The sequence below is a fragment of the Streptomyces peucetius genome, assembly GCF_025854275.1.
Lineage (GTDB): Bacteria > Actinomycetota > Actinomycetes > Streptomycetales > Streptomycetaceae > Streptomyces > Streptomyces peucetius_A.
On sequence record NZ_CP107567.1, the window covers coordinates 6619215 to 6675538 of the forward strand.

Annotated in this window: 53 protein-coding genes (2 of these 53 cut by a window edge); 21 read left to right on the forward strand and 32 right to left on the reverse strand. The window is 72.0% G+C overall.

Translation table 11 applies throughout. The annotated features are described in order from the left end of the window. The 3 genes from OGH68_RS29945 to ppk2 form a co-directional block, all read right to left on the reverse strand. A protein-coding gene (locus OGH68_RS29945; protein WP_264248313.1) for a hypothetical protein crosses the window boundary here: on the reverse strand, nt 1-1442 show its 5' portion. 760 nt of this gene lie to the left of the window's left edge; the window shows 1442 of its 2202 coding nt (coding positions 1-1442); the start codon lies at nt 1440-1442; its stop codon lies off the left edge, out of view. A gap of 2 nt (nt 1443-1444) precedes the next feature. Further along, entirely contained in the window at nt 1445-1843 is a 399-nt protein-coding gene (locus OGH68_RS29950) for a CU044_2847 family protein (protein ID WP_264248315.1), read from the reverse strand. Nucleotides 1844-1931: 88 nt separating this feature from the next. After that, complete coding sequence (ppk2, locus tag OGH68_RS29955; protein ID WP_264248316.1) at nt 1932-2900, reverse strand: polyphosphate kinase 2; 969 nt, start codon at nt 2898-2900, stop codon at nt 1932-1934. Nucleotides 2901-3011: 111 nt separating this feature from the next. On the opposite strand from ppk2, the gene OGH68_RS29960 reads away from it, so the two are divergent. Then, nucleotides 3012-4142, forward strand: coding sequence for a winged helix DNA-binding domain-containing protein (locus tag OGH68_RS29960; protein WP_264248319.1), 1131 nt, complete (start codon nt 3012-3014; stop codon nt 4140-4142). 28 nt (nt 4143-4170) lie between these two features. Here OGH68_RS29960 and OGH68_RS29965 read toward each other — a convergent pair whose 3' ends face one another. Continuing rightward, nucleotides 4171-4974: a helix-turn-helix transcriptional regulator gene (locus OGH68_RS29965; RefSeq protein ID WP_264250355.1), complete on the reverse strand. Its 804-nt coding sequence runs from the start codon at nt 4972-4974 to the stop codon at nt 4171-4173. Nucleotides 4975-5114: 140 nt separating this feature from the next. Continuing rightward, a complete protein-coding gene (locus OGH68_RS29970) occupies nt 5115-5723 on the reverse strand; it encodes a hypothetical protein (RefSeq protein WP_264248322.1) in 609 nt (202 codons plus the stop codon). A gap of 196 nt (nt 5724-5919) precedes the next feature. On the opposite strand from OGH68_RS29970, the gene OGH68_RS29975 reads away from it, so the two are divergent. Together OGH68_RS29975 and OGH68_RS29980 are read left to right on the forward strand one after the other, a co-directional pair. Further along, nucleotides 5920-7596 carry an AMP-binding protein gene (locus tag OGH68_RS29975; protein WP_264248323.1) on the forward strand — a complete coding sequence of 559 codons (1677 nt, stop codon included), beginning with the start codon at nt 5920-5922 and terminating at the stop codon, nt 7594-7596. Then, complete coding sequence (locus OGH68_RS29980) at nt 7593-9239, forward strand: AMP-binding protein (protein WP_264248325.1); 1647 nt, start codon at nt 7593-7595, stop codon at nt 9237-9239. The genes OGH68_RS29975 and OGH68_RS29980 overlap by 4 nt, the downstream gene beginning before the upstream one ends. Nucleotides 9240-9314: 75 nt before the next feature. Here OGH68_RS29980 and OGH68_RS29985 read toward each other — a convergent pair whose 3' ends face one another. Further along, complete coding sequence (locus OGH68_RS29985; RefSeq protein WP_264248327.1) at nt 9315-10091, reverse strand: TIGR04222 domain-containing membrane protein; 777 nt, start codon at nt 10089-10091, stop codon at nt 9315-9317. 168 nt (nt 10092-10259) lie between these two features. Beyond that, nucleotides 10260-10991 (reverse strand): hypothetical protein, encoded by a 732-nt coding sequence (locus OGH68_RS29990; protein ID WP_264248329.1) that lies wholly within the window; start codon nt 10989-10991, stop codon nt 10260-10262. A 241-nt stretch (nt 10992-11232) separates the two neighbouring features. Here OGH68_RS29990 and gcl point away from each other — a divergent pair, with 241 nt between their 5' ends. The 3 genes from gcl to OGH68_RS30005 all read left to right on the forward strand — a co-directional run bounded on the left by gcl (nt 11233) and on the right by OGH68_RS30005 (nt 14051). Further along, on the forward strand, nt 11233-13020 hold the full coding sequence (gene gcl / locus OGH68_RS29995; protein WP_264248331.1) for a glyoxylate carboligase: 1788 nt from the start codon (nt 11233-11235) through the stop codon (nt 13018-13020). A gap of 148 nt (nt 13021-13168) precedes the next feature. Continuing rightward, nucleotides 13169-13462, forward strand: coding sequence for a deoxyribodipyrimidine photo-lyase (locus tag OGH68_RS36505; protein WP_413471136.1), 294 nt, complete (start codon nt 13169-13171; stop codon nt 13460-13462). 10 nt (nt 13463-13472) lie between these two features. After that, nucleotides 13473-14051, forward strand: a complete 579-nt coding sequence (locus OGH68_RS30005) for a YdeI/OmpD-associated family protein (protein WP_264248333.1) — start codon at nt 13473-13475, stop codon at nt 14049-14051. Nucleotides 14052-14549: 498 nt separating this feature from the next. On the opposite strand, the gene OGH68_RS30010 is transcribed toward OGH68_RS30005, so the two are convergent. From OGH68_RS30010 to OGH68_RS30085, 16 genes are all read right to left on the reverse strand, one after another. Next, entirely contained in the window at nt 14550-16007 is a 1458-nt protein-coding gene (locus OGH68_RS30010; protein WP_264248335.1) for a catalase, read from the reverse strand. 379 nt (nt 16008-16386) lie between these two features. Beyond that, the gene (locus OGH68_RS30015; RefSeq protein WP_264248336.1) at nt 16387-17274 is read right to left on the reverse strand and encodes a 2-hydroxy-3-oxopropionate reductase; all 888 of its coding nucleotides are present in this window, start codon (nt 17272-17274) and stop codon (nt 16387-16389) included. A gap of 90 nt (nt 17275-17364) precedes the next feature. Next, nucleotides 17365-18204, reverse strand: coding sequence for a TIM barrel protein (locus tag OGH68_RS30020; protein ID WP_264248338.1), 840 nt, complete (start codon nt 18202-18204; stop codon nt 17365-17367). Nucleotides 18205-18405: 201 nt separating this feature from the next. Further along, nucleotides 18406-19179 carry a hypothetical protein gene (locus OGH68_RS30025; protein ID WP_264248339.1) on the reverse strand — a complete coding sequence of 258 codons (774 nt, stop codon included), beginning with the start codon at nt 19177-19179 and terminating at the stop codon, nt 18406-18408. Between the two features lie 52 nt (nt 19180-19231). Then, nucleotides 19232-20059: a hypothetical protein gene (locus OGH68_RS36510; RefSeq protein WP_413471049.1), complete on the reverse strand. Its 828-nt coding sequence runs from the start codon at nt 20057-20059 to the stop codon at nt 19232-19234. After that, nucleotides 20056-21327 (reverse strand): MCE family protein, encoded by a 1272-nt coding sequence (locus OGH68_RS30035; protein ID WP_264248341.1) that lies wholly within the window; start codon nt 21325-21327, stop codon nt 20056-20058. The genes OGH68_RS36510 and OGH68_RS30035 overlap by 4 nt, the downstream gene beginning before the upstream one ends. Continuing rightward, the gene (locus tag OGH68_RS30040; RefSeq protein ID WP_264248342.1) at nt 21324-22625 is read right to left on the reverse strand and encodes an MCE family protein; all 1302 of its coding nucleotides are present in this window, start codon (nt 22623-22625) and stop codon (nt 21324-21326) included. Before OGH68_RS30040 ends, OGH68_RS30035 begins: the two co-directional genes overlap by 4 nt. Further along, nucleotides 22622-23779 carry an MCE family protein gene (locus OGH68_RS30045; protein WP_264248344.1) on the reverse strand — a complete coding sequence of 386 codons (1158 nt, stop codon included), beginning with the start codon at nt 23777-23779 and terminating at the stop codon, nt 22622-22624. Before OGH68_RS30045 ends, OGH68_RS30040 begins: the two co-directional genes overlap by 4 nt. Continuing rightward, entirely contained in the window at nt 23776-24780 is a 1005-nt protein-coding gene (locus OGH68_RS30050; RefSeq protein WP_264248346.1) for an MCE family protein, read from the reverse strand. Before OGH68_RS30050 ends, OGH68_RS30045 begins: the two co-directional genes overlap by 4 nt. Continuing rightward, on the reverse strand, nt 24777-25814 hold the full coding sequence (locus OGH68_RS30055) for an MCE family protein (RefSeq protein ID WP_264248348.1): 1038 nt from the start codon (nt 25812-25814) through the stop codon (nt 24777-24779). The genes OGH68_RS30050 and OGH68_RS30055 overlap by 4 nt, the downstream gene beginning before the upstream one ends. After that, on the reverse strand, nt 25811-27076 hold the full coding sequence (locus tag OGH68_RS30060) for an MCE family protein (protein WP_264248350.1): 1266 nt from the start codon (nt 27074-27076) through the stop codon (nt 25811-25813). Before OGH68_RS30060 ends, OGH68_RS30055 begins: the two co-directional genes overlap by 4 nt. A gap of 5 nt (nt 27077-27081) precedes the next feature. Continuing rightward, nucleotides 27082-27900: an MlaE family ABC transporter permease gene (locus OGH68_RS30065; RefSeq protein WP_264248352.1), complete on the reverse strand. Its 819-nt coding sequence runs from the start codon at nt 27898-27900 to the stop codon at nt 27082-27084. A gap of 3 nt (nt 27901-27903) precedes the next feature. Beyond that, on the reverse strand, nt 27904-28674 hold the full coding sequence (locus OGH68_RS30070) for an MlaE family ABC transporter permease (protein WP_264248355.1): 771 nt from the start codon (nt 28672-28674) through the stop codon (nt 27904-27906). Then, on the reverse strand, nt 28671-29630 hold the full coding sequence (locus OGH68_RS30075; protein WP_264248357.1) for an ABC transporter ATP-binding protein: 960 nt from the start codon (nt 29628-29630) through the stop codon (nt 28671-28673). Before OGH68_RS30075 ends, OGH68_RS30070 begins: the two co-directional genes overlap by 4 nt. 756 nt (nt 29631-30386) lie before the next feature. Continuing rightward, complete coding sequence (locus tag OGH68_RS30080; RefSeq protein ID WP_264248359.1) at nt 30387-31481, reverse strand: RNA polymerase sigma factor; 1095 nt, start codon at nt 31479-31481, stop codon at nt 30387-30389. Between the two features lie 54 nt (nt 31482-31535). Continuing rightward, nucleotides 31536-32609, reverse strand: coding sequence for a lytic transglycosylase domain-containing protein (locus OGH68_RS30085; protein ID WP_264248361.1), 1074 nt, complete (start codon nt 32607-32609; stop codon nt 31536-31538). Between the two features lie 192 nt (nt 32610-32801). Between OGH68_RS30085 and OGH68_RS30090 the strand changes: the two genes are divergently transcribed. Beyond that, nucleotides 32802-33050 carry a hypothetical protein gene (locus tag OGH68_RS30090; RefSeq protein ID WP_264250358.1) on the forward strand — a complete coding sequence of 83 codons (249 nt, stop codon included), beginning with the start codon at nt 32802-32804 and terminating at the stop codon, nt 33048-33050. Continuing rightward, a complete protein-coding gene (locus OGH68_RS30095; RefSeq protein WP_264248362.1) occupies nt 33047-33421 on the forward strand; it encodes a helix-turn-helix domain-containing protein in 375 nt (124 codons plus the stop codon). Before OGH68_RS30090 ends, OGH68_RS30095 begins: the two co-directional genes overlap by 4 nt. A gap of 41 nt (nt 33422-33462) precedes the next feature. Here the strand turns inward: OGH68_RS30095 and OGH68_RS30100 are convergent, their stop codons facing one another. Then, nucleotides 33463-33870, reverse strand: coding sequence for a hypothetical protein (locus OGH68_RS30100; RefSeq protein WP_264248364.1), 408 nt, complete (start codon nt 33868-33870; stop codon nt 33463-33465). 415 nt (nt 33871-34285) lie between these two features. Here OGH68_RS30100 and uraD point away from each other — a divergent pair, with 415 nt between their 5' ends. From uraD to OGH68_RS30130, 6 genes are all read left to right on the forward strand, one after another. Beyond that, the gene (uraD, locus tag OGH68_RS30105; protein ID WP_264248365.1) at nt 34286-34801 is read left to right on the forward strand and encodes a 2-oxo-4-hydroxy-4-carboxy-5-ureidoimidazoline decarboxylase; all 516 of its coding nucleotides are present in this window, start codon (nt 34286-34288) and stop codon (nt 34799-34801) included. Next, nucleotides 34798-35196 (forward strand): hydroxyisourate hydrolase, encoded by a 399-nt coding sequence (uraH, locus tag OGH68_RS30110; protein ID WP_264248367.1) that lies wholly within the window; start codon nt 34798-34800, stop codon nt 35194-35196. Before uraD ends, uraH begins: the two co-directional genes overlap by 4 nt. A gap of 5 nt (nt 35197-35201) precedes the next feature. Continuing rightward, nucleotides 35202-36125, forward strand: a complete 924-nt coding sequence (gene pucL / locus OGH68_RS30115) for a factor-independent urate hydroxylase (protein ID WP_264248370.1) — start codon at nt 35202-35204, stop codon at nt 36123-36125. Nucleotides 36126-36192: 67 nt separating this feature from the next. After that, complete coding sequence (locus tag OGH68_RS30120) at nt 36193-36471, forward strand: hypothetical protein (RefSeq protein ID WP_264248372.1); 279 nt, start codon at nt 36193-36195, stop codon at nt 36469-36471. A 45-nt stretch (nt 36472-36516) separates the two neighbouring features. Further along, nucleotides 36517-37917 carry an 8-oxoguanine deaminase gene (locus OGH68_RS30125; protein ID WP_264248374.1) on the forward strand — a complete coding sequence of 467 codons (1401 nt, stop codon included), beginning with the start codon at nt 36517-36519 and terminating at the stop codon, nt 37915-37917. 218 nt (nt 37918-38135) lie between these two features. Next, complete coding sequence (locus OGH68_RS30130; protein WP_413471050.1) at nt 38136-39599, forward strand: nucleobase:cation symporter-2 family protein; 1464 nt, start codon at nt 38136-38138, stop codon at nt 39597-39599. Nucleotides 39600-39758: 159 nt separating this feature from the next. Here the strand turns inward: OGH68_RS30130 and OGH68_RS30135 are convergent, their stop codons facing one another. The 3 genes from OGH68_RS30135 to OGH68_RS30145 form a co-directional block, all read right to left on the reverse strand. Further along, nucleotides 39759-40640 carry a lysozyme gene (locus tag OGH68_RS30135; protein ID WP_264248378.1) on the reverse strand — a complete coding sequence of 294 codons (882 nt, stop codon included), beginning with the start codon at nt 40638-40640 and terminating at the stop codon, nt 39759-39761. A 260-nt stretch (nt 40641-40900) separates the two neighbouring features. Then, nucleotides 40901-41494, reverse strand: coding sequence for an exonuclease (locus OGH68_RS30140; protein WP_264248380.1), 594 nt, complete (start codon nt 41492-41494; stop codon nt 40901-40903). A gap of 147 nt (nt 41495-41641) precedes the next feature. After that, nucleotides 41642-42277 (reverse strand): TIGR03086 family metal-binding protein, encoded by a 636-nt coding sequence (locus tag OGH68_RS30145; RefSeq protein ID WP_264248381.1) that lies wholly within the window; start codon nt 42275-42277, stop codon nt 41642-41644. Between the two features lie 332 nt (nt 42278-42609). Between OGH68_RS30145 and OGH68_RS30150 the strand changes: the two genes are divergently transcribed. Both OGH68_RS30150 and OGH68_RS30155 read left to right on the forward strand, forming a co-directional pair. Next, nucleotides 42610-44760, forward strand: a complete 2151-nt coding sequence (locus OGH68_RS30150; RefSeq protein WP_264248384.1) for a hypothetical protein — start codon at nt 42610-42612, stop codon at nt 44758-44760. A 74-nt stretch (nt 44761-44834) separates the two neighbouring features. Then, nucleotides 44835-45725 carry a hypothetical protein gene (locus OGH68_RS30155; RefSeq protein ID WP_264248385.1) on the forward strand — a complete coding sequence of 297 codons (891 nt, stop codon included), beginning with the start codon at nt 44835-44837 and terminating at the stop codon, nt 45723-45725. Here the strand turns inward: OGH68_RS30155 and OGH68_RS30160 are convergent. The 3 genes from OGH68_RS30160 to OGH68_RS30170 form a co-directional block, all read right to left on the reverse strand. Continuing rightward, nucleotides 45686-46330 carry an NAD(P)H-dependent oxidoreductase gene (locus tag OGH68_RS30160; RefSeq protein WP_264248387.1) on the reverse strand — a complete coding sequence of 215 codons (645 nt, stop codon included), beginning with the start codon at nt 46328-46330 and terminating at the stop codon, nt 45686-45688. The two genes, OGH68_RS30155 and OGH68_RS30160, sit on opposite strands and share 40 nt — an antisense overlap. Before the next feature lie 384 nt (nt 46331-46714). After that, nucleotides 46715-48145, reverse strand: coding sequence for a rifampin monooxygenase (gene rox / locus OGH68_RS30165; RefSeq protein WP_264248389.1), 1431 nt, complete (start codon nt 48143-48145; stop codon nt 46715-46717). 369 nt (nt 48146-48514) lie between these two features. Next, the gene (locus OGH68_RS30170) at nt 48515-50035 is read right to left on the reverse strand and encodes a carboxylesterase/lipase family protein (protein ID WP_264248391.1); all 1521 of its coding nucleotides are present in this window, start codon (nt 50033-50035) and stop codon (nt 48515-48517) included. A 154-nt stretch (nt 50036-50189) separates the two neighbouring features. On the opposite strand from OGH68_RS30170, the gene OGH68_RS30175 reads away from it, so the two are divergent. Together OGH68_RS30175 and OGH68_RS30180 are read left to right on the forward strand one after the other, a co-directional pair. Further along, complete coding sequence (locus tag OGH68_RS30175; protein WP_264248393.1) at nt 50190-51056, forward strand: PhzF family phenazine biosynthesis protein; 867 nt, start codon at nt 50190-50192, stop codon at nt 51054-51056. Nucleotides 51057-51099: 43 nt separating this feature from the next. Next, complete coding sequence (locus tag OGH68_RS30180; RefSeq protein ID WP_264248397.1) at nt 51100-51768, forward strand: HAD family hydrolase; 669 nt, start codon at nt 51100-51102, stop codon at nt 51766-51768. Here OGH68_RS30180 and OGH68_RS30185 read toward each other — a convergent pair. Next, nucleotides 51765-52355, reverse strand: coding sequence for a hypothetical protein (locus tag OGH68_RS30185; RefSeq protein ID WP_264248398.1), 591 nt, complete (start codon nt 52353-52355; stop codon nt 51765-51767). The genes OGH68_RS30180 and OGH68_RS30185 overlap by 4 nt on opposite strands. A gap of 36 nt (nt 52356-52391) precedes the next feature. Here OGH68_RS30185 and OGH68_RS30190 point away from each other — a divergent pair, with 36 nt between their 5' ends. Together OGH68_RS30190 and OGH68_RS30195 are read left to right on the forward strand one after the other, a co-directional pair. Further along, nucleotides 52392-53084 (forward strand): response regulator transcription factor, encoded by a 693-nt coding sequence (locus OGH68_RS30190; protein ID WP_264248399.1) that lies wholly within the window; start codon nt 52392-52394, stop codon nt 53082-53084. Beyond that, nucleotides 53081-54379, forward strand: a complete 1299-nt coding sequence (locus tag OGH68_RS30195; RefSeq protein WP_264248401.1) for a sensor histidine kinase — start codon at nt 53081-53083, stop codon at nt 54377-54379. The genes OGH68_RS30190 and OGH68_RS30195 overlap by 4 nt, the downstream gene beginning before the upstream one ends. Nucleotides 54380-54393: 14 nt before the next feature. On the opposite strand, the gene OGH68_RS30200 is transcribed toward OGH68_RS30195, so the two are convergent. Then, on the reverse strand, nt 54394-55266 hold the full coding sequence (locus tag OGH68_RS30200; protein ID WP_264248404.1) for a CAP domain-containing protein: 873 nt from the start codon (nt 55264-55266) through the stop codon (nt 54394-54396). Nucleotides 55267-55516: 250 nt separating this feature from the next. Between OGH68_RS30200 and OGH68_RS30205 the strand changes: the two genes are divergently transcribed. After that, nucleotides 55517-56324 carry the 5' portion of a fibronectin type III domain-containing protein gene (locus OGH68_RS30205; RefSeq protein ID WP_264248407.1) on the forward strand. It continues 158 nt past the right edge of the window, so the window shows 808 of its 966 coding nt (coding positions 1-808); it begins with the start codon at nt 55517-55519; its stop codon lies beyond the right edge, outside the window.

The following is a 56324-nucleotide window of genomic DNA, read 5'->3' on the forward strand; positions in this document are numbered from 1 at the left end:
GACAGCCGGGTGACGATCCGCGCGACCGGTGACGGGCGGTGCAAGGCCCAGGCCGCCGCGTCGGCACGGCGCTCGGCCAGTGCCGCGTGGGGGATCCCCAGCCGTTCGGCGACCCGGTCGCACCAGTGGCGCAGAGCGGTGCGGCTCTCGTCGCCCGCCGCGGCGGCCACGAACGCCGCAAGTCTCAGCAGAGCCGGGACTGGGGAGCACTCCGTGTTCCCGACGGGGCCGTCGGGGTAGTCCTCCAGGCTCAGCACCACACCGTCCAGCTCCGCCGCCGTCAGCCGGGGGGCACCGGCCAGCGGACCGGGAAGGGCCATGAACCGCAGCGCCTCGCGGGCGGCGCGGGGAAGCAGGGCCGGATCGGCCTCGGTGACCGTACGGAGCCCCGTGAGCAGCTGCCGGTGCTCGTTGACCGACAGCAGCCGGACGTTCTCCTCCATGCGGCCGAGTGCCAGCAGGTGGTCCAGCGCCCGCCGGCCGGCGCGGTGGTCGCGAACCGTGGGGGCGAGCGACTCGGACAGCGTGGCCAGTGCCCGGTCCTCCGTCAGCAGCAGCCTCGCCAGCTCGTCGAGCGTGGGAGCGGAGGATCCGTCGTCGGCCGGGTGCTCGCAGCCGATACCGGACGCGAGCACCCGGCAGTGGTCCGCGCGCCTGACCGGGTCGTCCAGCAGTGCGCGCAGCGCGGGCACCAGCAACTGCACTGCTCCGAACGACTCCGGGGGCACGCACCGGTCCATGTCGTCCGGTGCGGCGACCGCGCACTCGCTGAGGACATCGGCGGCGTCCGCCCGCGCCAGTTCCTTCCGCACGGTCTGCCACGGCACCGCCCAGCCGCGGCGGACCGTGTCCTGGGACCCCAACGCGCCCTTGGCAGGCAGCACCTGGGCGACGACGAGCCCGGTGACCGTGGAGTCGGACGGCACCCACAGCGGGCCTCCGCTGTATCCCGGCCCGATGGCGGCCCCGGACAGCTTGCCGTCCAGATAGCAGCAGCCGTCGTCCTCGGGGCCGACCACGATGTCCGCGTAGGTGATGGATTCGCCGCCGCCGTGCCAGGCCCGCAGTCCCTGCCCCTCCGTCATGTCCCGCCACACCACTGGCCTGGTCCAGTCGGGAGCGGGCTCGTCCAGTTCCAGCACGGCCAGGTCGCCGTCCCACACGACCCCGGAGGCCCGCCGCTGCGGAGGCAGCCAGACCGACAGCCGGGCGGTACCGCGACCTGTCGTCCCGGAGCCGTGGAACGCGATGTCCAGCGCACGCTCCGCCTCCGGCTGCTCGGTGCTCAACAGGTCCCGCCCGAGTGCGTCGTTGACGACATGGGCGCAGGTCAGCACGCGGGTAGGGGAGAGGAGGGCGGCGGCACCGGAGGCCTTGGCGCCGTCCTCGCGCAGCAGCGCGGTACGCGAGCCGGGCGATGCACGGCGACGGAACCAGCCCATTCTCACCCCTGGCCAGAGTCGGCGGTGCCGTGCTGCCAGGTCGCGCTCACCGTCATGGTCGCCTTGCCGTTCGCGCCGACGATGCCCAGCTTGAGGTCCTGGCCGATCTGGAGGCCGAATTCGACCTTGAGTTCCTGCGGCGGGTTGTCGGTACCGGCGACGGCGCCGTGCACCTCCTCCAGGAGCGGTCCGAGCGGGCGCAGCGTGCTTCGCAGGGCATCCGTCGCGAGCTCGGCGGCCCGCCGGCCGCGTCCCACCGGAGTGGCGGTGCCGAATCCGTCGGGAAGGTCCGGTGCCTCCGGCGCTCCGTCGGGGACGGGGGCCGCTGCCGGTTCCCCGGCGTCGGCCAGCTCCACGCGTAACGCGGCGCCGGCCAGGTCGAGTTCAAGATATTCGGGCATGACGGCATTCTGCCTGACCGGGCGCCTTCGCCGGGCCGGATGCCGGCAGTCGCGCTACGGGCTGGAACGTTCAGTCACCGTGCCAGGCTCACCGGTCCGGATGCTCGCCCGGGCCCTCCGCGTGGCCGGCGAGGGGGGTCGGCGACAGGGAGGCGTTCTCCTCGCCCGGCTCCAGCAGCGTGTCCGCCGCGCCGACGATCAGCGGGTCCGGCCGTCCGACGGCTCCGGTGTCCTTGCTGGTGTAGTCCACGTGCCACAGCAGACTGCGCATCGCCTCGAGGCGGCCACGGCGCTTGTCGTTGCTCTTGACCACCGTCCACGGGGCGTGCTCGGTGTCGGTGGCGCGGAACATGTCCACCTTGGCGGCGGTGTACTCGTCCCACAGGTCCAGCGACGCCACGTCCGTGGGGGACAGTTTCCACTGGCGCACCGGGTCGACCTGGCGGATCGCGAAACGGGTGCGCTGCTCGGCGCGGGAGACCGAGAACCAGAACTTGACCAGGATGATCCCGTCCTCGACCAGCATCCGCTCGAACTGCGGGCACTGGTGCAGGAACAGGTCGTACTGCGCCTTGCTGCAGAACCCCATGACCCGCTCCACACCGGCCCGGTTGTACCAGGAGCGGTCGAAGAACACGATCTCGCCCGCGGACGGCAGATGGGCCACATAGCGCTGGAAGTACCACTGCGTCGCCTCGCGTTCCGTCGGTTTCTCCAGGGCCACCACGCGCGCGCCGCGAGGATTCAGCCGCTCCGTGAACCGCTGGATCGTGCCGCCCTTGCCCGCGGCGTCGCGTCCCTCACAGATCACGATGAGCCGCCCGCCGGAGTCCTTGACCCAGCGCTGCAGCTTCAGCATCTCGATCTGCAGCACACGCTTCTGCCGCTCGTACTCGGACCTCGGAATCTTCCGGTCGTACGGGTAGTTCTGCCGCCAGGTCTTGATCGGGCGGCCGTCCTCGTCGAGGAGCACCGGGCGCTCCGGCTGGCTCGCGTCCACGGTCATGCCGTCGAGCAGCTCCTGCCCGTTCCCGTCGCGCTCCGTCGCATCGCCCATCGCTGACACCTGCCCGGTACGGCTGCCGATCACGTATCCCTCATGATCCCACCAGGCGTCGCCCGACGTCGCGGACAGTACCTGTCCGCAAGGGTGGGTAGCGTTCCGGGCATGGCCTCGAAGACCGCGACGTACCCCGTTCTCGACAACCGCGCACTGAACCGTGCGACTCTCGCGCGCCAGCTCCTGCTGCGGCGCGTGCCGCGCACGGAGCTGACCGTCGCGGCCGCGGTCGCGCACCTGGTCGGGCTGCAGGCACAGAACGTGAAGCCGCCCTACTACGCGCTCGCCGCGCGCCTGGCGGACTTCGGCCCCGAGGAACTCTCCGCGCTGATGGAGTCCCGGGCGGTCGGGCGCCTCGTGACGATGCGGTCCACGATCCACACCCACACCGCCGACGACTGCATGCGCCTGCGGCCGCTCGTGCAGGCCGCGCGGGACCGTGAGCTGGACCGGTTCCGGAGCGGGCTGGCCGGCGTGGACCTCCGGCGGCTGGCCGCCGTCGCACGGGAGCTCGTCGAGGACGAGCCGCGGACCATGAAGGAACTGCGCGAGGCACTCGTCGTCCACTGGCCGGACGCCGGCCCGTTCGCCCTGTCCGTGGCCGCCCGGTGCTCGCTGCCGCTGGTGCAGGTCACGCCGCGGGGCGTGTGGGGGAGGAGCGGCCAGGTCCGGCTGACCACCGCGCAGCGATGGTTCGGCCGCCCGTCCGAGCCCGCCCACGAGGCCGGTGACACCGTGCTGCGCTACCTCGCCGCCTTCGGCCCCGCCTCGGTCAAGGACTTCCAGACCTGGTCCGGGCTGACGCGGACGCGCGACGTCTTCGAACGGCTGCGGCCGCGACTGGCCGTGTTCCAGGACGAGCGAGGCGCCGAGCTCTTCGACCTCCCGGACGCACCCCGGCCCGGCGCGGATGTCCCGGTGCCGGCGCGTCTGCTGCCCGAGTACGACAACCTGCTGCTGTCCCACGCGGACCGGAGCCGGGTGGTGTCCGCCGAGCACAAGGCGCTCCTCTGGAAGGGCAATCAGGCGTACTGCACTTTCCTCCTGGATGGTTTCCTCGCCGGGATCTGGCGCCTTGAGGAGACCGGGACGACGGCGACGCTGACGCTGCAGCCCTTCGGCTCGCCGACGCGGGCGCAGCGGGAGGAACTGGCGGAGGAGGCGGGGCGGACGCTCGCCCGGATGCGGCCGGAGCTCGCGCCCGCGGTCCGCTTCGGGGCGGTGCGGGACGGGGGTTAGGCCGCGGGTGGGCCGCTGCGCGGGACCGTCACGGCAGCAGGCCCGCGCGTCGCACCGCGACCACCGCCTCCAGCCGCGTCCGTGCCCCCAGCTTCCGCATCGCCGACCGCAGATACGCCTTCACCGTCTCCGGCCGCAACCCCAACCGCCCCGCAGCCGCCGCGTTCGTCGCGCCCGAGGCGACGCACCCCAGGACGTCCAGCTCCCGCGGCGTCAGGGACACCTCCGCCTCCGGCCCGTCGGCGCGTGCGGTCGCCAGCCGCCCGCACACCGTCAGCAGTTCCTCGCGCAGCGCCCGGTCGGCGATCCGGGGCGCCAGGGCGCGGAGTTCGCCGTGGACCTCCCGTACGGTCTCCCACGCCCCCGGGGCCGGGGCCGCGGCGGTCGGCCTGGCGCAGGCCAGCAGTCGCTCCGCCTCGTCCCGTACGGCCAGCGCCTGTTCCACGTCCCGGGCCGCCGACACCGCCGCGTCCAGGACCCGGTCGCCCAGCACGAGAGGCCGGCGCAGCGCGCCGTACAGCAGGCCGCGCACCTTGCGCCGTACGACGACGGGCACCGCGACCACGGACCGGAGCCCCGCCGCCGCCACCGCCGCGTCGTACTCGTGGCTGATGTGGCGGGCCGACGGGTAGTCCGTCACCGAGCAGGGCCGTGACAGCGCCATCGTCTTTCCGCCGAGGCCGTTGCCCGACCGGATGGCGAGGCCGCGCAGCGACCCGGTCGCCGCTCCCGTCAGCTCCGCGATGCGCAGCTGTGCCCCGTCGCGCAGCAGCCCGCCGAACGCGACGGGCAGCCCGGTCGTCCGCCGCAGCCGCAGCAGCGCCGCCCGCATCTCGGCCGCTTCGTCGGGTCCGTTCACGCGTCGTTCCTCCTGTCGGCACCGGTGTGCGACCGATTACACGACGGCGGCGCCGCCCCGGGCAACAGTCCGGCGCCATGCACGTCGGGCGGTACGTCCCGGTCGGCGCGCGGTCAGGCCTGGCTCTCCATGACGAGCCGAGTGGACCTCGAGAGCGCGGCCCTCACGGCGCCGCCCCGGGTCAGCGGGGCACGGTCCACGCCGGCGAAGAGCACGGCGAGCGCGATGTCGGCGGCGACGGCCCGGCCGGCGACGTGGACCTGCACCTTCTTGCCGCTGCCGATGCCGGAGAGCTTGACGGTGACGGTGACGCCCGGGTCCTCGCTGTCGGCCTGCCTGCTGAGGACGAACTGCTTCCGGTTGCGTGCCCGCAGCCGGTAGGGGTCGCCGCCGTAGGTCAGTCGCAGGGCGCGGCCCCGCAGCGTCAGGCCGAAGCGGTTGCGCCGCATGTGCACCGTCGCGTCCCCCAGCCGGAGCGTGGAGCGGTTCAGCGTGGGCAGGTCGGCCGCTTCGGTGTGGATGCCGCGCGTCTCGTACGTCGCCGTGGGGATCAGGGTGCCCCGGACCTCGGAGACGAGGCTTTCCGGCTGCCTTCGCGGCAACGGGCAGGTGAGCGTGATCTCGCCGAACGCGTCGGACGTCCCCCGGTAGCCGGACCGCCTGTCGTGGCCCTCGCCCTCCCTCCGGAAGCGCAGGATGATCGGCCCAGTGGCGGCGTGCATGCGTTCCCTTCGGTCGAACAGGAGCTCGGGGTGGCGTACGGGGCAGGTCGCGGAGCCCCGGCAGGGCCCGTCCGCAACTCCTCGTCGTGCGCCGTCACCTTAAGGCCGGGCCGCTGAGGGCACCCCGAACGGGGGTAGTGAGAACGAGGCACCGACTGCACGATGTGGACCACCGGTCCCGCAACGAGGAGGACACATGACGTCTGGCAGCGCCACGGAGAGGTTCCGGGCGGCCCGGGACTTCCTGCTGCAGCACCGGGAGGACTACTCACGCGCGTACGAGGGCTTCGAGTGGCCCCGGTTCGAGCACTTCAACTGGGCGCTCGACTGGTTCGATGTCATCGCGGACGGCAACGACCGGCCCGCGCTGCAGATCGTCGAGGAGGACGGGACCGGCACCCGGGTCTCGTTCGCCGAGATGTCCGCGCGGTCGAACCGGGCGGCGAACTGGCTGCGCGGGCAGGGCGTGCGCGCCGGGGACCGGATCCTCGTCATGCTCGGCAACCAGGTCGAGCTGTGGGAGACCGCGCTCGCCGCGATGAAGCTGCGCGCCGTGATGATCCCGGCGACCCCGCTGCTGGGGCCGGCCGATCTGCGCGACAGGATCGAGCGCGGCCGGGTACGGCACGTCGTGGTGCGCCCCGAGGACACCGGGAAGTTCGACGAGGTCCCCGGCGACTACACGCGCGTCGTGGTCGGCGGCGCGAGCGCCGGCTGGCTGTCGTACGGCGAGGCGGACGCGAGCCCGGCCGGCTTCGAGCCCGACGGCCCGACCCGCGCCGACGAGACGCTGATGCTGTACTTCACCTCCGGCACGACCGCGCGGCCCAAGCTCGTCGAGCACACGCATGTGTCGTACCCGGTCGGCCATCTCGCGACCATGTACTGGATCGGGCTCCGGCCCGGCGACGTGCATCTGAACATCTCGTCGCCCGGCTGGGCCAAGCACGCCTGGTCGAACCTCTTCGCACCGTGGAACGCGGAGGGGACGGTCTTCATCCACAACTACACCCGCTTCGACGCGAGCCGGCTGATGGCCGAGATGGACCGTGAGGGGATCACCAGCTTCTGTGCCCCGCCGACGGTCTGGCGGATGCTGATCCAGGCCGACCTGAGCCGGCTCCAGCGGCCCCCGCGGGAGGTCGTCGCCGCCGGTGAGCCGCTCAACCCCGAGGTCATCGAGACCGTGCGCCGCGAGTGGGGCGTGACCATCAGGGACGGCTTCGGCCAGACGGAGACGGCGGTACAGGTCTCCAACAGCCCCGGCCAGCTGCTCAAGGCCGGCTCCATGGGCCGCCCCAGCCCCGGCTACCGCGTCGAGCTGCTCGACCCGGTCACCGGCGAACCGGGAGCGGCCGAGGGGGAGATCGCGCTGGACCTGTCGGCCCGTCCCGTCGGCCTGATGACCGGCTACCACGGGGACGAGGAGCGCACCGCGGAGGCGATGGCGGGCGGTTTCTACCGCACCGGCGACATCGGTGCCCGCGACGAGGACGGCTACATCACCTATGTGGGCCGCAGCGACGACGTCTTCAAGGCCAGCGACTACAAGATCAGTCCGTTCGAGCTGGAGAGCGCGCTGCTGGAGCACGAGGCGGTCGCGGAGGCCGCGGTCGTCCCGGCGCCGGACCCGCTGCGGCTGGCCGTGCCGAAGGCGTACGTCGTCCTCGCGGAGGGCTGGGAACCGGGCCCGGACACGGCGAAGCTCCTGTTCGAGCACGCGCGCGCCGTCCTCGCCCCGTACAAGCGCATCCGCCGGCTGGAGTTCGCCGAGCTGCCGAAGACGGTGTCGGGGAAGATCCGCCGGATCGAGCTGCGGGAGCGTACGGCCGAGGGCTCGGCCGACGAGTACACGGAGGACGACCTGCGATGACTGCTCCGACACCTGCTACGTCTGCGACTCCCGCGACGCCGCTCTCGTACGCGCACGGCACCAGCGCCACGGAGCTGCTCGGCGACACCGTCGGCCGCAGCCTCGACCGGGCGATCGCCGCCTGGCCGGACCGCGAGGCGCTGGTGGACGTGGCGGCGGGGGCCCGCTGGACCTACGCCGAGTTCGGTTCCGCCGTCGACCGGCTGGCGCGCGGTTTCCTCGGCCTGGGGGTCGCCAAGGGCGACCGCGTCGGCATCTGGGCGGTCAACTGCGCGGAGTGGGTGCTGACCCAGTACGCCACCGCCCGGATCGGCGCGATCATGGTGAACATCAACCCGGCGTACCGGGCCCACGAGCTGGAGTACGTACTGAACCAGGCCGGGATCTCGGTTCTCGTCGCCTCGCAGACCCACAAGACCAGTGATTACCGGGCGATGGTCGATGCGGTGCACGCCAAGTGCCCGCGGCTGCGGTCCGTGCACTACATCGGCGACGGTTCCTGGGACGTGCTGCTGGATGCGGCAGCGACGGTGACCGAAGAGCAACTGCACGCACTCGAAGCGGAGTTGTCCTGCGACGACCCCGTCAACATCCAGTACACCTCGGGCACCACCGGCTTCCCGAAGGGGGCCGTCCTCTCGCACCACAACATCCTCAACAACGGCTACTTCGTGGGCGAGATGATCGCCTACAGCGAGCAGGACCGGGTGTGCATCCCGGTGCCCTTCTACCACTGCTTCGGCATGGTCATGGGCAATCTCGCCGCAACCTCGCACGGCGCCTGCATGGTGATCCCGGCGCCCTCCTTCGACCCGGCCGCGACCCTGCGGGCCGTGCAGGAGGAGCGCTGCACCTCGCTGTACGGCGTGCCGACCATGTTCATCGCCGAGCTCAATCTGCCCGGCTTCGCGTCCTACGACCTCTCCACCCTGCGCACCGGCATCATGGCGGGCTCGCCGTGCCCGGTGGAGGTGATGAAACGGGTCGTCGCCGAGATGAACATGGCGGAGGTCTCCATCTGCTACGGCATGACCGAGACCTCACCGGTCTCCACCCAGACCCGGCGCGACGACGACCTGGAGCGCCGCACCGGCACGGTCGGCCGCGTCATGCCGCACATCGAGGTCAAGGTCGTCGACCCGGTGACGGGCGTGACCCTGCCGCGCGGCGAGGCGGGCGAGCTGTGCACCCGCGGGTACAGCGTGATGCTCGGCTACTGGGACGAGCCGGAGAAGACGGCGGAGGCGATCGACGCCGGCCGCTGGATGCACACCGGCGACCTGGCGGTGATGCGCGAGGACGGCTACGTCCAGATCGTCGGCCGCATCAAGGACATGATCATCAGGGGCGGGGAGAACGTCTACCCGCGCGAGATCGAGGAGTTCCTCTACGCCCACCCCAAGATCGCTGACGTGCAGGTGGTGGGCGTGCCGGACGAACGGTACGGCGAGGAGATCCTCGCCTGCGTGATCCCGCGCGACCCGGACGACACCCCGACGCTGGAGCAGATCACGGAGTTCTGCCGGGAGCGGCTCGCGCACTACAAGATCCCGCGCCGGCTGGAGATTTTGACGGACTTCCCGATGACGGTGAGCGGCAAGGTCCGCAAGGTGGAACTGCGCCGGCGGTACGGGGTGGAGTGACGGGCGGGCGAGCCGGGTCCCGTGCGCCCCGGCCCGGAACCGCGGCCGTGCCCCGCCGGCCCGTCCGGTCGTCCGCTAGTTGTCCGCGCCGCCCAGGCTGCCGAAGGTGCCGCCGGAGGCGCGTTCGTCCGGTGGGAAGCCGCGGTCCTTCCGGCCGTGCCGGAGCAGGCCGCTGCCCCGGGCGAAGTGGGGCAGGTGCAGGGCGAGGGCCGGGTCGCCGTGCAGGGCGACGGACATCGCGACGCCCGGGGCGACGGTTCCGTGGCGCTCCAGCGGATGGGCCTCGCGCAGCGTGGCGAGCAGGTGCCGGCCCGCCCGGGTCCGGCGCGGTACGAACCACAGGGCCGTCGCGGCGGCGACCGGGACCGCGCAGGCCGCGAGCTGCGGGGCGGTCACCGAGGTCGCCGCGCAGCCCGCCGCGAGCGTCACCGGTACCGCGTACAGCAGGGCGCGCGCGGTGTGCCAGCGGACATGGGAGCGCAGCAGGCCCGACTGCGCGCAGCGGTCGCGCAGTGCGGCCAGCGCCCGGCGGACCCGGGGCACGGTGATCAGCGTCCGCGGCGCGAGAGGGCGGCGCAGCGAGGTGTGGACGGCGAGCTGGAGGGGCTCGCGGATCGCGGTGGCCCAGCCGTCGTTCCGTACCGTCCCCGGCCGGCCGTCGGTGACGACGCCGCGCTGCTGGAGGGCGACGAGGGCGACCGTCACTGCGGCTTCGGGGCCGCCACGCAGCAGGGCGACGGTCTGCGCGTCCGGGGTGTCGTCGGGGACCGGCCCCCTGGCCCGCAGCAGCAGGCCGGCGGCGACGAGCCAGACTCCGCAGGCCCCGATGAACCACCACATGTCGAGGGGCATCACGCCCACCTCCCCCGAGCCGTTCGTACGGCTGTGTCGGGATTGTTCCCATCCGTACCGTGGTCCGAAGCCTGAAGAGGCAGGTTCTGAGCTTCATTTGAGCCGTGACGCGAGGCGAGGGCACGCTCGCGGTGCGAGGGGGCGCCCGCGGTGCGAGCGGTGCCGCGGCTACGCGCCGGCCGCGATCAGGTCGTCCGCGGCGGCGTTGACCGGCTGCGGGCAGCCCGTGAGGTCCATGACGAACAGCGGGACGCCTAGCTGGTCCGCGCGGGCGCGGGCGTCGTCCGCGTAGCCCGCGAGGGAGAAGAAGACGCTCACCGCCGAGGTGGACAGGCCGTTCAGCCACAGGCATTCGACGGCGCGCAGTGTGGACGGCCGCGTGGTGGGGTCGACCTGGGCGACCACCCCGGGGCCCCGCAGGTCGATGCCGGACACCGGCCGCACCCCCGGCTGGAGCACGTCGCGGAAGCCGAGCCACTTCAGGTAGAGCGCGGCGGCGGTGACCGCGTCGCGCGCGGTGCGGATCGTCACCGGCCGGAAGGTGGGGCGGGAGGTGACGACGGTGCTCGGCAGCGGCAGGTGCGAGGGGGTTCGGACGGGGCCCCGGCTCTCACCCGGCACGGGGAGGGCCGGCGCGCTGACGGGGCGGACCGGGATGCGCAGCACCGTGCCGCACGGGCAGCCCAGCTCGGGCTGCGGCCACTGGTCCTGCCGTTCGCACTCGGGGCAGCGGACGGTGACCCAGTCGTCCGTCCAGGTGCGGTGCGTGATCGGCTCGGGCCGGGCGGCGCGCAGCAGGGGCGGCGCGAGCGGGGCGCCGCACGCGCACGGGTAGACGGGCGCCGCGTAGAGATGGTCGCGGCGGCAGACCGGGCAGCGCACCGACATGCTCTCGGTCATCGCGGCTCTCTTTCCCCTCCTCGGATGCCTCCATCGTCCATCACGCGTGCGGACTTGGCGAGGCACTTCGGCCACTCCGTCGTCGTCGACGTCTCTTGACGTGCATCCGGCCGCGTCCTACATTGCTTCCGTATAGCAAAACTGAACTTCCATAATACGGAATAGATGCTCTCAGGTGGCGCGACAGAGCCCGTTCCGACCCGTTCCGACCAGATCCGACAGGCCGAAGCAGGAGCACCCCATGCCTCGAATGACCGCCGCCCGTGCGGCAGTTGAGATCCTCAAGCGTGAAGGCGTCACCCACGCGTTCGGTGTGCCGGGCGCAGCGATCAACCCGTTCTACAAGGCCCTCCAGGCCGGCGGCGGCATCGACCACACGCTCGCCCGCCACGTCGAGGGCGCCTCCCACATGGCCGAGGGCTACACCCGCACCAACCCCGGCAACATCGGCGTCTGCATCGGCACGTCCGGCCCCGCGGGCACCGACATGATCACCGGCCTCTACTCGGCGATCGGCGACTCCATCCCGATCCTGTGCATCACCGGCCAGGCGCCGACCTCCGTGATCCACAAGGAGGACTTCCAGGCCGTCGACATCGCCTCGATCGCCGGGCCCGTCACCAAGGCCGCGACCACGGTCCTCGAGGCCGCGCAGGTCCCCGGCGTCTTCCAGCAGGCCTTCCACCTGATGCGCTCCGGCCGTCCCGGCCCGGTCCTCATCGACCTGCCGATCGACGTCCAGCTCACCGAGATCGAGTTCGACCCGGAGACGTACGAGCCGCTGCCGGTCTACAAGCCGGCCGCGACCCGCGCCCAGATCGAGAAGGCGATCTCCCTCCTCCTGGAGTCGGAGCGCCCGGTCGTCGTCGCCGGTGGCGGCGTCATCAGCGCCGACGCCTCCGACCTGCTGGTCGAGTTCGCCGAGATCACGAACACCCCGGTCATCCCGACCCTGATGGGCTGGGGCGCCCTGCCCGACGACCACGACCTGAACGCCGGCATGGTCGGCGTCCAGACCTCGCACCGCTACGGCAACGCGAACTTTTTGGAGTCGGACTTCGTCCTCGGCATCGGCAACCGCTGGGCCAACCGCCACACCGGCTACAAGCTCGACGTCTACACCCAGGGCCGCAAGTTCGTCCACGTCGACATCGAGCCCACCCAGATCGGCAAGATCTTCGCCCCGGACTACGGCATCGCCTCCGACGCCAAGGCCGCGCTGGAGCTCTTCGTCACGGTCGCCAAGGAGCTGAAGGCCGTCGGCAGGCTGCCCGACCGCTCCGAGTGGGTCGCCTCCACGCAGGAGCGCAAGGCCACCCTCCAGCGCCGCACGCACTTCGACAATGTGCCGATGAAGCCGCAGCGCGTGTACGAGGAGATGAACAAGGCGTTCGGGCCGGAGACGCGCTACGTCACCACCATCGGCCTCTCCCAGATCGCCGGCGCGCAGATGCTGCACGTCTACAAGCCGCGCCACTGGATCAACTGCGGCCAGGCCGGCCCGCTCGGCTGGACCATCCCGGCCGCCCTCGGTGTCGCCAAGGCCGACCCGGAGGCCCAGGTCGTCGCCCTGTCCGGCGACTACGACTTCCAGTTCATGATCGAGGAGCTGGCGGTCGGCGCGCAGCACCGCATCCCGTACGTCCACGTCCTGGTGAACAACGCCTACCTGGGCCTGATCCGCCAGGCGCAGATCGGCCTGGACATCAACTTCCAGGTCAACCTGGAGTTCGAGAACCAGAACTCCCCGGAGCTGGGCGTCTACGGCGTCGACCACGTCAAGGTCGCCGAGGGCCTGGGCTGCAAGGCCATCCGGGTCACCGAGCCGGACCAGCTGCTGCCCGCCTTCGAGGAGGCCAAGAAGCTGGCCGCCGAGTACCGCGTCCCGGTCGTCGTCGAGGCGATCCTGGAGCGGGTCACCAACATCTCGATGAGCAAGACCATGGACATCAGCGACATCTCCGAGTTCGAGGAGCTCGCCACGGAGCCGGGGCACGCCCCGACCGCGATCAAGGCGCTCAGGGTCTGACCTCCGCCGCCCCGACAGGGCCCGGTCCGCACGTGCGGACCGGGTTCTGCCGCGTTGCCGGTGCCCCGGCCGCGCGCAAGGGGCGTCGTGGCGGTCACACGCCGCCGATCCGGCCGGCGGCGCATGCGCGCGAGTTCGCGGTTCTGCCCTGCAGGCCGCGCTGCGTGCGGCGGACGAGGCGGTGCCGCTCTTCGTCCACGATCCGGGCATCCGCGCCGCGGGGTTCGAAGCGCCCAGCCGGCGCGCGTTGCCGGCCGATTGCCTCACCGGCCTCGACGCCTCGCTGTGTGAGCACGGCGGCAGGCTCGTGGCCCGGTCGGGCCGGTGGCCGAGCGGTGGCCGCACTCGCCGACGGCCTCGCGCGCTTCAGACATGCCCGGGGCCGGGAGCGACGTCGCGCGGGCTCCGGGGACGCACCGCCCCGCCGGCGCACAGCCGGTAGCGTTGGGCGGATGGAGACGCTGGACGGACTGCCGCTGCTCGCCTTCGCCGGACTGCCGGAACTCGAGGCGTGGCTGGAGGAGAACCACGGGACGGCGCCCGGCCTGTGGGTCGAACTAGCGAAGAAGGGATCGGGGATCCCCTCGCCCAGCGCCGGGGACGTCAACGACGCGGCGCTCTGCTTCGGTTGGATCACCGGCCTGCGGCGCTCGCGCGACGACGTCCGCTACCTGCAGAAGATCACCCCGCGGCGGCCGCGGAGCACCTGGTCGCAGGTGAACGTCAAACGGGTCGCGGAGCTGACGGCCGCGGGCCGTATGCGCGAGCCGGGACTCGCGGAGGTGGCCGCGGCCGAGGCGGACGGCCGCTGGGAGGCCGCGTACGCGTCGCAGCGCGACGCGGAGGTGCCGCCGGACCTGGCCGCCGCCCTCCAGGCGGACCCGAGGGCCCGGGAGACGTTCGAGAGCCTCGGCCGGTCGGACCGGTACCAGGTCGTCCTCGGCCTGCTGAAGGCGCGTACGGACCGCACCCGCAGGGCCCGTCTGGAGCGGACGGTCGCAGCACTGGCCTCCGGCGGGACGGTGCGCTGAGGAACGGGAGCGCGAACGCGGACCAGGGCCCGGCCTCTGTGCGAAGGCCGGACCCTGGTCCTTGAGCGCATGGTCCGGGACCGTACCGGATCATGCGCTCCGTCTGTGCGGTTGATGCCGCCCGACGGTGCGAGGCTGGCGCGACAGGACGTTCGCGCCGCCGGGCGGGGCTTTGGTGGGGTCGTCGGACGGAGTCCGGCGCAGCCGCCCGATGCCGCGGGGCTCGCGAGGGCCGCGTTGTGGATCGGTCGTTCGCGCCGCCGGGCGGGGTCCTGGGGGAGGTGGGGGAGAAGCTGGGACCGCGGTGGGGCGATTGGCCCGACGGAGCGTGTTCTTCAGGTCAGAACGCGTCCGGGAAGCCTTCACCACCGCACTGGCATCGCACGACCACCGCGGTCCTCGCTTCAGCCCGTCCGGCGGACCACCCCTCATCCGGGTCCGCGTCGCGGGCTCACGCCCGGGGGTGACCTCCCGTCACCCCCGGACGCAGTCTCGCTGTCAGTCCTCGCGCAGTGCGCGGACCGCCTCCTCCACGCGCTTGCCGTAGTCGGCGTCGGCGGCGTGGAAGTGGGCCAGGTTCTTCTCGATCACGTCGTCGCGGGTGACCTGCGACAGGCCGCCGGCGATGTTGGCGACCAGACGCGCCTTCTCCTCCTCCGACATCAGCCGGTAGAGCTCACCGGCCTGGAAGAAGTCGTCGTCCTTGACGTGCGCGGGGGCGGCGTGGGTGCCGGTCCAGCCATGGACGGCCAGCGGGGCGGACAGCGCCGCGTCCGTCTGGGCCGGCCCCGCGTAGGAGTTGGGCTCGTAGTTCTTGTCGTGGCGTGAGCCGTAGCGGGTGGCCATCAGGCCGTCACGGCCGTAGTTGTCAGCGGACGTCGCCTTGGGCGCGTTCACCGGCAGCTGGGTGTGGTTCACGCCCAGGCGGTAGCGGTGGGCGTCGGCGTACGCGAACAGCCGGCCCTGGAGCATCTTGTCCGGCGAAGGGCCGATGCCGGGGACGAAGTTGTTCGGCGAGAACGCGGCCTGCTCGACCTCGGCGAAGACGTTGTCCGGGTTGCGGTCGAGGACCAGGCGGCCCACCCGCTGCAGCGGGTAGTCGGCGTGCGGCCACACCTTGGTCAGGTCGAACGGGTTGAAGCGGTAGTCGGCCGCCTCCGCCGCCGGCATGACCTGCACGTACAGGGTCCAGGACGGGTTCACGCCGCGCTCGATGGCCTGGAGCAGGTCCGTCTGGTGGGAGTTGGCGTCCTGGCCGACGAGCTCCGCGGCCTGCTCGGAGGAGAGCGAGCGCACGCCCTGGTTGGTCTTGAAGTGGTACTTCACGAAGAAGGCCTCGCCCGCTTCGTTGGTCCACTGGTAGGTGTGGGAGCCGTAGCCGTTCATGTGGCGGTACGAGGCGGGGATGCCGCGGTCGCCCATCAGCCAGGTGATCTGGTGTGTCGCCTCGGGGGCGTGCGCCCAGAAGTCCCACACGTTGTCCGGCTCCTGACGGCCCGTGAACGGGTCGCGCTTCTGGGAGTGGATGAAGTCGGGGAACTTGATCGGGTCCTTGATGAAGAACACCGGGGTGTTGTTGCCGACGAGGTCGTAGTTGCCCTCTTCGGTGTAGAACTTCAGCGCGAAGCCGCGCGGGTCGCGCACCGCGTCCGCACCGCCGAGCGAGTCGGCGACGGTGGAGAAGCGGATGAACGTCTCGGTGCGCTTGCCGACCTCGGAGAGGAAGGCGGCCTTCGTGAAGCCGGTGACGTCGTCGGTCACCTCGAAGTACCCGTACGCGCCGGAGCCGCGGGCGTGCACCACGCGCTCCGGGATGCGCTCACGGTTGAAGCGCGCGAGCTTCTCCAGCAGGTGCTGGTCCTGCAGGAGGATGGGGCCACCGACGCCGGCGGTGGCGGAGTTCTGGTTGTCGGCGACGGGGGCGCCGGACTCGGTCGTAAGCACGCGCTTCGACATCGTGACCTTCCGTACGGGAGCTGCACTGGGGACGGTTCGAGGAGCGTAAATACGAGCCGAACGAAACGTCAACAGTTTGTTGAAAGTGAGGTGTGGTGTTCCGGCCGACGCCGGCGCCTGGGCGCGACAGGACAGGTGTCAGCGCCGACGCCGGCCGGAAGCCTGCGGGTCAGTGATCAGCCCGGGCAGGGCCCTGGACGATTGCCGTCCGGTGCGGGCTGATCACGGGGTGGGCGGCCTTGCGGGGCCGTGGTGAGACCCGGGCAGGGGCTTCGGGGCCGCTGCCCGGTGGGTGGCTGATGCACGGGGCGGGCCGTCACCCGGGGGCGGTCACCACGACGGGGCCGCCACCGGGTGCCGGCCGGTCGGGGCGGAGGCGTCAGGCCTGCGAGCCCGAGAGGCGCTCGACGGAGCGCAGCAGGGCGGAGTGGTCCAGTCCGCCGTCGCCCTGGGCGCGCAGGGAGGCGACCAGCTGGGCGACGACCGTGCCCACGGGCAGCGCCGCACCGACGTTGCGGGCGGCGTCCGTGACGATGCCCATGTCCTTGTGGTGCAGGTCGATGCGGAAGCCGGGCTTGAAGTCCCGGTTCAGGAAGTTGTCCTTCTTGCGGGTCAGCACGGTCGAGCCGGCCAGACCGCCGCCCAGGACGTCCAGCGCGGCCTGCAGGTTCACCCCGGACTTCTCCAGGAAGACCACGGCCTCGGCGCACGCCTGGATGTTCACGGCGACGATCAGCTGGTTGGCGGCCTTCACCGTCTGGCCGGAGCCGTGCGGGCCGCAGAGCACGATGGTCTTGCCGAGGGCCTCGAGGATGGGCTTGGCGGTGTCGAAGTCGGCCTGCTCCCCGCCGACCATGATGGACAGCACGGCCTCGATCGCGCCCGCCTCACCGCCGGAGACCGGGGCGTCGAGGACGCGGATGCCCTTGTCGGCGGCGGCCTTCGCCAGGTCGACGGAGGTCTGCGGGGTGATCGAGGACATGTCGATCAGCAGCGCGCCGCGCTTCGCGTTCTCGAGGATGCCGTCGGGGCCGTAGGCGATGGCCTCGACCTGCGGGGAGGCGGGGACCATGGTGATGACCACGTCGGCGTCCCTGACGGCCTCGGCGATGGAGCCGGCCGCGGTGCCGCCGGCCGCGGCGAGGCGGTCCAGCTTGTCCTGCTCGAGGGTGTAGCCGGTGACGGAGTAGCCGGCCCTCACCAGGTTCTCGGACATGGGGGAGCCCATGATGCCGAGGCCGATCCATGCGATCTTGGGGGTGCTCATCGGGGGTACCTCTCTGCGGGGTGTACGTGGTGGGGCCGGCGCCGCGCCGGGCGGCCGGTGCGCCCGGGGGTGGGCGCCGCGCCGGGCGGGTCAGCGGGCCGCGCGGGCCTCGGCGGGCAGCCAGTCGAAGGTCTCGGCGCTCGGGCGGTCGCCGGCCTTGTACTCCAGGCCGACCCAGCCGTCGTAACCCGTCTTCTTCAGCTCGTCGAGGAGCTGCTCCAGCGGGAGGGAGCCGGTGCCCGGCGCGCCACGGCCCGGGTTGTCGGCGATCTGGACGTGGCCCGTCCGGTCCGCGTAGGACGCGATGACCTGGCCGACGTCCTCGCCGTTCATGGACAGGTGGTAGATGTCCAGCAGGAACTTGGCGTTGCCGAGGCCGGTCGCGGCGTTGACCTTGTCGACGACCTCGATCGCGGCCGGGGCGCTGACCAGCGGGTACAGCGGCGACTCCGGCTTGTTGAGGGTCTCGACCAGCAGGATCGCACCGACGCGGTCGGCGGCGCGGGCCGCGAGGACCAGGTTCTCCAGGGCGAGGGTGTCCTGGACCTGCGGGTCGGCGCCCTCGACGCGGTTGCCGTACAGGGCGTTGAGCGCCTTGCAGCCCACCGAGGCGGCGAAGTCGGCCGCGACCTCGATGTTGGCGCGGAAGCGGTCGGACTCGTCACCCGGCACGGAGAGCGCGCCGCGGTCGGGGCCGGGCAGCTGCCCGGCGTAGAAGTTGAGGCCCACCAGCCGGGTGCCGGCGTCGTCGAGCGCCTTCTTCAGCGCGTCGAGTTCCGCCTGCGGCGGGGTGGGGGTCTCGATCCACGGCCACCACAGCTCGACCGCGGTGAAGCCGGCCGCGGCGGCGGCCGCGGGGCGCTCCAGCAGCGGGAGTTCCGCGAAGAGGATCGAGAGGTTCACGTTGTAGCGGTGGTCGCTGTATCCCATGGGGTTTGGCGCCCCTTCCGTATTGCGGAAGTCTCTTTCTGTGTGACGGAATAATCTCCGGGCGGGGTGACGGCTGTCAAGAGCGCCCACGAAAAAGCGCCTCCCGAGCGGGACGTCGGAAGGCGGGTCAGGCCTTCTTCCGTCCCGGCTCGGGAGGCGCGTGCGGAGGTCCGGGGGCGTTCCTCCGCGTCAGGGGAGCCCTCAGAGGGCGTCGACGGCACTCACCTTCCAGCCGTCCGGCGTACGGGTCATCGTCATCCGGACCCGGTTCAGGTCGACCCGTGAGCCGGTGACCTGCGTACTGGTGGTGACCTGGTTGACGAACAGCAGCACCACGGCACGGTCCGGCGACACGGACACCACCGAGGTCGCGGGCTCACCGCCGCCGGGCGGGCTCACCACGCTCGCCTTGACGACGCCGTGGTACTTCTTCGCCGTCGGCGCGACCACCTTCTCCGTGGTCCGGCCGTACTCCTCCTCGAAGGATCCGGTCAGGTGCCCACGCGCCGCGGCGAAGTCTTCGTCCAGCCGGCGGTAGTCGTACGACAGCACCACCGGCGCCGCCTTCCGCGCCGCCGCCGACGCCTGCGCGCGTGCCGAGTCGGTACGGCGTCCCTCGGCGTACTCCCAGGCCAGGACCGCCGTGGCGGCCAGGCCCAGCACCAGGAGCACGGCGAGCAGCGCGCACAGCCGCCCCCGCCGCCTCTCCCTGCGCGCCGAGGAGGCCGCCGCGGCAGCTGTGGCCTCCTCGGCCGCCACGACCGGACCGACATGCTGGTTCTCGTCCCTGCGGGCCTGCGACGCGTCGTCAGGTGCCTCCACGCGCTCGGGTACGGGCGCGGGGCGCGGCGCGTCGAGTACGGCCGTGCCGGGCCGGACCCGCTCCGACCGCTTGGCCGCCGCGCGTGCGGCAGCCGTCATCGAACGGCTGCCGGGGGAGGTGGAGCCACTGCCCCGGGTGGTCGCCTTCGCCACGGTCTTGCTCCTCACTGCTTTCTGGTACGGGTGTGCTCGGGACGCCGCCGGGTCAGCCGACGAACTCGACATTCGACGTCAGCCAGCGGCCCCGCTCGAGCACCAGGTCCAGCTGGAGCCGGTAGGTGCGGGCCTGCCCCTCGGGCGCGGCGGTGTTGGTCACCTTGCTGTCGGCGACGACCAGGACCCGCGCGGAGCGCTCGTCGGACCTGGCGATGCCCGCCTCGAGCACCTGTCCCTCGGAGACGGACTTGTTCGCGGCGACGAGCTTGGTCAACTCCTCGGTCTGGGCGGAGAACTGCTCCTTGAACTCGCCGGTCGCTCCCTTGAGCACGTTCTTGCTGTCCCGGTCGTAGTGCCGGTAGTCGAGCGAGGTGAAGTTCAGCGCCGACTGGCGGGCGGCGGCCAGGATGTCCTGGTGCCGCTCGGCCTCCGCGCGCTGCTCGTACACCTCGACGCACAGCCAGCCGCTGAGCGCCGTGACCGCGACGGTCGCCACGGCGAGCGCGGCCGGCAGTGCCCTGCCGCGCCGCGCGGCCGCGGCCGTCCTGCCGCCGATCCGCCGCAGCGCCGCCAGGGCCCCGGGCCGCCGCGTCGCCCCTTCGGGGGCGTCGTCGTCGGACGCGGTGCCCTCAGGCGCGCTGTCGTCCCGTGCCGTCTCCTCGGGCGCAGCGCCGTCCGGTGCGCCGTCGTCGCGTGCCGCGTCCACGGGCGTGGTGTCCCCCGCGGCCGTGCCCCTGAGGACACTCTCCTCGGGCGCGCCCTCCCGCGCGCTGCCCTCGTCGGGGCTGCGCCCCGAACCCCGCGGCTCAAACGCCGGCGAGGCTGGATGTGCGCCGTCCTCGCGTGCCGTGTCCTCGCGTGCGCTGTCCGCGCTCATGCCATCGGTCCCACGAGCAGCCATTGCCACGAGTCCTTTCCGAACGTGCTCTGTTCGCCGCCCGTCGAGCCGATCTCGACGAGCGTGCCGCCCGGCCCGGCGAAGATGCCGGTCTCCGGGTCGTACGGGGTGACGTGCGCCGCCTGGCGCGCGCCGCCGGACCCCGAGGGGCCCGGCGCGTTCTGGGCGCCGCGGACCGAGGTTTCGCTGCCCCGCGGCTCGGTGCAGCGCGCGCCGGTGTTCGCCGGCCGGTCCGAGGTGTCCGCCGGGTCGCGCCGCTGGGTCCCGTAGCCCTGGCGGCACGGCGGCGGGTCGTCGGCGTTCACGACCATGCCGAAGTGGGTGGTGCCGTCGCCCGGGATCACGGTGTAGCTGCCGGCGACGATCACCGGGAACGTCACCAGCGCCTGTTCCACCCCGGGGAGCCGGGCCACCGTCACCTGCCCGCCGCTGATCAGGTTGGCCAGCAGCACCGGCAGGTGCTTCTCGTTCGCCTTCAGCAGCGAGTTCACCTCCTGCGCCGCCGGGGCGGTGTTGCCGACCAGCCGCCTCAGATCACCGTCGGACGCCTTCAACTCGGCGGTCAGCGCGGCCAGGTCGTCGGAGAACGACTTGATCGCCGAGCCCTTGTCGCTCTGGGTCTTCAGCACCGTGCGCGAGTCCTCGATCAGCGAGATCGTCTCCGGCAGGTCCCTGGAGGCGGACTCGATCAGCAGGTTTCCGGAGTCCACCAGTTTGCTCAGATGCGGCCCGGTGCCGGCGAAGGCCTTGCCGAGCTCGTCGACCGTGACCCGCAGATCGTCCTTCCCGACGGATTTCACCAGCCGGTCCAGGCTGAGGATGGGCGCCGTCGTGGGCAGCGGGACCCTGGTGTCGGCGCGGGCGATGGTGCTGCCCTCCTCCAGATACGGTCCGTCGGAGCGGCGCGGCTGCAGGTCGACGTACTGCTCGCCGACCGCCGAACGGTTCGCCACCACGGCCAGCGTGTCCGCGGGTATCTGCGTGTCGTCCTCGATGTCCAGCGCCACCGAGACCCCGTCCGCGCCGGCGAGCCGCAGCTCGCCCACCCGGCCCACCGGCACTCCCCGGTAGGTGACCTCGGCGCCCTCGAAGATGCCGCCCGAGTCGGCGAAGTCGGCCCGCACCGTGTAGCCGCGGTCCAGCAGGGCGTCGACGAGGCCGGTGTAGCGGGCGCCGACGTAGGACACGCCGACCGCGGTGACGGCGGCGAAGGCGGCCAGCTGGACCCTGACCGTACGTGTGATCACGGCTGTATCCCCTTCAGCAGCAACTCGGCCAGTTCGAGGTCGATCCCGGCGGGCAGCCGGCGGCCGTCGCCGTAGGTGCCGCCGTAGGAGGCGTGACTGCTGGTGCACACCGGCGGGCACAGCGGCCCCCCGCCGCCGGACGGCGGCGACGTGCCCGGCGTCGGCGTGCCGGGGGTCCCGGGAAGGGCCGGGGGCGTGGGAACGCCCGGCAGGTCCGGTGCCTCCGGCAGACCGGGCACGTCCGGCACCTCCGGCAGTTCCGGCGCGTCGGGGGCGCCGGGCTTCTCCGGTTCCTCGGCGAGGTTGCCGTAGATGCTCGCGAGGTCCAGATCCGCGGTGATCTTGAGGTTGACGTAGTCGCCCTTGATGGCGTCGGTCACGTTCCGCGGGAACGGATAGGTCGTCAGGAGCTCCAGCGAGTTGGGGAGATCACTGCCGGCCTTGTTCAGCTGTTGCAGGATCGGCCGCAGGCTCTTGAGATTGGCCACCGTGTCGGCGCGCGAGGCGTTGATCACCTTTGTGCCCGTCTTCCCCAGATCCGAGAGCGAGGTCAGCATCGCCGTCAGGTCGCGGCGCTGGTCGGCCAGCACCTTCAGCGCGCCGGGAATGGTGTCGACGGCCTGGGCGATCGTCTTCTTCTCCGCCGCGAGCCGCTTCGCCAGCCGGTCGATGCCCTTCAGCGCCCGCACGATCTCCTTGCGCTGCTTGTCGAGCCCGCCGATGAACGTGTCCAGTTCGCCGAGCAGCTCCTTCACCCGGTTCTCCCGGCCCTCCAGCGCCTTGTTCAACTCCACGGTGATCGTCTTGAGCTGTGCCACGCCGCCGCCGTTCAACAGCGCGGACAGGGCGGAGAGCACCTCCTCGATCTCCGGGTTGCGTCCGGTGCGCGAGAGCGGGATGCGGTCGCCGTCGGTGAGCCGCCCGCTGGGCTCGATGCCCGCCGGCGGCGACAGGGAGACGTACTTCTCGCCGAGCATGCTGGTCTGCCGCAGATCGGCGACCGCGTTGGCGGGCAGCTTCACATCGTCCGCGATGCGCAGCCGCACCCGCGCGTGCCAGCCCACCAGCTCCACCTTCTCCACGGCGCCCACGGTGACGTTGTTGACCTTCACCGCGGACTGCGGGACCAGGTCGAGGACGTCCCTGAACTCGGCCGTCACGTGGTACGCGTTGCCGTCGGCGGCCGCGCCGCCCGGCAGGTCCACGTCGTACAGGCCGTTGAAGTCGCAGCCGGTGAGCAGCACGGAACCCATGGCCGTCACCAGGGCCACGGCCCTGTGCCTCCGGGGTGCACTCATGCGCGGGCCTCCAGGATTCCGCCGAGCGTCCGGTCGATCCCGCCGGTCCCCGACACCGGTGCGGTGCCGGACACCTCCGGCAGCGACTCGAACAGCTTCTCCAGCTCCGCGCAGTCGGGGTTCTTGCCCCCGGCGTCACCGGTCGTCTTCAGCAGGGAGCACAGCAGCGCGGCCGGGTCCTGCGGGTGGTCGGGGTTGTTGCGGGTGTCGAGGGTGCCGGAGGACGGGTTGTAGGCGTTCTGCAGGTTCGACAGGCCCGTCGGCGCGACCTCCAGCAGCTCCGCCAGCGCGGCCCGCTGGGTGACCAGGACCTTGGTGACCTTGCTGAGCCCCTCGATGTCGTCGGTCAGCGACTTCTTGTTGTTCTTCACGAACCTGGAGACGTCACCGAGCGCCACGCCCAGGTGCTTGAGTGCCGCCGCGAGGTCCTTGCGCTCCCCGGCCAGCTGGTCGGCGACCGCGGCGAGACTGTCGTTGAACGACCGCACGCTCTTGTCGTCCGCCGCGAGCGCCGCGGTGAACACCTGCAGATTGCGTACGGTGCCGAACAGGTCCTGCCGGCCGTCGGACAGGGTGGTGACCGCCTGGGACAGGTCCTCCACCGTCCGGTGGAGCTGCTCGCCCTGGCCGTCGAGGTTGTCGGCGCTCACGCCCAGCAGCCGGGAGAGCGAGCCGTCCTTGTTGGCGCCCTTCGGGCCGAGCGCCTCCGCCGTGGTGTGCAGGCTCTTGAAGACACGGTCGAGCTCGACCGGCACGGCGGTGCGGCTCTCGGGGATCACCGCGCCGTCGCGCATCACCGGCCCGTTCTTGTAGACCGGCAGCATCTGCACGTAACGGTCACTGACGACCGAGGAGTTGATGATCGCCGCCTTGGCGTCGGCGGGGATCTTGCGCCCGGGCTCGTACTCGAGCTCCACACGCACCCGGCCGCCCTCGGGGACGATCTCGGTGACCTCGCCGACGCGGACGCCGAGCACCCGCACGTCCGAGCCGGGATAGATGCCCACCGTGCGGGGGAAGTAGGCGGTGACACGCACCGGTTCGGCACGCGGCCACAGCACCACCGCCGCGCAGACGACCAGCACCGACACCACGGCGAACGCGATCAGCCGGGCGGGGCGGCCCTTCGGGGCGAAGCGGATGAGGCCCTTCATCGCGAGTCTCCTGTCCGGGGGACCACCGGGGCGGCGACCATGTTCTGGATGTAGCTGTCGAACCAGCGGCCGTTGCCGAGGGTGTTGGTGAACACCCGCACGTACGGCGCGAGCAGGGCGACGCTGCGGTCGAGACTGGCCTGGTTGCGCTCCAGCATCCGCACCACCTGGTTCAGCCCCTTCAGCGCCGGCCCGATCTCCTTCTCGTTGTCCGCGACCAGGCCGGAGAGCTGCACACCGAGGGCCGCCGAGCTCTTGAGCAGCGTGTGGATGGCCTCCCGGCGCCGCGAGATCTCCTTGAACAGCTTGTCGCCGTCCTTCACGAGGGTGGTGAACTCACCGGAGCGCTCCGAGAGGACCTTGGTCACGGAGTTGGCGTGCTTCAGCAGCTCGCGCAGGTCCTCGTCCCGCTTGGCGACCGTCTTCGAGATTTCCGACAGCCCCTTGATGGAGGCCCGCACCTCCTCCGGAGAGTCCTCGAACGTGGCCGAGACGGTGTCCAGCGCCTTCGCGAGCCGCTCCGTGTCGACCTGCTCGGTGGTGGTCGTCAGATCGCTGAAGGCCTGGACGACGTCGTACGCCGGAGTCGTCCGTTCCAGCGGGATCTCGCTGCCGGGCGGCAACTGCCCCGGTCCCTTCGGCTGCAGCGCCAGGTACTTGGCACCCAGGATCGTCTTGATCCGGATGGACGCGCCGGTGCCGGTGCCGAAGTGCGGGTCGCCCTTGATCCGGAACGTGACCTTCACATGGTCGCCGTCCAGATCGACCTCGTCCACCTTGCCGACCTTGACCCCGGCGATGCGCACCTCGTCGCCCGGCTTGAGGCCGCCGGCCTCGGAGAAGGCCGCGCTGTACGCCTCGCCGTTGCCGATCACCGGCAGGCTGTCGGCGTTGAACGCGACCGCGGTGAGCAGCGCGAGGCTGGTGATGCCGACCGCACCGATCACCACCGGATTCCGCTCGCGGAACGGTGTCGTCCGTGGAAGGAGTCGAGTTCTCATCCGCCGCACCTCGCCCGCGCCACATGCAGCTCCGGGGTGATCACCTCGCGGGTCTTCGGCAGCACGATCCGGCCGTCGAAGTCGCAGAGGTAGAAGTTGAACCAGGAGCCGTACGACGCGGTCCGGGTCAGCTTGTTGAGCTTGTTCGGCAGACGCTTCAGCACGCCCTCCACGGTCTTCTCGTTGTCGTTCAGGGTCTTGGTGAGATCGGTCAGCTCGGCGAGGTCGTCCCGCAGCGGCGGCCGGGCGTCCTCGAGCAGACCGGACGTCGCCTCGGTCAGTGAGCCGATGTTCTCCAGCGAGGAGCCGATCGGCTTCCGGTCGGCGGACAGCCCGGAGATCAGCCGCTGCAACTGCTCGATCAGCCCGGAGAACCGGGCGCCGCGCTTGTCGAGCGTCGACAGCACGGTGTTGAGGTTGGCGATCACCGATCCGATCAGCTCGTCCCGGTCGGCCAGTGTCGTCGTCAGCGACGCGGTGTGCGCCAGCAGGCTGTTGACCGTCCCGCCCTCGCCCTGGAGCGTCTTGATGATCTCCGTGGCGAGCTGGTTGACGTCCTCGGGACTGAGCGCCGCGAACAGCGGCTTGAACCCGCCCAGCAGCGCGTTGAGGTCGAGCGCCGGCTGCGTGCGCGACAGCGGGATCGTCGCGCCCGGCTTCAGCTTCGTCCCGTCGCCCGCGCCCTCGGTGAGGGCCACGTAACGCTGGCCGACCAGGCTCCGGTAGCGGATGACCGCCCCGGTGCTGGTCAGCAGCGGCCGTTCCTGGGTGACGCTGAACGTCACCTCCGCCAGCGTCCGGTCCTTGATGCGGATGTCCTCGACCTCGCCGACGCGGACGCCGGCGACCCGGATGTCGTCGCCCTCCTCCAGGCTGGTGACATCGCTGAACACCGCCCGGTAGGTGTGCTCCGGAGTGAAGGAGATGTTGACGATCGTCGCCGCGAGCAGCGTCGTCGCCAGGATCGTCACCACGGCGAAGAGAAGGAACTTGACCAGCGGGGCCGCGGTCGCGGTGGCTCGTGACGCCTTCATGCGACGCTCACCGCCGTCCCGCGAGCCATGGGCCCGAAGAGCAGCGTCGCCACCGCGGGCACCCGGTCGGCAGGCACCCCGAGAACCGGTGCGACCAGCGAGCCGACCGCCCGCTGCTCTGCGGCCGTCGCGGAGACGGAGCCGCTGCCGGGCCCGCCGGCAGCGACGTCCTTCGTCCCGTCGTCGAGCTTGGTGTGACCACCGGGGACAGGGGGGTTGGGGACACTTCTGCAGTTGGGGCCGGAGCGCTCGGCATAGCGCGGTTCCTCACCGGGTCGGTACGCGGGTCGCGGATGGACGAATTCGAGGGTGATGCGCATCTCCCCGCCCCGGAACGCCTTCTCCGACTCGCGGCTCTGACGCTCGAGGCCGGCCAGCAGACACGGGTACTCGGGGGAGTAGCGGGCGAAGAGGTCGAGTGTCGGGCGGGAGACCCGCCCCAGGGTGATCAGCCGTTCGCCGTTGTCGTCGAAGAACCGCTCCGCCGTGCCCGCGACCTTCGTGGTGCCCGTCAGGGCCGCGGCCAGCTGCTCGCGCTTCTCCACGATCGTGCGGCTCGTCGTGACGGAGTTGCGCAGGACGTTCATCAGGTCGGGGGCCGCGTCCCCGTACACCTCGGCCACGTCGGCGAAGCGGGAGATGTCCTCCTGCAGACCCGGCATATGGGGGTTGAGCTCGCTCAGATAACGCTCCAGCCGGACCATGTTGTCGCCGATCCGGTCACCGCGCCCCTCCAGAGCCGTGGCGAACGCGGTCAGCGTGGCGTTCAGCTCCGCCGGCCGGACGGTGCGCAGCAGCGGAAGCAGGTCGTTCATCAGGTGCTGCACCTCGATGCCGGCCCTGGTGCGGTCCTGGGTGATCACGTCACCGGCCCGGATGTGCCTGCCGGACGAACCGGGCGGCTCCACCAGGTCGACGAACTTCTCACCGAACAGCGTCTTCGGCAGCAGCCGCGCCTGGACGTCGGCCGGGATCCGCTCCACGTGCTCCGGCTTCAGCGCGATGTCGAGCGTCGCCTTCTCCCCGTCGGCCCGCACCGCGCGCACCTCGCCGACCAGCAGCCCGCGCAGCTTGACGTCGGCCCGCGGGTCGAGCTGGTTGCCCAGCGTGTCCGCCTCCAGCGTGATGCGCACGGCCGCGGTGAACACCTGCTGGTAGACGGCCACGGACAGCGACAGCAGCAGCGCGATCACGACGAGGAACACCAGCCCGTACAGCCGCAGCCGGCCGCTGTGCGCCGCGGCGCCTCCTTGTATCCCCATCGGCCCTACCCCGCTATCCGTACGGTCGTGTTGGCGCCCCAGATCGCCAGACTGAGGAAGAAGTCGAGAATGTTGATCGCCACGATCGAGGTGCGCACCGCACGTCCCACGGCCACACCCACACCGGCCGGCCCGCCGCTCGCGTAGTAGCCGTAGTAGCAGTGCACCAGGATGATCACGACGGCGAAGACGATCACCTTGCCGAACGACCAGAGCACGTCCACCGGTGGCAGATACTGCTGGAAGTAGTGGTCGTAGGTGCCGGCCGACTGCCCGTAGTAGCCGGTGGTGATCGTGCGGGCCGCGAAGTACGAGGACAGCAGCCCCACCACGTACAGCGGGATCACGGCCACGAACCCGGCGATCATCCGCGTCGTCACCAGGAACGGCAGCGACGGGACGCCCATGACCTCCAGCGCGTCGGTCTCCTCGCTGATCCGCATCGCGCCCAGCTGCGCGGTGAACCCGGCGCCGACCGTCGCGGACAGGGCGAGGCCCGCCACCAGCGGGGCGATCTCGCGGGTGTTGAAATACGCCGAGAGGAACGCCACGAAGTTCGACGTGCCCAGCTGGTTGAGCGCCGCGTAGCCCTGCAGACCGACCTCGGTGCCGGTGAAGAACGACAGGAACGCGATCACACCCACGGTGCCGCCGACGACGGCGAGCGCGCCGCGGCCGAAGCTCACCTCCGCGAGCAGCCGCAGGATCTCCTTCTTGTAGCGGCGCAGCGTACGGCCGGTCCAGGCCAGCGAGCGGCCGTAGAACGACAGCTGCCTGCCCAGCTCCTCCAGCTGCGGTGGCAGCAGACGGTTCATCAGCGGCATCGCTCAGCCCCTCTGCGGAACGATTTGGAAGTACACGGCCGTCATCACGAAGTTCGTCACGAACAGCAACATGAAGGTGATGACCACCGACTGGTTCACCGCGTCGCCGACCCCCTTCGGGCCGCCCTTCGCGGTCAGCCCCTTGTACGAGGCGACGATCGCCGCGATCGCCCCGAAGACGAGCGCCTTCAGCTCCGCCGCCCACAGATCGGACAGCTGGGCGAGCGTCGTGAACGAGGCGAGATACGCGCCCGGTGTGCCGTTCTGCAAGACCACGTTGAAGAAGTAGCCGCCGGCCACGCCCACCACCGACACCAGACCGTTGAGCAGCACCGCCACCAGCATCGTGGCCAGCACCCTCGGCACCACCAGGCGGTGGATCGGGTCGATGCCCAGCACCTGCATCGCGTCGATCTCCTCGCGGATCTTGCGCGCGCCGAGATCCGCGCAGATGGCCGTGCCACCCGCACCCGCGATGAGCAGCGCCGTCACGATCGGCGACGCCTCGCGCAGCACCGCCAGAACCGAAGCCGCGCCGGAGAACGACTGCGCGCCGAGCTGCCGCGTCAGACTGCCGATCTGCAACGCGATCACCGCTCCGAACGGGATCGACACCAGCGCCGTCGGCAGGATCGTCACACTCGCGACGAACCACGCCTGCTGGATGAACTCCCGCATCTGGAAGGGCCGCTTGGGGATGGTCCGCAGGACATCGAGCCCCATGGCGAACAGGCTGCCGGAGTGCCGCAGCGCCCCAGTGGGTGACAGGCTCATGCGCCACCCGTCCTCTCGCGCACCGAGGCACGCACTCGCCGCAGGTTCTCGCGTTCGGCGATCGCCTCCCAGCGGGGCGGCCGTTCGACGCCCTCGGTGGGCAGCAGCCGCGGCGTCATCTCCGGTGTGCCGGCCGCGCCGCCGTCCCGGTCCGCACCCAGCTGCTGCAACTCCTGCTCGACCTGCGCGGCGTCCTTCTCCTCCGCCATGCCGATCGGCCCCTGCATCCGCCCGTTCAGGAACTGCCGTACCACCGGTTCGTCGCTGGTCAGCAGCTCCTCCCGGGGCCCGAACATCACCAGCTCGCGCCGGAACAGCAGCCCGATGTTGTCCGGCACCTGGCGGGCGGAGGCGATGTCGTGCGTGACGATCAGGAACGTCGCGTCGATCTGCGCGTTGAGATCCACGATCAGCTGGTTCAGATACGCCACGCGAACCGGGTCGAGGCCCGAGTCCGGCTCGTCGAAGAGAATGATCTCCGGGTCGAGCACGAGCGCACGGGCGAGCCCGGCGCGCTTGCGCATACCGCCGGATATCTCGCCCGGCAGCTTGTCCTCCGCGCCGATCAGACCGACCATGTCCATCTTCTCGAGCACGATGCGCCGGATCTCGCTCTCCGGCTTGCGGGTGTGCTCGCGGAGCGGAAAGGCGATGTTGTCGTAGAGGTTCATCGACCCGAACAGCGCGCCGTCCTGGAACAGCACGCCGAACAGCTTCCGCACGTCGTAGAGCTCGTGCTCGCGCAGGGCGGTGATGTCCTGCCCCGCGATGCGGATCGACCCGCGCTCGGGCTTCAGCAGCCCGACGAGCGTCTTGAGGAAGACGGACTTCCCCGTGCCGGACGGCCCGAGCATGACGGACACCTCACCGGCGGGCAGGGTCAGCGAGACGTCCTGCCAGATGACCTGCTGCCCGAAGGACTTGGTGAGCCCTTCCACACAGATCTCGACACCCATCCGGTACACCCTTCAGCCGTGGAGCGGTCCGACATGTGCTCTACGGGGAGGGGAGCGCGGTCCGTCGCTGCGGGACGAAGTTTTTTTGCGGGCGGGTTTCGGGGGCGGGTCGGCGGGTGAGGGGGCGCGCGTCCGCTGCGCGGAGCGTCCCCCACCCCGCCCCACCCCTTCCCGAAACCGGGGCTCCGCCCCGGACCCGGTCCGCCCTGCGGGCGGTGTTCGCGGCTCTGCCCCGGGCCCGGACCGCGCTTCGCGCAGCGTTCGGGTCTCTGCCCTGGGCACGGTCTGCCCCGCGGGTGGGGGCTTCGCCCGGCCCCGGTCCTCCCTGCGGGCGCGCGTCCCGGGGCTTTTGCCCCGGGCCCCAATGCCACGCTTCGCGCGATGGCCTCGATCTCCCGCTACGGCCTGACGGCCGTGGGTGGGGTACCCCCCACGCCGCCAGGTGTAGGGGGAGTACTTCCAAGCCGGGCTTGATGTGCCGCTGCGGGGCCCATCTGCCCGCGGGCGGGAGCGAAATACAGCCTCGCTGGGGGTACCTCCCACGCCCGCCAGGCCGTAGGGCGAGTTTGAGGCGCGGCGTTCGGGGCGGAGCCTTGACGAGACCGGCAAGTTCCAGCCCCGCTGGGGGTGCCTCCCACGGCCGCCAGGCCGTAGGGGGAGTTTGAGGCGCGGGGGGCCGGGGGGTGGAACCCCTCCGGTTTCGGGAAGGGGCGGGTGGGGGCAAGCCCGGCAGGTGCCGACCGCCCCGCCCGCGCGCTACGGCTGCGTGGGAGCCCCGGGCAGCGAGGGCACCGGCGGGGCCGTCGGCTCGGCCGGCAGCCGGAGCGAAGGGTCGGTGGGCACGGTGGGCACGGCGGGCACCGACGCCGACGGCAACGGCGGCAGTTCCGGCGTCCCCACGGACGCCGACGGCAACGGCGGCAACGACGGCAACGGGACCCCGGAGGCGTCCGGTACCGGCAGCCCGGTGACCGGCGCCGTCGACAGCGGCAGCGCCGGCAGCGGCACGTCGGACAGCGCCGGCAGCGGCAGGCCGAGTTCGCCGGCCGACCGGGGCGCGCCCGGAGACCGGCCCGGTGCCGGGCCGGCGGAAGAGGACGCACCGCCGCCCGGCACGGCGTCGCGGCCCCGGACCGGCGCGTGGGACTCGCCCGCTTCCGTCACGGCGGGCGCGGGACGCGGACCGGCGCCGCCGTCGTCATGGACGTACGGCAGGACGAAGCCCGCCACCGCCAGCGTCGCGGCCGTCGACGCGAGCGCCACCGCCGGCGCGTTGCCCCCGCCGCCGGGCCGGCCGCGGCCGCACACCCACAGCGCCAGTCCGAGCGTCGCCGCCAGCGAGTTGCGCAGGGTGCGACGGGCGCGCGCGAGCAGGGACTCCACGGTGCGGTAGCTCAGGCCCATCTTGATGGCGACCTGGCCGACGTCCAGGTCCTCCGACTTCAGCCACAGGGCCTCCGCCTGGCGGGCGGGCAGCTCGGAGCTGCGCCTGGCGAGCCACCGCGCCTCCGCCTGGTCGCAGACCGCCTCGTCGACGGGTACGGGGCCCGGCGGGTGCAGCCGCGGGCTGCTGCGCACCTGTGTCTCCCGGTTGACCTGGCGGTGGCGGTCCACGCACAGCCGCATCGTCACCGTCGTCAGCCACGCGCCCAGCCGCTCGTCGTCCAGGTGAGGGTGCTCCGCGGCCCGCAGCATCGCCTCGTGCACGGCGTCCTCTGCGTCCTCGGGGCTGAGCGACCTGCGGCGGGCCACTCTCAGCAGGTCCTCGCGGTGGCTCCAGGCGCGCTGCCAGCGCTCCTGGGACTCCCGGCCCGTCCCGTCGGGCTGGGCAGGCTGCATCTCCGTAGCCATGACGGCCCCTTCGCTCACCCGCCGGACGACGTCCCTGCCCGGCGGGTGGCGACATTACCGCCCGGTATCCGGAATTGTGGAGGGGGCTGCGCTCATCGAGTCCGTTCCGTTGCTGGTCGTCTCCCCGGTGCCGGGCAGCACGGTGTCGCCGGGCAGCTCCAGACGGGGGGTGGGGAGCGGCAGAAGGGGTTCGGCGGGCTCCGGGTCCCCGGCGGGTGCGCTCTTGGTGGGGGAGGGCGAAGGGGCGCCCGGGGCAGGGGCGGAAGGGCGGGGCGTGGTGGGCGCCGCGGTGGGCGACGGCGTCGGCGTGCGGGGCGTTCGCTGCTCCGGCGTGCCCCTGCGTTCCGGTGCGCCGGCGGACTCCGCCACGGCACCGCCGGCGTCGGGGACGACGCGGTGCCCCGAGAGGTAGTACGTGTACCAGGCCAGCACCGTCCGCAGATACGCGGTGGAGTGGTTGTACGAGAGGACCGAGCGCTCCAGATCACTCGGGTCGGACAGGTTCCGGCCGCCGGCGCACAGATAGCGGCCGGCCGCGAGTGCCGCGTCGAAGACGTTCTGCGGGTCGTGGCGACCGTCGCCGTTGCCGTCGGCGCCCCAGTACGCCCAGGTGGAGGGGATGAACTGCATGGGCCCGACGGCACGGTCGTACTCGGTGTCCCCGTCGTACCTTCCGCCGTCGCTGTCCCTGATGAGCGCGAAGCCGTCGCCGTCCAGCCGCGGGCCGAGAATCGGCGAGAGCGTGGCGCCGTCGGCGGTGACCCGGCCGCCGCGCGCCTGCCCGGACTCGACCTGGCCGATCGCCGCGAGGAGCTGCCAGCGCAGACCGCAGCCGGGGACGCTGCGCGCGAGTTCCGTCTCCGCTGCCCGGTACGCGGCGAACACCGTGGCCGGGAGAGAGCCGGCCGTCGGTGCGGCGGGGTCCGCGGCGACCGGACCCGCGACGGGTTCGGGTGTCCGCAGCGGCGGGAGTTCCGTGCGGTAGGCGCCGTCACCCGCCGTGTCCGGCGCCGACCGCTGCTGCCCGGCCGTGACGGCGGCTCCCGGTCCCTGCGAGGCGGTGAGTGCCGCCATGGCCGCGGTGACGAGTGCCGTCGTCTTGACGCCTCTGCGTGTGCGTCCTGTCATGATGCAGACCCCTCCCTGTGCCGCCGGGCCGGAAACACGGGCCGGCGGGGCTCGTCTCCCTTGCTCTACGCGCGAGCGCCGCGGGTCCGTCGCGTCATGACGTACGACGTCGGCGGCGAGCGCTGGCCGCCGGGCCGCCGGGCACGGGGCATGGGTCAGGGGCCCGCGGGCCGCGGCTAACGTGGAGGCATGGTGCGACTGAGAGTGGAGTTCACGACGGAGCCGTTCGATCTGGACGAGCCGCCGCCGCACGCCGTGGCGGTGCGCGAGGTCGTGCAGGGGGCGGAACTCGACGCGGTGGACGTCGGGCCGTTCGGGAACACGGCGGAGGGCGGCGCGGAGCAGGTCCTCGGCACGGTGGACGCGCTGCTGCGCACGGCGCTGGAGAACGGCGCGACCCGGGTCTCCCTGCAGGTCAACGTGGTGGAGGGCGAGGGATGACGGCCCTGGACCACGCCCTTGCCCAGGCCGTGAAGCCGCTCGTCGACGCCATGGGCGGTGTACTGATGGAGCCCGGCGAGGCCGCCGAGGACGACGTCATACTCAGCTGGGAGGGCGAGGAGGTCCTCGCCGTTCGTCTTCCGCAGCTCGCGGACTCCCTCGACCACATCCTCGCGGCGCTGGAGCGGCAGCACGGCCGGCCGCTCGCCGAGCTGGACCGCAGGACCAAGCAGTCGATCGTCAGGACGCTGGAGTCGCGGGGCGCGTTCTCCGTGCGGCACGGCGTGGAGACGGTGGCCGGCGCCCTCGGCGTCAGCCGCTTCACCGTCTACAACTACCTGAACCGCGAGAAGAGCCCCTCGGAGGGCTGACGCCCCGACCGGCCGGCGCTTTGTGCGTACTCGTGCTGCACTCAGGAAGTCCCGGCCACCTCGGCCGCGGTCACCTCCGCCGCGGGGGCCTCGGCGGTGGGTACGTCGGCCGCGGGTAGGTCGGCGGTGGGGAGGTCGCCCGCCGCCGGGAGATCGGCAAGGTCCGGGAGGCCGGCCGCCCCCGGCAGGTCGCCGAGGGCGGGGAGGTCACCGAGGCCCGGGAGCTCTCCGGCGGCGGGCAGTTCCCCGGTCGCCGGGTCCTGGGCCACCGGGAGCTCCCCCCGTCGCGGGAACGTCCCCGGTGCCGGGAGGTCCGTCGTGGGCAGGCCGCCGAGGCTGCCGGCGACACCGTCGAGGATGCCGGTCACCGTGCCGAGGAGGCTCGCCGGCAGGTTGTCGAGGGCTGAGGTGACGCCGCCGAAGGGGTCGTCCGCTGCGGCGCGGGGCACCTGGAGGGCGTCGGCCTGTGCGGCGGCGGGGGCGGGGTCGGCGGGCGATGCAGCGGCAGGCCGAGGAGGGCGCTTGCTGCCGTACAGGCGGCGAAGCGGCGAACGCTTTCATGTGCATGCTCCTGCAGTGCCGACACCGTTGTCGGACGTACGGGAAGCCGGAGGCGGCACTCCAGTCGAATGGGGATGTTTCAGACGTCAGGTGCCGCGGGGCGGTGTGGGCCGGTGCGCTGCTGCAACGGTGTGGAGGTCCCGCCCGGGCTCGCGGACGCTCGCGGGCATGATCGCCACGGCCCCTGCCGGAGGCATTTGTAACCCCAAGTTTTCAACAAAGTGTTGACGTCGCGTTGCCGGAGGGCGTTAGCTATCCGCAGCCCGTCCGAAGCACCGCGATGAACAAGCCACGGAGGCTCCCGTGACTTCACTTCCGAACCCGGGCCTCGCCCGGTTCAACGCCTCCGAGGACAGTGCGGCCCTGGCCGCATTGCACGAGGTGTGCGCCAGTTCGGCGTGGGGGAGCAAACTGCTCGCCCAGCGACCGTACGCCAGCACCGAGGCCCTTTTCCAGGCCAGTGACGCCGCCATGGCCGAGCTGACCGAGGAGGATCTGGCCGAGGCGATGGCCGGTCACCCGCCGATCGGCCGGCCGAAGCCCGGAGACCCGACCTCCTCCCGCGAACAGAGCGGGATGGCCGGCGCCTCCGAAGCGCTCAAGGCCCAAATGCTCGAGCTGAACCTCGCCTACCAGGACAAGTTCGGTCATGTCTTCCTGATCTGCGCCACCGGCCGCACCGGTGAGCAGATGAGGGACGCCGTCCGCGAGCGGATCGACAACTCGCCCGACCAGGAGCGGGAGATCGTCCGCTCCGAACTGGGCAAGATCAACCGTATCCGTCTGACCCGTCTCGTAGAGCAGGAGCACAGCGCATGAGCACGGCAACCACCGCCTCGGTGTCCACGCACATCCTGGACACCAGCGTGGGACGCCCCGCCGAGGGCGTCGCCATCTCTCTGTCGTCCCGCAGTGGCACGGGGGCGCAGTGGGTGGCGCTCGGCGCATCGAAGACCGACGCGGACGGGCGCTGCAAGGACCTGCCGGCGCTGCCGGAAGGAACGACACACGTACGTCTCGACTTCGAGACCGAGGCGTACTTCGAGACCAAGCAAGCCGATGCGCAGCAGGACGCCCCCGCGAATCGGGACAGCGGTGCATCCGGTGTGTTCTTCCCGGAAGTGGCGATCACCTTCGCCGTCGTGCCGGGCGAGCACTACCACGTACCGCTGCTGCTCAACCCGTTCGGCTACTCCGTTTACCGAGGGAGCTAGCAGACATGCCCACGATTCTCGGCCAGAACCAGTACGGCAAAGCAGAGAACCGAGTCGTCAAGATCACGCGGGACGGCGACACCCATCACATCAAGGACCTGAACGTCTCGGTCGCCCTCTCCGGCGACATGGACGACGTGCACTACTCCGGCTCCAATGCCAACGTCCTGCCGACCGACACCACCAAGAACACGGTGTACGCGTTCGCCAAGGAGTACGGCATCGAGTCCGCCGAGCAGTTCGGCATCCACCTGGCCCGGCACTTCGTGACCAGCCAGGAGCCGATCCACCGGGCGCGCATCCGGATCGAGGAGTACGCCTGGGAGCGCATCGCGACCTCCGACGGCAACTCGAAGTTCATCGGCGCCGACGAGGTCAAGCACTCCTTCGTCCGCAAGGGCCAGGAGACCCGCACCACCCAGATCACCTTCGACGGTGACAAGTGGGAGGTCGTCTCCGGCCTCAAGGACCTGACCGTGATGAACTCGACCAACTCCGAGTTCTGGGGTTACGTCAAGGACCGGTACACGACCCTCAAAGAGGCGTACGACCGCATCCTGGCCACCCAGGTCGCCGCCCAGTGGCGCTACAACTGGACCTCCGACGAGGCACGGATGCCGAACTGGGACAAGTCCTACGACCAGGCCAGGAAGCACATGCTCGAGGCCTTCGCGGAGACGTACTCCCTGTCGCTGCAGCAGACCCTCTACCAGATGGGTTCGCGCATCATCAACAGCCGAAGCGAGATCGACGAGATCCGTTTCTCGCTGCCGAACAAGCACCACTTCCTGGTGGACCTCGAGCCCTTCGGCCTCAAGAACGACAACGAGGTCTACTTCGCGGCGGACCGCCCGTACGGCCTGATCGAGGCCACCGTCCTGCGGGACGGGGTCGAGCCGCAGATCCCGGTCGACATGACCAACCTCTGACGCGGGACCGGCCGGCCCCCGCCCGCCCACCGCCGGGCGGGGGCCGGCCGGACCGGAGGGAAGAACCATGGCACAGCCTCAAACGGCCACGTTGGACGGCCTGTTCACCGGTACGCCCGCCGCGGCCCCCACCTTCTCGCTCACCCGGAGCGCCGGTGTGGTGTCCCCGGCCCCGGAACGCGGCCGCCGTACCCTTGCCGCAGCCGGTGGCCCCGGCGCGTTCCCCCTTCCGGCCGCGGTCGTCCCGCTCGTCCCGGTGCGCGCCCCTGGGGGCGCCGGCATCGTCCCGTTCTTCCACCCTCTCGGCACCCGCAGCCGCACAGCTGCGGCACTCAAATCCTCCTAGGGTCCTGCCGTGCCCACATCGCCGCTGACAGAAGAAGGAAGCACCATGGCACCTTCGGCAGCCCACGACGGCGCTCCCGAGCGCATCGTCATCGAGAACTGTGCGATCGCCACCGTCGACGCCGACGACACGGAGTACGCCTCCGGGCATGTCGTCGTCGCCGGCAACCGGATCGAGTCCGTCGGAGCGGGCAAGGCACCGGACGGCCTGGAAGGCGTCGTACGCCGCATCGACGGCACCGGCCACCTCGTCACCCCGGGCCTGGTCAACACCCACCACCACTTCTACCAGTGGATCACCCGCGGCCTCGCGACCGACCACAACCTCTTCAACTGGCTGGTGGCGCTCTACCCGACCTGGGCGCGCATCGACGAGCCGATGGCCCGCGCCGCCGCGCAGGGCTCGCTCGCGATGATGGCCCGCGGCGGCGTCACCACCGCCATGGACCACCACTACGTCTATCCGCGGGGCTCCGGCGACCTGTCCGGCGCGATCATCGGCGCCGCCCGCGAGATGGGCGTACGGTTCACCCTCGCCCGCGGCTCGATGGACCGCGGCACGTCGGACGGCGGCCTGCCGCCGGACTTCGCCGTCGAGTCCCTCGAAGGGGCGCTCGCGGGTACCGAGGCGACGATCGACAAGCACCACGACGCCTCCTTCGACGCCATGACCCGGATCGCGGTCGCGCCGTGCTCCCCGTTCTCGGTGTCCACCGAACTGATGCGGCAGGGCGCGGAGCTGGCCCGGCGCAAGGGCGTGCGGCTGCACACCCACGGCTCGGAGACCGTCGAGGAGGAGGAGTTCTGCAAGGAACTCTTCGGAATGGGCCCGACCGACTACTTCGAGTCGACGGGCTGGCTCGGCTCCGACGTGTGGATGGCGCACTGCGTCCACATGAACGACTCCGACATCGCCGCCTTCGCCCGTACCGGCACCGGCGTCGCGCACTGCCCCTCTTCCAACGCGCGTCTGGCCGCCGGCATCGCCCGCGTGCCCGACATGCTGAAGGCCGGTGTGCCGGTGGGCCTCGGCGTCGACGGCACCGCCTCCAACGAGTCCGGCGAGCTGCACACCGAACTGCGCAACGCCCTGCTGATCAACCGGCTCGGCGCCCACCGGGAGGCGGCGCTGAACGCCCGCCAGGCGCTGCGGCTCGGCACCTACGGCGGGGCGCAGGTCCTCGGCCGCGCGGACCAGATCGGATCCCTCGAGCCCGGCAAGCTCGCCGACCTGGTGCTGTGGAAGCTGGACACGCTCGCCCACTCCTCCATCGCCGACCCGGTCGTCGCCCTCGTCTTCGGCGCGGCGGCCCCCGTAACACTCTCCCTCGTCGACGGCACCCCGATCGTCGAGGCGGGCCACCTCACCACGGTGGACGAGGACGCCATCGCCCGCTCCACGCGGGACGAGGCACAGCGCCTGGCGCGGATCGCCGCACAGGACTGACCCAAGGAAGTCCGGCCGAGGGGGACGGCCCTCGGCCGGCGGCCGTGAACCCGAGCGGGGTCCACGGCAGCCGTCGCCGGGAGGTGCGTGCGGAGCACGCCCGCACCTCCCGGTGGTGGTGACACGTGCCCACCCGGCACACGGCACCACCCGCACCACCGGTTCGGGCGACCCGGTAGGTGCATCTGCACCACCCCGCACCACCTCCTTGACACCACATGTCACCGACGACGTGTAACCCGACCGGAGGCACCGCCGTGGCCGCGCAATCACCGACCGCCGACGCACCCGACGAAGCACCAGAAGAACTCGACCGCAAACATCCGGTCGACGAGAAACTCCCGCCCTTCAAGATGTTCACCAGCGGCCTCCAGCATGTGGCCGCCATGTACGCGGGCGTGGTGGCCCCGCCGATGATCGTGGGGCCCGCCGTGGGCCTCGACGCCAAGGACACCGCGTTCCTGATGGGCGCCAGCCTGTTCACGGCCGGTATAGCCACCCTGCTCCAGACCATCGGCTTCTGGCGCGTCGGCGCCCGGCTGCCGTTCGTCAACGGCGTCTCCTTCGCCGGTGTGACCCCGATGGTCGCCATCGGCAGGGACAGGGGCTACGACGGCATCGCCGTCATCTTCGGCGCGATCATCGTCGCCAGTGTGCTGGGCTTCGTGCTCACCCCGTACTTCTCCAAACTGGTCCGGTTCTTCCCGCCCGTCGTCACCGGCACGGTCATCACCCTCATCGGTGTGTCCCTGCTGCCGGTCGCCTTCAACTGGTCGCAGGGCGGCAACTCCACCGCCGACGACTACGGCTCCATGAAGAACATCGGCATGGCGGCCCTGACGTTCGTGATCGTGCTGGCGCTGCGCAAACTGCTGCGCGGCTTCCTCCAGCAAATCGCCATCCTGCTCGGACTCGTCGTCGGCACGATCATTGCCGCCCCACTGGGCATGACCAGCATGGACGCGATGTCGGAGGCCGGGATCGTCGGCTTCCCCACGCCGTTCCACTTCGGCGCACCGCAGTTCGAGATCGCCGCGATCATCTCGATGTGCATCGTCATGCTGGTCTGCATGACCGAGTCCACCGCCGACATGCTCGCGCTCGGCCGGATCGTCGACCGCCCGGCGGACGAGCGGGTCATCGAGGGCGGCCTGCGCGCCGACACCCTGGGCAGTGCCATCAGCCCGCTGTTCAACGGCTTCATGTGCAGCGCGTTCGCCCAGAACATCGGCCTGGTGGCGATGACGAAGGTGCGCAGCCGGTTCGTCGTCGCCGCGGGCGGCGGCATCCTGATCCTGCTCGGTCTGTGTCCGGTGGCGGCGTCGGTCATCGCGCTCGTACCGCTGCCGGTCCTCGGTGGTGCCGGCATTGTCCTGTTCGGCTCGGTCGCGGCGAGCGGCATCCAGACGCTGGCCACGGCCGCGCTGGAGAAGGGCGAGAACGCACTGATCGTCGCCGCCGCCGTCGGCATCGGCCTGATCCCGATCGCCGCGCCGCAGTTCTACCACGCCTTCCCCGAGGACCTGCTCGTCGTTCTCGACTCGGGCATCTCGACCGGCTGCATCGTGGCGATCCTGCTGAACCTCGCCTTCAACCACCTCGGCGGGAAGGGAAGGGCGCACGAGGAGACGTCCCCGGAGGAAGCCGGCGGCAAGGTCGACGAGCCGGCCGCCGTGCACTGAGGCCGGCTGCCGTGCCGTTGAGCGCTGCCGTGTCGTTGAGCAACGGGCGCGCGGTCCGCGACCGCGCTGTTGCCGACTGGGCCGTTGCCGGCCGTGCCGTTGTCGGTCGTGCCCGGGTGGAGCCGTCCTCGTGGGGGCTCCACCCGGGCGCTCCGGTGCTCAGGCGGTGTTGTTGGCGAGAGCCAGCAGCCTGGTCATCGAGCCGTTGAACTTGTTGCGGTCCACGTCCCCGGAGACGCCGCTGACCCGGCCGGTCGCGGTGTACTGCCAGAAGGTCCAGGTGGGGAAGCCGCTCGGGATGTTGGGGCTGCTGACGCCCCAGTGGGCGACCCACAGCGGCGCCTTGTTGTACATCCCGGTCCAGTTGCCGGTGCAGGTGTTCCACCAGCTGGCGGTCGTGTAGATGACGACGTCCCGGCTGGTGCGCGCCTTGTAGGTGTTGTAGAAGTCGTTGATCCAGGTGCGCATCTGGGTCGTCGACAGGCCGTAGCACATGGAGCCCGACGGGTTGTGCTCGATGTCGAGGACACCGGGCAGCGTCTTGTTGTCACGGGACCAGGCGCCGCCGTTGGAGGCGAAGAAGTTGGCCTGGGTCGCACCGTTCGAGTAGTTCGGGCGGGCGAAGTGGTAGGCCCCGCGGATCACGCCGGCGTAGTACGCGTTGGTGTAGTTCGCGCCGAAGCGGGAGTCCTTGAAGCTGGTGCCCTCGGTTGCCTTGATGTAGGCGAAGTCGATCCCGGCGCTCTTCACCGAGTTCCAGTTGATCGCGCCCTGCCAGTGGGAGACGTCGATTCCCTGGACACCGCTAATGTCCATCGGCGAGATCGTACCGCCGTCGTCCGTGGCGTGCGGCTGCTCGAGGCGGGTTCCCGAACCCATCCAGGCCTGGCCCGGTTTGACCGGCTTGTCCGCCGGGGGAGGCGCTGCGGCGGCGGGGCCGGTGGTGGTGAGGAGCAGGGCACCGGCCGCGGCCAGGGTGCCGATGACGGTGACGGCCCTCGATCTTCCGCGACGTGCTGATCCGACTCGTGACACAGGCATGACTGCCTCCTGGCAGGGTGGGGGGATCGGCGGACGGGCGGGTCGCACGACTCCCACAGCCGGAGTCATGGACACGTCACACGAGTAAGGCACTGTGACGCGCGGGCGTAAAGGGGCGGCCGGAAGTCCCTATGGACCAGACCTGTGGCGACGCGGCGGAGCTGCGGAAACGCGCGGACCTCGCGGTAACTTTCAGGCCGCCGGCCCCGAACTTTCTACTCGCGTAGCACCGGGGCCGTGCCCCGTCCCCCACATCCGGGTCACCGACCCGGCCACGCCATCAGACTGCTGAACAGCTCCGCCTGCTCGATCGCGTCGTCCAGCGCATGGTGCGTGTGCCGCCGCCGCGAGAGCAGTACGCGCGGCATCGTCCCCTTCGACACCGCCCGCAGAGGCAGCCGCGCCTTCGTCGCGTACAGCGTCATGTCCAGGCAGCCCGAGTGCCCGAACGGGCTCGAGCCGGTGAACCACACCTGGTACCGGTACAGGAACATCCAGTCGTACGGCGCCGGATAACCGCACATCACCGGCTGCGCGCCCCCGTGCGTCTCCCGGAGCCCCTCCACCCAGGCGCCGAACTTGGCCATGGCACGGACCGGTTCGCACCCCTCGGCCGCCAGACGCTCGCGGTCGAGACCGCTCACCGCGAGCGCCTGCGGATCGAAGTCCTCGGAGATGGGCCGCAGTTCACGATGGAACGTGTGCTTCTCCGGGTCGTGTTCCTCGTACTCTGCACCGTCCTGGCGGCCGGCCACCGCCGCGCCGAAAGTGAGCATCGAGTACGGGCCGGGGACCGGCCCGTCCGCCTCGACGTCGACGGAGATGTAGAGACTGGGCTTCACACGGTGCGTCATGGTCCGGAGCATCGCATCGACGCGGGCCCCAACTCACCGGCATTTCCCGGTACCGGCCGTCCGCGTGGCCGCCGGCCGGCGGTGGGCGGCGCACAGTGAGGCACTCCGACTTCCGGGCGGCCGACCTGGACGGAGGAACCGGCGCCGTCAGTCGCCGGGCCGCCAGTCGGGGCGGCGGCCGCTGAGCCCGACCACCTGCTCCAGCAGCGGCGCGTCGTCCGGCACGGCCACCGGCGGGCCGAAGATCCCCTCGCGCAGCGAGTCGTCGTCCGTCGGCCGCACGATCTCGTACGACACGGCCGCGCTCGCCTCACCCGGGTCGTAGTCCTGCCCCGTCGCCCGCGCCAGGTCCCAGCCGTGGATGACGAGCTCGTTGAGCGCGACGCGGCCCGCGACCGCCGCGGGCAGGTCCACGCCGCCGGCCCGGGTCATGCCCTCCCACGCCTCCGGTCGGCGCCACGCCTCGGCGAGCTCGTCCAGGCGCACCGGGAGCACGGTGCGCCAGCCGTCGTCCAGGACCGGGAGCGCCGAGTCGGGACTCGTGTCGGTCGTCGGCCCGAGATCCTTGCGGGCCGCGTCCCGGAAGGCGAGGGACAGCCCGTCGATGTGGGCCAGCAGCTCCCGCACGGCGTACTTCGGGCAGGGTGTCGGACCGTCCAGCTGCTCGTCGCGGACGGCGCCGAGCAGCCCCGACACCGCGCGGGCGGCGGGCGTGAGATCGGGCAGAGGTGTGCTGTCGGAGTTTTCCATGCAGGTGTGACCGGCCGCCGCGCCGAAACTCATCGCCGCGGCGAACCTTCACCGCCGGACGGACCGTGTGCGCTCCGGCGGCTGCTCGGAGGGCCACCGCGCACACCGTGGGCGGCTCCGGTCCCGAGTCGTCCGCGGCGGTGAACCGAACCGTTCCGTCGGCGGCGACAGAGGGCGACTCGACATGGACGCCGCTCGGCGTGGCAGAGGCGACGGCGACCTCATGCCGCTCGGCGTGGCAGAGGCGACCGCGACCGCTGCCGCCCGGAGCGACAGCGGCGTACCCGGACGCATCGCTCGCCCGATCGGGCTAACCCCCGGCCCGGAAGGATCACCCGCGCCGCCCGCCCTCATACGCTCCACAGGTGACTCGTACGAACGCCCTGAACACCGGCCGCGACGACCTCCTCGCATGGGCGAGGCGGGAGAGAGGCGTCGCACTGCCCGTGCGCCCCGCGGACGCGCTGCTGACGATGCTCGCGCTGCGCGGCGCCGACCGCAGGGCCGGTGTGCCGGAACCGACGCCCCAGCTGCTGCGGCAGGTCCTGCGCGAGGACCTCCCGCAGCTGCTGTGCGCCGGCGACGACGAGCTGGACGCCGTACCGGACGTGCTCACCGCCCTCGCCGACCGCGTCCGGGCCGCGGGCCGGCTCAACGCCAAGCGCCACGCGCGGCTGCTCGCCGCCGTCGAGGACACCGTCCCCGGCTTCCGCCGCGCCATGGCCGACCCGGCGAACCTCACCTGGCACCGCTGGTACGCGTCGCTGCTGACCGCCGACGGCGTCGACGCGGACGACGCCGCCGCCGTGCGCGCCTGGCTCGAAGCCCACGAGAGCACACCGCACGCGGACCGGCCGGCCCTGCCCGAGCCGCTGCACCGCTCCGACCTCGCCGAGCGGACGTTCGCCGTACGGGCCCGACTCGCCGAGCTGCTGCTCGCCGCCTTCGCCCGCGACACCCGCGAGGCATCCCCGGCGGGCCCGCTGCTGCCCACGCACTCACTGGACGCCGACCGCCCCGACGACGCGCTCGCCGGGGAACTGGAGCACATCGCCGACGAGCTGACCGACCGGTGGACCGCGGCCGGCCTCGGGGAGGCGTTCGCCGCGCGGCACGCCGCACTCGCCCCGGGGCCGGAGGCGCTGCCGCACGTCGCCCTCGCCGACCGCATGCTCGACGAGCACCTCGACTACTACGGCGACTCCTCCGTCCCGCTGCCGCCCCCGCCCGCCGTCCCGGCGCCGGACGAGATCCGGGACCTGCTGCACGCCGCCCCGCTGCCCGCGGCGCTGGCGGCGGGAACCTTCGACGACGAACTGCGCGAAGTCTCGGAACGCTGCGGGCTCCCCGGCCCCGCCACCGCCGTGTGGACCGACGGGACACCGCAGGAACTCGTCGAACTGGCCGCCGACGTCCTGGCGGCGCAGGCCGAACGACTGCCCCTGGTCACGGGCCCGCAAGACGCGTACTCGTTCGACGCCGCGCACCTCCTCTACTCGCTCTACGAACGCGGCGGCACCCCCGACTCCGTCGCACGCAAGATCTCCGACGCGAAGGACGACGGCGTGCCGCCCGAACTGGAGGACGCCCCCACCCCCGTCCCCGGCGACGCCCCCGACGCCTACGAGACCCCGTCGCCCGAGGAGCTGTCCGTCCTGCTCGGGATGCCCGGCCGCACCGAGGCCGACCGGGCCGAACTCGACGCCCCGGCACGGGGTCTGGCGGCCATCGTCGATCAACTCGCCGCCACCGGCTGTGTGTTCCGCACCGGCGACACCTACGGGCTCACTCCGCTCGGCGCCGCTGTCATGCGCCACGTCCTCGCCGCCGGCCATGTGGCCGCCCCCGACCCGGACACCGTCGCGGGCTGGAACGCGGCACAGACCGTGGCCGCCACCCGCCACTGGCCCACCCGGCTCGCCGCCGCCGCGCTCGCCGCCTGGGCGGCACGCCACGGCGGCACGGACGAAGCCTGGACCGCGCTGCTCGACGCGGTCTCCGCGACCAAGGCCGACGACATCAACGCCGCCCGTACCTCCGAGTCCTTCGCCCTCCTCGACCTCGCGGCCGTCCCCGCCACGGCGCTGCGCGCCGCACTCACCGACCCGGTGACCGGCGCGGCCGCCCGCAGGCTGCTCGTGGCCCGCGGGGAGTCGGTCCCCGAGGACGCCGTTCCACTCACCGCACGCGCCACGGTGCTCGTCGAGGAACTGGACCGCTGCTGGATCGACGACATGCTCGGCCAGGTGAAGCGCCGCGACGAGACGGGCGACACCGGCGTCCCCCGTCCGACCGACATCGTGCCCACGACCCTGCTCCCCGCCTTCGACACGGCGGCCGCCGCGTGGCCGGGCGGCGCCGGCGCCCTCGTCGAGGCCCTGGCGGAGGCCGACCCCGGCACCTCGTACCGCATCCTGGACACCCTGCACGCCCACCACCCGGAGCGCACGGTCGCGAACGCGGCGGCGCACGCCAAGAAGACGGCGCAGCGGTCGCTGTCCCGGCGCCGCCACTGACACGGCCGGATCCGGTACGCCGCAGGCGGGTGGGTAGGTTGGTGCAGGTCGCAGCCCCCGCCCGAGGAGAAACCGTGTCCGCCCGCCCCCGTCTGCTGTATGTCACCGACCTCGCCTACCCGGCCCGCGGGCGGCGCTACGGCGACGAGGACATCTTCCTCACGGCGCGGCTGCGTGAGGACTTCGACATCGCGCTGTGCCACCCGCTGGACACCACGGCCCTGATGGACGCCTTCGACGCGGTCGTCGTCCGCAACAGCGGTCCCGTGCTGCACTATCAGGCCGCGTACGACGCCTTCCGCGAGCGGGCGGCGGCGCGCGGCACACGGGTCTACAACCCGCTGTCCGGCCGGGGCGACATGGCCGGCAAGCAGTACCTGCTGGACCTGACGGCCGCCGGATGTCCCGTCATCCCGACCGTCGACCGGCCGCGGCACCTCGCCCGCCTCCCGGAGACGGCCGAGTACGCGGTGAAGCCCAAGGCCGGCGCCGACTCCATAGGGCTCGACTTCGTCCCGCGCGAGGAGCTCGCGAAGTACGCCGCGGGCGGCGACATGCTCGTCCAGCCGCGGGTGGACTTCCGCTACGAGGTGTCCTTCTACTTCGTCGACGACGCGTTCCAGTACGCGCTGTACGCCCCCGATCCCGGGCAGCGCTGGGCCCTCGAGCCGTACGAGCCGACCGAGGCGGATGTGCGCTTCGCCCGCCGGTTCATCGGCTGGAACACCCTCCACCACGGCATCCAGCGCGTCGACGCCTGCCGGACGCGGCAGGGGGAGCTGCTGCTGGTCGAGCTGGAGGACCTGAACCCGTACCTGTCCCTCGACCTTGTGCCGGAGGCGACCCGCGAGGCTTTCGTCACCGCGATGAAGGAGTCCCTGCACCGCTTCCTGGACGCACCGGCGCCTCCGGCGACCGCCCCGGATCAGCCGTCGAGCAGCGCTGCGGCCTCCCGGCGCGCCTGACGCAGCCAGCCGGCACGCTGCCCGTCCGTCGAGTCGGTGACCGTGCGGAAGACGACCCGTCGGACGTCGACGACGCCGAGGTACGGCAGCACGCACGCGGACCAGATGCGCTGCAACGGGTCCCCGAACTCGCCGTGCTCACGGTCGGCGGGCGTGTCCGAGGTGTTCAGCACGAGCGCCCGCCCGGCCCGGAGCAGCCCGGCGGGCTCGCCGGCCGCGGTGCCCAGTTTGTACGCGACACCGGGCACCATCACGCGCTGGACCCACCCGGTGAGGACCGCCGGCGGCATCCCCCACCAGTTGGGGTGGACGAACACCAGGGCGTCGAGCGTGGCCACCTCGGCGCGGTGGCGGGCCAGTTGCGGGTCGTGGGCGTCCTGCGCCTCCCGGACGGTCTCCGTCTCGTCGGCGGCCGGCCCGGGGGAGAAGCCCTCGGCACACAGGTCGTGCGCGAGCACCTCGCAGCCGCGCTCCCGCAACTCGTCGACGACCGCGTCGAAGACGGCGTGGTTGAAGCTGCCCCGGACGCGGGTGTGCGAGATAGGCCCCGATACGCATGTGTCGCTGATCCCCCCGGATCGATGTGGGCCGGTGCCGCCTGCCACTCGGCCGTCTTCCCTGCGTCGGCATCGGATCGTACGTCCCGTGGCCCGAATGCTGACATCCACCACGGCCCGCCTCTGCTTGCCGCATCGGCCGAGGCGGAATCGGCGCGGATGTGCAGGCGAGGTCGGGCTCTCGCTGTGGCCTGGCAGGTCAAGGCCCTGGCCACGGCGGCGGCCTGCGCCCACGGGCGCGGGGCACAGGTTCTGGCCGAGCTGGAATCTCTCACGGCAGATCTGAGGGGCATGGCCCCTGACGCGCGGTGCGGTGCCGGACGCGACCGAAGCCGATGAGGCCCGGAGCCGCTGGGCTGGACCGTGCGCGAGCGGCGCGGGCTGCGCGAGCTTGCTGTGACGCGTACGCCTGCCCGCGCTTCAGCGGCGCACTCAGCCGGCGGCAGTGCCGAACCACTGGGGCAGCCGCCCGGACAGACCCTCCTGGTCCTCACCGACCCACGCCACGTGGCCGTCGGGCCGCAGCAGTACCGCGGGCGCGTCCAGCTCCCCGCTTACGTCGACGACGTGGTCGACCCGGTCCGCCCAGCCCGCGACCGAGAGCCGTCCGGTCTGGTCGAGCAGCAGCCCGCGGCCGCCGTGCATCAGCGCGTAGAGGCGACCGCTTTTCAGCTGCACGTCCCGCAGCCGCCGGCCGAGCAGTTCATGCCCCTCGCCGAAGTCGTAACGGATCCCGATCGCAGTGATCTTCTCCGTCAGGCGCCGGTTCACGTCCTCGAAGTCCATGAGTTCCGACAGCAGCCGGCGCACTGCCTGCGGACCCGGCTCGGTGGACATCAGCTGCATCTGCGCGCGGGTGTTGTCCAGCACGTCGGCGGCCACCGGGTGGCGTTCGGTGTGGTAGCTGTCCAGCAGGCCCTCCGGTGCCCAGCCGCCCACCTCGGCGGCCAGTTTCCAGCCGAGGTTGAACGCGTCCTGGATGCCGAGGTTGAGCCCCTGCCCGCCGGTCGGCGGGTGGATGTGCGCCGCGTCGCCGGCGAGCAGCACCCGGCCCGAACGGTAGTGCTCGGCCAGCCGGGTGGCGTCGCCGAACCGGGAGAGCCAGCGCGGTGAGTGCACGCCGAAGTCGGTGCCGGCGACCACTCGGAGCTGTCGCTTGACCTCGTCGAGGGTCGGCGGGACCGAGCGGTCCTCGGCCACCCCCTCGGCGGGCACGACGACGCGGTGCACGCCGTCGTCCCCGAGGGGTCCGACGCCGAACCGCGACTGGGTCCTGCGCACTTCGGCCACCACGGCGGCCAGCGTCTCCGGCGGTACGGCCACCTCCATCTCGCCCAGCAGGGTGTCCACCCTCGAGGGCTCGCCGGGGAAGCCGACACCGAGCAGCTTGCGCACCGTGCTGCGGCCGCCGTCGCAGCCGACGAGGTAACGCGAGCGCAGTCGCGTGCCTTCGGCCAGCTCGGCGGTCACCCCGTGCTCGTCCTGGCTGAGCCCGACCAGCTCGCAGCCGCGCCGGATCCCGGCGCCGAGCTCGGTGGCGTGTTCGGCCAGCAGGCGGTCGGTGGTGGGCTGCGGGATGCCGAGGACGTAGGGATGCGCGGTGTCCAGCCGTTCGGGCGAGGGCTTGGCGATGCCGGCGAAAAAGCCGCCGACCGGGTACTGCCTGCCGAGCGCGAGGAACCGGTCCAGCAGACCGCGCTGATCCATCACCTCGATGCTGCGCGCGTGCAGGCCCAGCGCGCGGACGACCTTGGTGGGCTCCGTCTCCTTCTCCAGTACGAGCACATGCACGCCGTGCAGCCGCAACTCGCAGGCCAGCATCAAGCCGGTCGGTCCGCCGCCGACAACGATTACGTCGATCACGAAAAACGCCCCCGTTCAACAAGGTTGCCTGTCGGCCGGCTGCTCCGGGCAGTCGGTAGGCGCGACACCCGCAGCTTCCCGCCGAGTGCCTGCGACCGCGACTTCACCGCGAGTCCCACCGGCGGTTCGACGTCCCGCGACACCCGTGCGTCACCAAAGGGCATGTACGTCGCGAATCGCTGATTTCCGCAGGTTCCGGCTTCGAGCGGAGATTCTGCAGCACGACCCGGGTCTTGCCGCAAGGCCCCCCGTGCGCTATACCTTGAGAGTGGCAAGGAGTGGGAAGACCTCCTTGCCTTTGTTGTTTCTCTGTTGTCTGTCGTCCGCTGTGGGGAAGGACAAGCTCCCTCGAAGCGATGACGCGGGCGCTCAAGCCTCCAGCGGCCGGTAGCCGATTCCCCGCCACAGCTCCCGGGTCCCGGGCAGCGGTTGCCGCTCCCCGGCGTCGTCCGGTGCCCAGACGTGGGCCGGCCCGGTGCCGGCCGTGTCGAGGGCGGCCCATCCCGGGGTGCCGGTGGTGGCGAAGCCCGCCCAGGCGGCGACCATGCTGCGGGCCAGGCGGTGGTCCGCGGGGGAGGGCGGGCCGCCGATGAGGAACTCGACGGCGGGCAGGGCGTGGTTGCCGAACGCGAACGGCACGTCGGCGCAGTGCCAGGCGAGCACCTCGCCGCCACCCGGCCCGGTGCGCCGCCGGTCGAAGCGGGACAGGTACGCGCGGCCCCCGGCCCGTGCCTGCGACTCGGCGAGGCGGCTGCTGTACTCGGCGAACAGCAGATCGCCGAAGACGGCGAGGTGGACGTCCGGGACGGGGGCGTCCGGCATGAGTCCGCGGTAGCCGGCGACCAGGCCGTCGGGCAGCCCGAAATCGGCCGCGAACCGTTCCAGACCCTCCCAAGTGGTGATCTTCGTGCTGCTGCCGACGGCGTCCATCAGCCAGTACTCCTGCGTGGTGTGGCACACCAGCAGGTCCACGTCCGCCGCGGCGCCCGCCGCCAGCGCCGCGAGCGGTTCCGCGGGCAGAATGTCGCCGTCGACCACCGGCCCGTAGATCACCGGGTCGTAGTGGAGATGCCCGGACGCCGGGTCGTGGCGGTAGGCGTCGACGACGTCGTCGGACGCGGTGACCAGCGTCTTGGGCGACGCGGCTGCCAGTGCGCCGGCCGTCGCGGGCACGCCCGCCGCGGCCGCGACCTTCGCGGTGATCGCCCGGGCGAGGCCGGCCGAGAAGCACGGACCGGCCGCGCTGTGCGCGATCACGCGGCGGAACAGGCCCTTCGCCCGGTCCATGACCATCAGGCAGGCGGCGGACGTCGCACCGGCGGACTGCCCGGCCACCGTGACGTTCTCCGGATCACCGCCGAACGCACCGATGTTCTCCCGCACCCAGCGCAGCGCGGCGATCTGGTCCAGCAGGCCGCGGTTGTCCGGGACGCGGCCGGTGCCGGTGCCGGAGTCCGGCGGCACATGGCCGAACCCCTCGAAGCCGAGCCGGTAGTTGACCGTCACCACCACCATGCGGCCCTCACGGGCCAGGACGGTGCCGTCGAAGTCGGGCTGCGCCGAGGATCCGAAGGTGTACGCGCCGCCGTGGATCCACACCAGTACGGGCAGCGCGGACGCGTCCGCCGGCGCCCAGACGTTGAGCGTCAGGACGTCCTCGTCCCCCGGGGACCACGCGGGCGCGCCGGGCAGCTCCGCCGACTGCGGTGCCACGGGCCCGAAGCGGGTGCACTCCCGTACCTCCCGCCAGGGCTCGGGCGGCAGCGGCTCGCGGAACCGCGCGGCGCCGAACGGCGGCGCCGCGTACGGCACTCCGAGCACCGCCACCACGTCACCGTCCGCCACCCGGCGCCCGCGCACCGGGCCGTTCTCCGTCCGGAAGACATCCACGGACACCGCTCCCCACACCCTCACCGCCCCGCAGGGCGCAGTCCGGTGGTGATCATGTCAGCGCACCGTCCGGCCGCGCCACCGAGTTCTTCACCGCTGCCGCGCCGCCGGGAAACGGGGGAACAAAGCGTCACGGCCCGTCGTTCCGGCGATCATGACGACCACGACAGAAGTGCTGCGCTTCACCGCCTTCTCCCGCGACCCCGAGGGCGGGAACCCCGCCGGTGTCGTCCTCGACGCCGAGGGGCTCGACGATGCGGCGATGCTCGCCATCGCCGCGGAGCTCGGATACAGCGAGTCCGCGTTCCTGACCGCTCCGCCGGAGGGGCTCGAGGGGGAGCCCGGGAGGGCGTTCACCATCCGGTACTTCAGCCCCAGGGCGGAGGTGCCGTTCTGCGGGCACGCCACCGTCGCCACCGCCGTCGCCCTCGGTGAGCGCATCGGCACCGGCGATCTCGTCTTCGCGACACGCGCCGGGACGGTGCCCGTGACGGTGACCGAGGAGGACGGGGAGCTGCGGGCGACGCTGACCACGGTCGAGCCGCACAGCGAGGACGTCGCGGACGCCGACCTGGCCGAGGCGCTTGCCGCGCTGGACTGGCCGGCCGCCGACCTGGACCCGGCGCTGCCGCCCCGTATCGCCTTCGCCGGCGCACGGCACCTGGTGCTGGGGGCCGCGACCCGCGAACGGCTCGCGGATCTGGCGTACGACTTCGACCGCCTCGAGGCCCTGATGCGGCGGCTGGACCTGACCACGGTGCAATTGGTGTGGCGCGAGTCGGAGAGCGTCTTCCACGTGCGCGACCCGTTCCCCGTGGGCGGCGTGGTGGAGGACCCGGCCACGGGAGCGGCGGCCGGCGCCTTCGGCGCGTACGCCCGCGAGATCGGCCTGGTCCCCGAGAAGGCGGTGCTCACCCTCCACCAGGGCGCCGACATGGGCCGCCCGGGTGTGCTGACCGTGGAGCTCCGCGAGGACGACCGGCGGGTCCGGGTGACGGGCACGGGCACCCGTGTCGCCTGACACGGCAGAGGGCGTTTCCGCCGCGGGGCCCAGGCTGCCGATCATGACTGGTGATGCCCTGGACCTTGTGATCTTCGACTGCGACGGCGTGCTCGTCGACAGTGAGCGGATATGCGTCGAAGTGGACGCGATGATCATGGCCGATCTCGGGGTCGAGTTCACCGAGGCCGAGATCCTCGAACTGTTCGTGGGCTCCTCGGCCGAGGTCTGCACGGCTGTGGTGGAGGAGCGCCTCGGGCGGCGGCTCGAGCAGGACTGGCAGCGGAGGTACGAGCATCTCTACGATGCCGCCTTCGCGGACCGGCTCACGGCCGTCGACGGCGTCACGCAGGTCCTGGCGGGTCTCACCGCACCCTTCTGCGTGGCATCCGACGGGGACCACGACGGCATCCGCCGCAGCCTGCGGATCACGGCGCTGAGCGATCACTTCGAGGACCGGATCTTCAGCGCCGCGGACGTGCCCAGGGGCAAACCCGCCCCTGATCTCTTCCTGCACGCCGCCCGTTCGATGGGCGCCGACCCCGTGCGGTGCGCGGTGGTCGAGGACAGCGCGTACGGCATCCGGGCCGCACACGCCGCCGGCATGCGGGCCTTCGGCTACTGCGGCGGCCTGACGCCTGCCGCACGTCTGGAAGGTCCGGGCACGGTCGTCTTCGACGACATGCGCGACCTGCCCCGCCTCCTGGCCGCTCGCGATCACACCGGAGCCTAGAACGACGTCTCGCGCACGCTCGCCCGGTCGGAGGGTTCGGTCGTCGCCGTGATCTCCGAGCGGTGGCGGGCGGCCGAGAAGGTGACGGTCAGGGTCTCGGGCGCGGTCTGCGAGGTGCTGACCGTGAAGCCCTGGCCCGGCACCGCCGAGATGAGGCACACTCCGCCGCTGCCGTAGCGCACGGTCGCCTTGCCGCCCTGGGAGGAGATGGTGTGCACGCCGGAGCCGCCCTGCTCGCAGCCGTCCTGGCCCTCGGGCGGCTGCGCGACGGGCGGCTCGTCCGGTGGGTCGAGGGTCGTGCGGGCCGCCGGCGTGGGCGTCGCCGTACGCGGCTTCTCGGCGGTCTTCGACGGAGTCGGCGGCGGCGTGCGCACGCTCGGCGTCGGCCGGGGGTGGGGGGAGGGCGAGGGGCGGGCGGCGGGGGAGGACGACTGCGGAGAGGCCATGAAGCCCTCCGGCGCCGACTGCGCGACCGGTGCCGTCGGTCTGGTCGAACCAACCACGAAATGGACCGTGATCATCACGGCCGTGACGCTGGCCGCGGTGCAGGACAGCCAGATGAGCAGGTAGCGCGGAAGGCGGGACACGACACCATAGTGACGGACCGGCTAACGTGCCTGCTCATGCCCTCCGTACTTGTCGTCGAGGACGACCCTGTCATCCGGGCCGCGCTGATCGAGGTCCTCACCGGACACGGGTACGCGGTGAGGACCGCCCACCAGGGCTTCGAGGCGCTGCGCGAAGTCACCCAGAGCCCGCCCGACATCGTGGTGCTCGACCTGGGGCTGCCCGATCTGGACGGCCTCGACGTGCTGCGGATGATCCGCGGCGTGTCGCGGGTGCCGGTCCTGGTCGCCACGGCCCGCGACGACGACACGGAGATCATCAGGCTGCTCAATGCCGGCGCCGACGACTACATGGTCAAGCCGTTCTCCGGCGGCCAGCTCGCGGCCCGGCTCGCCGCCGTGCTGCGCCGGTCGGGGCCGGTCACGGACGGCGCGGACCGGCGGTTCGTGGTGCAGGTCGGGGAGCTCAGGATCGACCCGACCGCCCGCACCGCGCATCTCGCCGGGCGTGAGCTGTCGCTGACCCGGCGGGAGTTCGATCTGCTCGCCTACCTCGCGGCACACGCGGACCAGGTCATGTCCCGCAAGCGCATCCTCGCGGACGTGTGGCAGCAGCCCTACCTGGAGGACCAGACCGTGGACGTCCATCTGTCCGCCCTGCGCAGGAAACTTGGCGAAAAGCCGTCGGACTCCCGCTATCTGCACACTGTGCGAGGTATCGGGATAAAACTGGTCACTTCGCCCTCATGAGACGCGCACTCGCGGGGATCGCGCTGGCCGTGACGTCGATGGTCGCGCTGTCCTTCCTCATCCCCCTCGCCCTGCTGGTCCGCGAGCAGGCGCGCGACCGGGTGACCACCGCCGCCGAGCAGCGGGCCGCCGCCCTGTCCCCGGTCCTCGCCCTCACCACGCGGCGGAGCGACGTCCATCAGGCGGTCGCCGAGCTCGACTCCCGTGACCAGCTGGCCGTACGCCTGCCCGACGGCGGCTTCGTCGGCTCCCCGCACGCCCCGCGGTCGGCGCTCGACCGCGCGGTGCGCAAGCGGGAGACGCTCGCCATGGACACCGCGGAGGGGTGGGTCTACCTCCAGCCCGTCGTGCTGCCCGAGGACCGGGTCGCGGTCGTCGAGGCGTATGTGCCCGCCGCGGAGCTGACCCGCGGGGTGTGGGCCTCCTGGGGTGTGATGTCGCTGCTGGCCGTGGGCCTGGTGGGCGGCTCCGTGCTCGTCGCCGACCGGCTGGGCGCCCGGGTGGTGCGTTCATCGCGGAGCCTGAAACGCGCCTCGCTCGCGCTCGGGTCCGGGGACCTCGGCGTACGGGTGGAGCCGGACGGGCCGCCGGAGCTCCAGGACGCCGGCGCGGCGTTCAACACCATGGCCGACCGGGTCGTGGAGCTGCTCGCGATCGAACGCGAGATGGTCGCCGACCTCTCGCACCGGCTGCGCACCCCGCTGACCGCGCTGTACCTCGAGGCGGATCTCATGGGCGGAACGCCGGGCGCCCGGCGGATCACCGGGGCCGTGTCGCAGCTGGAGGCGGAGCTCGACTCGATCATCACCGCTGCCCGTACCCCGCTCGCGGCGGGCCCGTCCGCGGGTCAGCCGCCGGCGCGGCCCAGCGAGGTGGCGGAGGTCGTCGCGATGCGGCTGGACTTCTGGTCGGTGCTGGCCACGCAGCAGGACCGGGTGTGCGAGCGTTCCTTCACGCCCCGCCGCACCCCCGTGCGGTTCCCGGAGGACGACCTGGCCGCAGTCGTGGACGCCCTGATCGGCAACGTCTTCCGCCACACCCCGCAGGGCACCGCATTCGCCGTACGGGTGGAACGCGGTGACCGGCACGTGCTGCTGACCGTGGACGACGCCGGTCCCGGCGTCGCCGACCCCGAGGCGGCGCTCACCCGGGGCGTCAGCGTGGGCGGCGCGGGCGGCACGGGCCTGGGCCTCGACATCGTGGCGCGGGCGGCGCGGGCCGCCGACGGGGAGCTGGAGATCAGCCGCTCCCCGATGGGCGGGGCCCGGGTGCGGGTGTCGTTCGCGCTGGCGTGACCGGACTCGGGGGACTACCTCGGGGCGCCGAAGTTCTGGGTCCACCACGGGCCGCCGTCGCCGAAGTGGACGCCGACACCGAGTTCCGTGAACGAGCAGTTGAGTATGTTCGCGCGATGTCCCGGGCTGTTCATCCAGGACTCCATGACGGACGCGGCGTCGGCCTGCCCCCGGGCTATGTTCTCGCCCAGCGTGGACCACTCGTATCCGGCGGCCTCGACCCGGGTGGTCATGGTGGAGCCGTCGGGCCCGGTGTGGGACATCACGCCGCTGCGGGCCATGACGTCGCTGTAGTCGTCGGCGGCGCGGGTCAGCTCGTCGTCGGCCGTGACCGGCGAGCAGCCGGCCGAGGCCCGCTCCTGGTTGACGAGCCCGAGGACCTGCGCCTCGGGTCCGTCGGCGTCGAAGCCGTCGGACCCGCCCGAGGTGCCGGACCCGCCGGAGCCCGTACCGGACCCGGAGCCGCCCGTACCGGACCAACTGCCCGTACCGTCACCGCCGCTCGGCGCCGGTGTCGTCGTTTGCGCCTTGGTCCTGGGCGCGGCCGTCGGACTGGGCTTCGGCTTCTGCTTCGGCTCGGCGGCGGCGGTGGCGCCGCGGCTCGGCGACGCGCCGGCACTCGGCGGCGGCGTGGAGGGGGTGGCGAGCGACGAAGCCCCGGCGGACGCCGCGTCCTCGTCACCGGATCCGGACGCGTCCGCGGCGGCGTTGGTCTCCACCCGGCCCGACGCCCCGCCGTCGTCCGCGCCGTAGGTGGCCAGCGTGACCCCGACGCCCGCGGTGACCGTGAGCACACCCAGGGCCAGCACCGCGCTGCGGGCCCGCACCGCGCCCTTGGGGCGGGCGTGCGAACGGGCGTTGGGGCGGGCGGCTCTTCGAGAACCCATGCGTACGACACCTCGGAATGAGCGTTCGTGATCCCGGCGGGCGAAGCTGCGTCCACCGGGATCACGGTGGGGGGTTGCCGAGATCGTAAGCCGGTTCGCCGCGCGCGTGACCTGTCGTACGGCCTTCTTCAAGAAGCCATAAGGAAGGCATCAGGCGCAGCAAAGGATGTCTTGTGGGGACGGGCGAGCTGTGGGATACAGGTCTGGACCAATCGCCCGATCCTCGTCGTCCGTACGCGGAGGCCCGACCGTGCAACGTCCCCCCGCACTCGCCGTGCTGGCCTGCTCTGCCGCCCTGCTCCTCGCCGCCTGCGCAGCGCGCGACGCCGAGGAGGCCGAGGACGACAAGCCGCCCTCGACGCCCTCCGGTGTGAGCGCGCAGGCCGGCAGCGCCACCTCCGTCCACGTCATGTGGGACAGGTCCTCCGACAACCAGGAGGTCACCGGCTACGAGGTCTACCGCGAAGGAACCAAGGTCGCGTCCCTGCCGGGTGCCAAACGCATGGTGGACATCGACGGCCTGGCGCCGCGGACCGCGTACCGCTTCACCGTACGGGCGCGGGACGCCGCCGGGAACGTGTCAGGGGCCGGGGCGGCCCCGTCCGTCACCACACCGTCCTCCGCGCCGGACGACCGCCGTGCCCCCACCCGGCCCGGGCGGGTCGAGGGCCGCACGGACAGCGGTACGTCGGTGACCCTGACCTGGCGGCCGGCCACCGACGGTACCGGCGTCACCTCGTACGACATCTACCAGGAGGACTCCCGTGTCCACAGCGTCAGTGGCACGCGGACGAGCGCACGCGTCACCGGCCTGCGGCCGGGCACCGTCTACACCTTCACCGTCCGGGCGCGAGACGCCGCCGAGAACTCGTCGCCGGACAGCAACTCGGTGGACCTGACCACCCCTTCCGCGCCGGGCGACGACAGCCCGAACACGGCACCGACGGACCTGGAGGCGACCGTCCGCAAGGGCAGCATCGAGCTCCGGTGGACCCCGCCCGACACCGGCGCCCCGGTCGAGGAGCACCGGCTGTACCTGAACGGCGAGCCGGTCACGA

Coding starts and splice junctions, on each gene's coding strand:
- OGH68_RS30190 (WP_264248399.1), top strand. CDS start 52,392: ATGCCCTCCGTACTTGTCGTCGAGGACGACCCTGTCATCCGGGCCGCG.
- OGH68_RS29960 (WP_264248319.1), top strand. CDS start 3,012: ATGGCCTCGAAGACCGCGACGTACCCCGTTCTCGACAACCGCGCACTG.
- OGH68_RS30045 (WP_264248344.1), bottom strand. CDS start 23,779: ATGAAGGGCCTCATCCGCTTCGCCCCGAAGGGCCGCCCCGCCCGGCTG.
- OGH68_RS30070 (WP_264248355.1), bottom strand. CDS start 28,674: ATGAGCCTGTCACCCACTGGGGCGCTGCGGCACTCCGGCAGCCTGTTC.
- OGH68_RS30200 (WP_264248404.1), bottom strand. CDS start 55,266: ATGGGTTCTCGAAGAGCCGCCCGCCCCAACGCCCGTTCGCACGCCCGC.
- OGH68_RS30145 (WP_264248381.1), bottom strand. CDS start 42,277: ATGAGTTTCGGCGCGGCGGCCGGTCACACCTGCATGGAAAACTCCGAC.
- OGH68_RS30130 (WP_413471050.1), top strand. CDS start 38,136: ATGTCACCGACGACGTGTAACCCGACCGGAGGCACCGCCGTGGCCGCG.
- OGH68_RS30175 (WP_264248393.1), top strand. CDS start 50,190: ATGACGACCACGACAGAAGTGCTGCGCTTCACCGCCTTCTCCCGCGAC.
- OGH68_RS30055 (WP_264248348.1), bottom strand. CDS start 25,814: ATGAAGGCGTCACGAGCCACCGCGACCGCGGCCCCGCTGGTCAAGTTC.
- OGH68_RS30040 (WP_264248342.1), bottom strand. CDS start 22,625: ATGAGTGCACCCCGGAGGCACAGGGCCGTGGCCCTGGTGACGGCCATG.
- OGH68_RS29970 (WP_264248322.1), bottom strand. CDS start 5,723: ATGCACGCCGCCACTGGGCCGATCATCCTGCGCTTCCGGAGGGAGGGC.
- OGH68_RS29980 (WP_264248325.1), top strand. CDS start 7,593: ATGACTGCTCCGACACCTGCTACGTCTGCGACTCCCGCGACGCCGCTC.
- OGH68_RS30075 (WP_264248357.1), bottom strand. CDS start 29,630: ATGGGTGTCGAGATCTGTGTGGAAGGGCTCACCAAGTCCTTCGGGCAG.
- OGH68_RS36510 (WP_413471049.1), bottom strand. CDS start 20,059: ATGAGCGCGGACAGCGCACGCGAGGACACGGCACGCGAGGACGGCGCA.
- OGH68_RS30120 (WP_264248372.1), top strand. CDS start 36,193: ATGGCACAGCCTCAAACGGCCACGTTGGACGGCCTGTTCACCGGTACG.
- OGH68_RS30010 (WP_264248335.1), bottom strand. CDS start 16,007: ATGTCGAAGCGCGTGCTTACGACCGAGTCCGGCGCCCCCGTCGCCGAC.
- OGH68_RS30195 (WP_264248401.1), top strand. CDS start 53,081: ATGAGACGCGCACTCGCGGGGATCGCGCTGGCCGTGACGTCGATGGTC.
- OGH68_RS30015 (WP_264248336.1), bottom strand. CDS start 17,274: ATGAGCACCCCCAAGATCGCATGGATCGGCCTCGGCATCATGGGCTCC.
- OGH68_RS29975 (WP_264248323.1), top strand. CDS start 5,920: ATGACGTCTGGCAGCGCCACGGAGAGGTTCCGGGCGGCCCGGGACTTC.
- uraH (WP_264248367.1), top strand. CDS start 34,798: ATGAGCACGGCAACCACCGCCTCGGTGTCCACGCACATCCTGGACACC.
- OGH68_RS29965 (WP_264250355.1), bottom strand. CDS start 4,974: ATGCGGGCGGCGCTGCTGCGGCTGCGGCGGACGACCGGGCTGCCCGTC.
- OGH68_RS29985 (WP_264248327.1), bottom strand. CDS start 10,091: ATGCCCCTCGACATGTGGTGGTTCATCGGGGCCTGCGGAGTCTGGCTC.
- OGH68_RS30180 (WP_264248397.1), top strand. CDS start 51,100: ATGACTGGTGATGCCCTGGACCTTGTGATCTTCGACTGCGACGGCGTG.
- OGH68_RS30140 (WP_264248380.1), bottom strand. CDS start 41,494: ATGACGCACCGTGTGAAGCCCAGTCTCTACATCTCCGTCGACGTCGAG.
- pucL (WP_264248370.1), top strand. CDS start 35,202: ATGCCCACGATTCTCGGCCAGAACCAGTACGGCAAAGCAGAGAACCGA.
- OGH68_RS30065 (WP_264248352.1), bottom strand. CDS start 27,900: ATGCCGCTGATGAACCGTCTGCTGCCACCGCAGCTGGAGGAGCTGGGC.
- OGH68_RS30085 (WP_264248361.1), bottom strand. CDS start 32,609: ATGACAGGACGCACACGCAGAGGCGTCAAGACGACGGCACTCGTCACC.
- OGH68_RS30060 (WP_264248350.1), bottom strand. CDS start 27,076: ATGGGGATACAAGGAGGCGCCGCGGCGCACAGCGGCCGGCTGCGGCTG.
- OGH68_RS30080 (WP_264248359.1), bottom strand. CDS start 31,481: ATGGCTACGGAGATGCAGCCTGCCCAGCCCGACGGGACGGGCCGGGAG.
- OGH68_RS30095 (WP_264248362.1), top strand. CDS start 33,047: ATGACGGCCCTGGACCACGCCCTTGCCCAGGCCGTGAAGCCGCTCGTC.
- OGH68_RS30005 (WP_264248333.1), top strand. CDS start 13,473: ATGGAGACGCTGGACGGACTGCCGCTGCTCGCCTTCGCCGGACTGCCG.
- OGH68_RS30125 (WP_264248374.1), top strand. CDS start 36,517: ATGGCACCTTCGGCAGCCCACGACGGCGCTCCCGAGCGCATCGTCATC.
- OGH68_RS29950 (WP_264248315.1), bottom strand. CDS start 1,843: ATGCCCGAATATCTTGAACTCGACCTGGCCGGCGCCGCGTTACGCGTG.
- OGH68_RS30050 (WP_264248346.1), bottom strand. CDS start 24,780: ATGAGAACTCGACTCCTTCCACGGACGACACCGTTCCGCGAGCGGAAT.
- OGH68_RS29990 (WP_264248329.1), bottom strand. CDS start 10,991: ATGACCGAGAGCATGTCGGTGCGCTGCCCGGTCTGCCGCCGCGACCAT.
- ppk2 (WP_264248316.1), bottom strand. CDS start 2,900: ATGGGCGATGCGACGGAGCGCGACGGGAACGGGCAGGAGCTGCTCGAC.
- OGH68_RS30020 (WP_264248338.1), bottom strand. CDS start 18,204: ATGGGATACAGCGACCACCGCTACAACGTGAACCTCTCGATCCTCTTC.
- OGH68_RS30135 (WP_264248378.1), bottom strand. CDS start 40,640: ATGCCTGTGTCACGAGTCGGATCAGCACGTCGCGGAAGATCGAGGGCC.
- gcl (WP_264248331.1), top strand. CDS start 11,233: ATGCCTCGAATGACCGCCGCCCGTGCGGCAGTTGAGATCCTCAAGCGT.